The sequence below is a fragment of the Paenibacillus cucumis (ex Kampfer et al. 2016) genome (assembly GCF_019748695.1).
In the GTDB taxonomy this organism is placed as follows: domain Bacteria; phylum Bacillota; class Bacilli; order Paenibacillales; family Paenibacillaceae; genus Paenibacillus; species Paenibacillus polysaccharolyticus.
The window spans coordinates 1-57,671 of record NZ_JACLIC010000046.1 but is presented as its reverse complement, the minus strand read 5'-3'; the positions used below and the strand labels follow the sequence as shown (position 1 = coordinate 57,671).

The 57,671-nt window shown below is 44.7% G+C and carries 60 protein-coding genes (1 of these 60 running past the window's edge); 52 read left to right on the top strand and 8 right to left on the bottom strand.

All coding sequences use genetic code 11. The features are described 5' to 3' along the window. From H7T88_RS25355 to H7T88_RS25340, 4 genes are all read left to right on the top strand, one after another. A protein-coding gene (locus H7T88_RS25355; RefSeq protein ID WP_221791031.1) for a DUF5696 domain-containing protein crosses the window boundary here: on the top strand, positions 1-700 show its final stretch. The gene continues 1,973 nt to the left of window position 1, outside the view; the window shows 700 of its 2,673 coding nt (coding positions 1,974-2,673); the start codon falls outside the window, past its left edge; the stop codon is at positions 698-700. Beyond that, positions 697-1,596 (top strand): carbohydrate ABC transporter permease, encoded by a 900-nt coding sequence (locus H7T88_RS25350; protein ID WP_090920925.1) that lies wholly within the window; start codon positions 697-699, stop codon positions 1,594-1,596. The genes H7T88_RS25355 and H7T88_RS25350 overlap by 4 nt, the downstream gene beginning before the upstream one ends. Positions 1,597-1,814: 218 nt before the next feature. Beyond that, entirely contained in the window at positions 1,815-2,828 is a 1,014-nt protein-coding gene (locus H7T88_RS25345; RefSeq protein ID WP_090920923.1) for a carbohydrate ABC transporter permease, read from the top strand. 175 nt (positions 2,829-3,003) lie between these two features. Continuing rightward, positions 3,004-4,572 (top strand): glycoside hydrolase, encoded by a 1,569-nt coding sequence (locus H7T88_RS25340; protein WP_221791029.1) that lies wholly within the window; start codon positions 3,004-3,006, stop codon positions 4,570-4,572. Between the two features lie 116 nt (positions 4,573-4,688). Here H7T88_RS25340 and H7T88_RS25335 read toward each other — a convergent pair whose 3' ends face one another. Next, positions 4,689-5,138 carry a DUF1569 domain-containing protein gene (locus H7T88_RS25335; protein WP_221791027.1) on the bottom strand — a complete coding sequence of 150 codons (450 nt, stop codon included), beginning with the start codon at positions 5,136-5,138 and terminating at the stop codon, positions 4,689-4,691. Positions 5,139-5,294: 156 nt separating this feature from the next. Here H7T88_RS25335 and H7T88_RS25330 point away from each other — a divergent pair, with 156 nt between their 5' ends. From H7T88_RS25330 to bglB, 12 genes are all read left to right on the top strand, one after another. Further along, a complete protein-coding gene (locus H7T88_RS25330) occupies positions 5,295-6,071 on the top strand; it encodes a methyltransferase domain-containing protein (protein ID WP_221791025.1) in 777 nt (258 codons plus the stop codon). Positions 6,072-6,114: 43 nt separating this feature from the next. Then, positions 6,115-6,939, top strand: coding sequence for a methyltransferase domain-containing protein (locus tag H7T88_RS25325; protein WP_154886276.1), 825 nt, complete (start codon positions 6,115-6,117; stop codon positions 6,937-6,939). A 25-nt stretch (positions 6,940-6,964) separates the two neighbouring features. Then, complete coding sequence (locus tag H7T88_RS25320) at positions 6,965-7,258, top strand: hypothetical protein (protein WP_221791022.1); 294 nt, start codon at positions 6,965-6,967, stop codon at positions 7,256-7,258. Positions 7,259-7,314: 56 nt separating this feature from the next. Next, positions 7,315-7,680 carry a hypothetical protein gene (locus H7T88_RS25315; RefSeq protein ID WP_221791021.1) on the top strand — a complete coding sequence of 122 codons (366 nt, stop codon included), beginning with the start codon at positions 7,315-7,317 and terminating at the stop codon, positions 7,678-7,680. A 67-nt stretch (positions 7,681-7,747) separates the two neighbouring features. Next, complete coding sequence (locus H7T88_RS25310) at positions 7,748-8,326, top strand: phosphotransferase family protein (protein WP_186809543.1); 579 nt, start codon at positions 7,748-7,750, stop codon at positions 8,324-8,326. A 126-nt stretch (positions 8,327-8,452) separates the two neighbouring features. Next, positions 8,453-8,905: a GNAT family N-acetyltransferase gene (locus H7T88_RS25305; RefSeq protein WP_154886273.1), complete on the top strand. Its 453-nt coding sequence runs from the start codon at positions 8,453-8,455 to the stop codon at positions 8,903-8,905. A gap of 600 nt (positions 8,906-9,505) precedes the next feature. After that, on the top strand, positions 9,506-10,387 hold the full coding sequence (locus H7T88_RS25300; protein ID WP_154886272.1) for an AraC family transcriptional regulator: 882 nt from the start codon (positions 9,506-9,508) through the stop codon (positions 10,385-10,387). Between the two features lie 22 nt (positions 10,388-10,409). Next, positions 10,410-11,681 (top strand): ABC transporter substrate-binding protein, encoded by a 1,272-nt coding sequence (locus H7T88_RS25295; protein WP_154983808.1) that lies wholly within the window; start codon positions 10,410-10,412, stop codon positions 11,679-11,681. Between the two features lie 112 nt (positions 11,682-11,793). Beyond that, positions 11,794-12,699: a carbohydrate ABC transporter permease gene (locus H7T88_RS25290; RefSeq protein WP_154886270.1), complete on the top strand. Its 906-nt coding sequence runs from the start codon at positions 11,794-11,796 to the stop codon at positions 12,697-12,699. Next, positions 12,699-13,523, top strand: coding sequence for a carbohydrate ABC transporter permease (locus H7T88_RS25285; RefSeq protein ID WP_154886269.1), 825 nt, complete (start codon positions 12,699-12,701; stop codon positions 13,521-13,523). Before H7T88_RS25290 ends, H7T88_RS25285 begins: the two co-directional genes overlap by 1 nt. A 5-nt stretch (positions 13,524-13,528) precedes the next feature. Continuing rightward, positions 13,529-16,084, top strand: a complete 2,556-nt coding sequence (locus H7T88_RS25280) for a hypothetical protein (RefSeq protein ID WP_154983807.1) — start codon at positions 13,529-13,531, stop codon at positions 16,082-16,084. A 35-nt stretch (positions 16,085-16,119) separates the two neighbouring features. Next, entirely contained in the window at positions 16,120-17,199 is a 1,080-nt protein-coding gene (gene bglB, locus H7T88_RS25275) for a beta-galactosidase BglB (RefSeq protein ID WP_154958861.1), read from the top strand. Between the two features lie 93 nt (positions 17,200-17,292). Here bglB and H7T88_RS25270 read toward each other — a convergent pair whose 3' ends face one another. Genes H7T88_RS25270 through H7T88_RS25260 form a run of 3 tightly spaced genes read right to left on the bottom strand, consistent with a single transcriptional unit; the run spans position 17,293 to position 21,651 of the window. Beyond that, positions 17,293-18,303 (bottom strand): sugar ABC transporter substrate-binding protein, encoded by a 1,011-nt coding sequence (locus H7T88_RS25270; RefSeq protein ID WP_154958860.1) that lies wholly within the window; start codon positions 18,301-18,303, stop codon positions 17,293-17,295. Continuing rightward, positions 18,296-19,894, bottom strand: a complete 1,599-nt coding sequence (locus H7T88_RS25265) for a response regulator transcription factor (RefSeq protein ID WP_221791019.1) — start codon at positions 19,892-19,894, stop codon at positions 18,296-18,298. The genes H7T88_RS25270 and H7T88_RS25265 overlap by 8 nt, the downstream gene beginning before the upstream one ends. Beyond that, positions 19,891-21,651, bottom strand: a complete 1,761-nt coding sequence (locus H7T88_RS25260; RefSeq protein WP_260511135.1) for a cache domain-containing sensor histidine kinase — start codon at positions 21,649-21,651, stop codon at positions 19,891-19,893. The genes H7T88_RS25265 and H7T88_RS25260 overlap by 4 nt, the downstream gene beginning before the upstream one ends. A 298-nt stretch (positions 21,652-21,949) precedes the next feature. Here H7T88_RS25260 and H7T88_RS25255 point away from each other — a divergent pair, with 298 nt between their 5' ends. The 25 genes from H7T88_RS25255 (at position 21,950) to H7T88_RS25140 (ending at position 43,289) form a co-directional block, all read left to right on the top strand. Beyond that, positions 21,950-22,975, top strand: coding sequence for an ABC transporter substrate-binding protein (locus H7T88_RS25255; RefSeq protein ID WP_251503159.1), 1,026 nt, complete (start codon positions 21,950-21,952; stop codon positions 22,973-22,975). Positions 22,976-23,098: 123 nt separating this feature from the next. Further along, positions 23,099-24,631, top strand: coding sequence for a sugar ABC transporter ATP-binding protein (locus H7T88_RS25250; RefSeq protein ID WP_312027657.1), 1,533 nt, complete (start codon positions 23,099-23,101; stop codon positions 24,629-24,631). A gap of 4 nt (positions 24,632-24,635) precedes the next feature. Next, positions 24,636-25,679, top strand: coding sequence for an ABC transporter permease (locus H7T88_RS25245; RefSeq protein ID WP_154886263.1), 1,044 nt, complete (start codon positions 24,636-24,638; stop codon positions 25,677-25,679). Next, on the top strand, positions 25,669-26,643 hold the full coding sequence (gene yjfF / locus H7T88_RS25240; RefSeq protein WP_221791013.1) for a galactofuranose ABC transporter, permease protein YjfF: 975 nt from the start codon (positions 25,669-25,671) through the stop codon (positions 26,641-26,643). Before H7T88_RS25245 ends, yjfF begins: the two co-directional genes overlap by 11 nt. Before the next feature lie 127 nt (positions 26,644-26,770). Then, a complete protein-coding gene (locus tag H7T88_RS25235) occupies positions 26,771-27,826 on the top strand; it encodes an ABC transporter substrate-binding protein (protein ID WP_221791011.1) in 1,056 nt (351 codons plus the stop codon). A 112-nt stretch (positions 27,827-27,938) separates the two neighbouring features. Further along, positions 27,939-28,466 (top strand): ATP-binding protein, encoded by a 528-nt coding sequence (locus tag H7T88_RS25230; protein WP_221791009.1) that lies wholly within the window; start codon positions 27,939-27,941, stop codon positions 28,464-28,466. A gap of 17 nt (positions 28,467-28,483) precedes the next feature. Then, positions 28,484-28,951 carry a DUF2691 family protein gene (locus H7T88_RS25225; protein ID WP_221791007.1) on the top strand — a complete coding sequence of 156 codons (468 nt, stop codon included), beginning with the start codon at positions 28,484-28,486 and terminating at the stop codon, positions 28,949-28,951. Positions 28,952-29,100: 149 nt separating this feature from the next. Continuing rightward, a complete protein-coding gene (locus H7T88_RS25220; protein ID WP_221791005.1) occupies positions 29,101-29,979 on the top strand; it encodes a class I SAM-dependent methyltransferase in 879 nt (292 codons plus the stop codon). Between the two features lies 1 nt (position 29,980). Further along, positions 29,981-30,814 (top strand): phosphotransferase enzyme family protein, encoded by an 834-nt coding sequence (locus H7T88_RS25215; protein WP_221791003.1) that lies wholly within the window; start codon positions 29,981-29,983, stop codon positions 30,812-30,814. Between the two features lie 41 nt (positions 30,815-30,855). Continuing rightward, complete coding sequence (locus H7T88_RS25210; protein WP_221791001.1) at positions 30,856-31,347, top strand: GNAT family N-acetyltransferase; 492 nt, start codon at positions 30,856-30,858, stop codon at positions 31,345-31,347. Positions 31,348-31,400: 53 nt separating this feature from the next. After that, positions 31,401-31,976: a GNAT family N-acetyltransferase gene (locus tag H7T88_RS25205; RefSeq protein WP_221790999.1), complete on the top strand. Its 576-nt coding sequence runs from the start codon at positions 31,401-31,403 to the stop codon at positions 31,974-31,976. Positions 31,977-32,013: 37 nt separating this feature from the next. Continuing rightward, positions 32,014-32,547 (top strand): GNAT family N-acetyltransferase, encoded by a 534-nt coding sequence (locus H7T88_RS25200; RefSeq protein WP_221790998.1) that lies wholly within the window; start codon positions 32,014-32,016, stop codon positions 32,545-32,547. After that, positions 32,544-33,179 (top strand): hypothetical protein, encoded by a 636-nt coding sequence (locus H7T88_RS25195; RefSeq protein WP_221790996.1) that lies wholly within the window; start codon positions 32,544-32,546, stop codon positions 33,177-33,179. Before H7T88_RS25200 ends, H7T88_RS25195 begins: the two co-directional genes overlap by 4 nt. A 275-nt stretch (positions 33,180-33,454) precedes the next feature. Then, positions 33,455-34,657: a glycoside hydrolase family 5 protein gene (locus tag H7T88_RS25190; RefSeq protein WP_154886250.1), complete on the top strand. Its 1,203-nt coding sequence runs from the start codon at positions 33,455-33,457 to the stop codon at positions 34,655-34,657. Between the two features lie 218 nt (positions 34,658-34,875). Next, complete coding sequence (locus H7T88_RS25185; RefSeq protein WP_154958850.1) at positions 34,876-35,415, top strand: GNAT family N-acetyltransferase; 540 nt, start codon at positions 34,876-34,878, stop codon at positions 35,413-35,415. 248 nt (positions 35,416-35,663) lie between these two features. Beyond that, positions 35,664-35,939, top strand: coding sequence for a hypothetical protein (locus H7T88_RS25180; protein WP_418792744.1), 276 nt, complete (start codon positions 35,664-35,666; stop codon positions 35,937-35,939). A gap of 15 nt (positions 35,940-35,954) precedes the next feature. Continuing rightward, positions 35,955-36,236: a hypothetical protein gene (locus H7T88_RS28900; RefSeq protein ID WP_260511133.1), complete on the top strand. Its 282-nt coding sequence runs from the start codon at positions 35,955-35,957 to the stop codon at positions 36,234-36,236. Between the two features lie 13 nt (positions 36,237-36,249). Beyond that, positions 36,250-37,107, top strand: coding sequence for an aminoglycoside phosphotransferase family protein (locus H7T88_RS25175; RefSeq protein WP_260511132.1), 858 nt, complete (start codon positions 36,250-36,252; stop codon positions 37,105-37,107). A 76-nt stretch (positions 37,108-37,183) separates the two neighbouring features. Next, entirely contained in the window at positions 37,184-37,663 is a 480-nt protein-coding gene (locus H7T88_RS25170) for a GyrI-like domain-containing protein (RefSeq protein WP_090920863.1), read from the top strand. An 86-nt stretch (positions 37,664-37,749) separates the two neighbouring features. After that, a complete protein-coding gene (locus H7T88_RS25165) occupies positions 37,750-38,298 on the top strand; it encodes a glutathione peroxidase (protein ID WP_154958848.1) in 549 nt (182 codons plus the stop codon). Positions 38,299-38,384: 86 nt separating this feature from the next. After that, complete coding sequence (locus tag H7T88_RS25160; RefSeq protein WP_260511142.1) at positions 38,385-39,233, top strand: AraC family transcriptional regulator; 849 nt, start codon at positions 38,385-38,387, stop codon at positions 39,231-39,233. A gap of 241 nt (positions 39,234-39,474) precedes the next feature. Continuing rightward, entirely contained in the window at positions 39,475-39,720 is a 246-nt protein-coding gene (locus H7T88_RS25155; protein WP_186811697.1) for a YczO family protein, read from the top strand. A 102-nt stretch (positions 39,721-39,822) separates the two neighbouring features. Beyond that, positions 39,823-40,422: a nitroreductase family protein gene (locus H7T88_RS25150; RefSeq protein ID WP_090920855.1), complete on the top strand. Its 600-nt coding sequence runs from the start codon at positions 39,823-39,825 to the stop codon at positions 40,420-40,422. A 122-nt stretch (positions 40,423-40,544) separates the two neighbouring features. Further along, entirely contained in the window at positions 40,545-42,188 is a 1,644-nt protein-coding gene (locus H7T88_RS25145) for an S-layer homology domain-containing protein (protein ID WP_312027656.1), read from the top strand. Between the two features lie 186 nt (positions 42,189-42,374). Beyond that, positions 42,375-43,289, top strand: coding sequence for an NAD(P)/FAD-dependent oxidoreductase (locus H7T88_RS25140; RefSeq protein WP_221790993.1), 915 nt, complete (start codon positions 42,375-42,377; stop codon positions 43,287-43,289). A 91-nt stretch (positions 43,290-43,380) separates the two neighbouring features. On the opposite strand, the gene H7T88_RS25135 is transcribed toward H7T88_RS25140, so the two are convergent. After that, positions 43,381-43,590: a hypothetical protein gene (locus tag H7T88_RS25135; protein ID WP_154958845.1), complete on the bottom strand. Its 210-nt coding sequence runs from the start codon at positions 43,588-43,590 to the stop codon at positions 43,381-43,383. Positions 43,591-43,811: 221 nt separating this feature from the next. On the opposite strand from H7T88_RS25135, the gene H7T88_RS25130 reads away from it, so the two are divergent. The 4 genes from H7T88_RS25130 to H7T88_RS25115 all read left to right on the top strand — a co-directional run bounded on the left by H7T88_RS25130 (position 43,812) and on the right by H7T88_RS25115 (position 46,637). Beyond that, positions 43,812-44,165, top strand: a complete 354-nt coding sequence (locus H7T88_RS25130) for a DUF3243 domain-containing protein (protein WP_123066707.1) — start codon at positions 43,812-43,814, stop codon at positions 44,163-44,165. 284 nt (positions 44,166-44,449) lie between these two features. Beyond that, positions 44,450-45,016, top strand: a complete 567-nt coding sequence (locus H7T88_RS25125) for a hypothetical protein (RefSeq protein WP_090920847.1) — start codon at positions 44,450-44,452, stop codon at positions 45,014-45,016. Positions 45,017-45,175: 159 nt separating this feature from the next. After that, positions 45,176-46,033 (top strand): heme o synthase, encoded by an 858-nt coding sequence (gene cyoE, locus H7T88_RS25120; protein WP_221790991.1) that lies wholly within the window; start codon positions 45,176-45,178, stop codon positions 46,031-46,033. A gap of 121 nt (positions 46,034-46,154) precedes the next feature. After that, a complete protein-coding gene (locus tag H7T88_RS25115; RefSeq protein ID WP_221790989.1) occupies positions 46,155-46,637 on the top strand; it encodes a tetratricopeptide repeat protein in 483 nt (160 codons plus the stop codon). 48 nt (positions 46,638-46,685) lie between these two features. Here the strand turns inward: H7T88_RS25115 and H7T88_RS25110 are convergent, their stop codons facing one another. Continuing rightward, on the bottom strand, positions 46,686-47,567 hold the full coding sequence (locus H7T88_RS25110) for a LysR family transcriptional regulator (protein ID WP_154886240.1): 882 nt from the start codon (positions 47,565-47,567) through the stop codon (positions 46,686-46,688). Positions 47,568-47,749: 182 nt separating this feature from the next. Here H7T88_RS25110 and H7T88_RS25105 point away from each other — a divergent pair, with 182 nt between their 5' ends. The 6 genes from H7T88_RS25105 to H7T88_RS25080 all read left to right on the top strand — a co-directional run bounded on the left by H7T88_RS25105 (position 47,750) and on the right by H7T88_RS25080 (position 55,218). Beyond that, positions 47,750-48,661: a DMT family transporter gene (locus tag H7T88_RS25105; RefSeq protein ID WP_221790987.1), complete on the top strand. Its 912-nt coding sequence runs from the start codon at positions 47,750-47,752 to the stop codon at positions 48,659-48,661. Positions 48,662-48,832: 171 nt separating this feature from the next. Continuing rightward, on the top strand, positions 48,833-49,894 hold the full coding sequence (locus tag H7T88_RS25100; protein ID WP_260511131.1) for a LacI family DNA-binding transcriptional regulator: 1,062 nt from the start codon (positions 48,833-48,835) through the stop codon (positions 49,892-49,894). 244 nt (positions 49,895-50,138) lie between these two features. Continuing rightward, positions 50,139-52,688, top strand: coding sequence for a beta-mannosidase (locus H7T88_RS25095; protein ID WP_221790984.1), 2,550 nt, complete (start codon positions 50,139-50,141; stop codon positions 52,686-52,688). A gap of 203 nt (positions 52,689-52,891) precedes the next feature. Further along, complete coding sequence (locus H7T88_RS25090) at positions 52,892-53,359, top strand: stalk domain-containing protein (RefSeq protein ID WP_221790982.1); 468 nt, start codon at positions 52,892-52,894, stop codon at positions 53,357-53,359. Positions 53,360-53,476: 117 nt separating this feature from the next. Next, positions 53,477-54,181 (top strand): response regulator transcription factor, encoded by a 705-nt coding sequence (locus tag H7T88_RS25085; RefSeq protein ID WP_221791129.1) that lies wholly within the window; start codon positions 53,477-53,479, stop codon positions 54,179-54,181. Beyond that, a complete protein-coding gene (locus H7T88_RS25080) occupies positions 54,178-55,218 on the top strand; it encodes a sensor histidine kinase (RefSeq protein WP_221790980.1) in 1,041 nt (346 codons plus the stop codon). Before H7T88_RS25085 ends, H7T88_RS25080 begins: the two co-directional genes overlap by 4 nt. A gap of 146 nt (positions 55,219-55,364) precedes the next feature. Here H7T88_RS25080 and H7T88_RS25075 read toward each other — a convergent pair whose 3' ends face one another. Beyond that, positions 55,365-56,030 (bottom strand): hypothetical protein, encoded by a 666-nt coding sequence (locus tag H7T88_RS25075; RefSeq protein ID WP_154983784.1) that lies wholly within the window; start codon positions 56,028-56,030, stop codon positions 55,365-55,367. A 60-nt stretch (positions 56,031-56,090) separates the two neighbouring features. Continuing rightward, the gene (locus H7T88_RS25070) at positions 56,091-56,612 is read right to left on the bottom strand and encodes a zinc metalloprotease (RefSeq protein ID WP_154958836.1); all 522 of its coding nucleotides are present in this window, start codon (positions 56,610-56,612) and stop codon (positions 56,091-56,093) included. Between the two features lie 227 nt (positions 56,613-56,839). On the opposite strand from H7T88_RS25070, the gene H7T88_RS25065 reads away from it, so the two are divergent. Beyond that, positions 56,840-57,517 (top strand): SOS response-associated peptidase, encoded by a 678-nt coding sequence (locus H7T88_RS25065; protein ID WP_090920826.1) that lies wholly within the window; start codon positions 56,840-56,842, stop codon positions 57,515-57,517. Positions 57,518-57,671 lie beyond the last annotated feature (154 nt).

Genomic DNA, 57,671 nt, shown 5'->3' with positions numbered 1-57,671 from the left:
TGTGAGCGGATTTATGCAAGATTATAAGGAAACAGGACTTACAGGTCTGTCGCTTCGAGATTTAGGCGACCAGCTGAATTCCGACTTCAACCGCGCTAACGTGATCAATCGCGAACAAGCCAAAGAGGTTGTGATGAAACAGCTTGAGCAGGTGCGCAGCTCGGATGCATCGCTACTTGTAGAGGGCGGCAATAGTTATGCAAGCCCCTATGCCAGACATATCGTAGATGCACCTGTGAGCAACAGCGGGTTTAACATCACCGATGAAGCGGTTCCCTTTTTCCAACTGGTCTATCACGGCTTCGTGCAATATACAGGGCAGGCTTGGAATATGGCGGATGATCAGGATTCCCATATACAGATGCTCCGGGCGATCGAAACCGGATCGGCACCATATTACACGTGGTTCTACGCAGATCCATCTGCGATCAAACTGACGAGTTTTGACGCGTTATATTCGGCCGATTATCGACGCTGGATCGAGGAATCAGCAGAGCGATACAAGGAACTTAGGAATGTGTTGCAAGATGTACAGAATCAAACGATTGTTAAACATGAGAAGCTGAGTAAGGGTGTTTATCAAACGACTTACGAACAAGGTAAAACGGTCATTGTGAATTACAACGATGCTGCTGTGGAGTGGAATGGCACACGTGTGGCAGCGAAGAGCTACTGGGTAGGAGGTGACATGCCGGAATGAAACTTAAGAAATTATCCCTAGAGCAAAAAAACAGATATTACGGTTTGTATTTCATCCTGCCTTGGTTCATCGGTTTCCTGTTACTTTTCATGGTGCCGCTGATCTCATCGTTCCGATACAGTCTGAGCAATCTGCAGGTGTCCAATGAAGGGTTTACGCTGGAATTTATCGGTTTGGCGAATTTCCGTGAGGCTTTATTCTCTCATGAATCCTATGTGAGGATGCTGACGGAATCAGTGATCAATATCGTCGTGAATACACCGTTAATTATTATTTTCAGCCTGTTTTTTGCGGTGATTCTGAATCAGAAGTTTCATGGAAGGGTTTTGGCGAGAGCCATCTTTTTCCTTCCGGTTATTCTGGCTTCGGGTATTATTGCAAGTATCGAAAACGGGGATTTGATGCAATCCGTTGTACGTAGTGCTAACGATATGACGGGCGGTGGACTGTCCGTGATGAAAAATCTGGATCTGACCATTATGTTGCTTGAATCCGGCATGAGCCCGATTTTGGTCGAATATCTGACAGGTGCGGTTAGCCGGATATACGAGATTGTCAGTCAATCAGGCGTCCAGATTCTGATTTTCCTTGCCGGTTTGCAGTCGATTTCTCCATCGCTGTATGAAGCAGCCAAAATCGAAGGATCTACAGGCTATGAAGCCTTTTGGAAAATTACGTTCCCGATGCTAAGCCCGTTGATTCTGACGAATCTGGTGTATACCATCGTGGATAGCTTCATCAGTGATCAGACGAGTCGGCTTGTGGTGGATACGGCCTTCAAAAGCTTTAACTTCGGGCTCAGTGCGGCGATGTCCTGGATGTATTTTGCCGTGATTGCACTGATCCTGTGGGTAACGACCGCCTTGGTATCCCGCAAGGTCTTTTATCAAAACTAGCTATATAAGTTAAACTAATTTTTTTACACAAAAACGGAGAGGACAGAAAAAACCTGGAAAAGCGGAGCGTTCGCCTTTATCACCGGATTTTCACCTTTTATTAAAGGTAATCAAAGAAATCTGGGGATAACAGCGATTGGAAGGTTATTCTGTCATCGGAGTGAATGTGTAAACATCTTTGGTTTACCTTATATAGAACAAGGAAAAGGAGGCCTGACATGAAGACAGAAACCGCAGCAGGGCAACCGCCAGCGAAAAAGGAATGGCTGCATCGCCTGGGTTCCACGGCCTACTGGTTTGAAGCGATCAAGAAGTGGGCATGGATTCTGGTTCGGTTTGTCTTGATCTTTGGCATTTCATTTGTGATTCTATATCCGATTTTATTGAAAATATCAATATCCTTTAAAAGCATGTCCGATCTGTATGACCCAACGGTGATCTGGATTCCGCGTACGTTTACGCTCGAAAACTTTAAGCTGGTCTTCACGGCAATGAACTATCCCGGCGTGTTGATGAACACCTTATGGTTATCCTCTGCGGTTATGCTTCTCCAGACGATAACCTGTGTCCTAGCCGGCTATGGGTTTGCAAGAATCAAGTTCAGAGGCAGTGGTTTGTTGTTTGCTGCCGTAATTTTTACCATCCTGGTGCCTACACAGACGATCATGATTCCGCTCTATCTGAATTTTAAGAACTTTGATGTGATGGGCTTAATCGAGCTGTTTCGTGGCAGTCCTGCTAATCTGATCAACACATACTGGCCGTTTCTGATCTCCGCAGCACTCGGTATGGGTGTGAAAACAGGTCTGTACGTCTACATTTTCCGCCAGTTTTTCAGAGGTATTCCGCGTGAGATTGAAGAGGCTGCCTACGTGGATGGTGCAGGATATTTCAAAACGTTTGGACGTATTATTTTGCCTAACGCGATCCCTTCAATGGTTACCGTCATGCTGTTCTCGTTCGTATGGCAATGGAATGACTCCTTCTTCACCAATATGTATTTGAATGAACCTAAAGTCATGTCGTCGATGATGTCGTCCTCGGGCTTTACCATTGCGACGTATCTAACGGGCGGAGGCCAGGCTGCAGCATCGTATACACAAGACCCGTTTTTCATGTCCATGATGATGAATACGAGTGTGCTGATGGCGATTCTGCCGCTGATTATCATTTATCTGTTCGTTCAGCGTCATTTCGTGGAGAGTGTGGAACGTTCCGGTCTTGTAGGATAACAGGAATCGGAGCAGGGAATAAAGGGAGAATATTTCCTTTATAACCTGAGAAGGACACTGAATTCGAAAAAATATAAGAGGCTGCCTACATCGCTGGCAGTCTCTAACCCATAGCCAATGAACGGTTTGGAGTGTAAAGACCTGCAAAGATAGATCAGGAAGAGGAGGATGAGGGATGCAAAGAGATACCCCAAAAGCAAAGGATAGGCTGGATGCACAAGTCACGGTTGATGGAAATACATGTTATCAGAGTATAGACAATTTTGGCGCGTCGGATGCGTGGTCGATGGAACCGCTAGGCAAGCATTGGAGCGAGGAAAATAAGGCGCAAATCGCCGATCTGTTATTTTCCAGGGAGCGAGGCATCGGGTTGTCCGCATGGCGTTTTAACATCGGCGCAGGTTCAACAGAAACCGATCAGAATCGAATTCCCGACCCCTGGAGGAGAGCCGAAGCTTTCAAAATATCAGAGGAGCACGAGTATGACTGGAGTAAACAGTCGGGCCAACAGTGGTTCCTTCAAGCTGCGCGTGATCGGGGAGTTGAGACACTTATCGCTTTTGTAAATAGTCCGCCGGTATGGATGACCAAAAATGGGCATGCCCAGCCTGATCTTGAAGTGGGTTCGACGAATCTGAAACCGGAGTATAATGGAAAGTTCGCGTCGTATCTAATTGATGTTTTATCGTATTTCAAGGGAAAAGGATTTGCTTTTGACTATATTAGCCCGATCAACGAGCCGACTTGGGACTGGAATCAGTCTTGGCAGGAGGGAAATCGTTATAATAATGATGATCTGAAGCAAGTGATTCTGGAATTATATCGCCAGTTACAGCAGACCGATTTACAGACACGGATCAGTGCACCGGACGGTGTGGAAATTACGGCGCTCTTGGACGACGAATACTATCGTCAGTTTGCGGGAAGTGGAACGTATTCCAGCGGCGCTAACAAGCTGGGAACAGGGAAGTATCGGGAATACATAAAGGATATGATCGGTGATCCTGAGGTGAAAGAAGCGATAGGAAATAAAATGGCTTCTCATTCATACTGGTCTGACTACAGTAATCCGGGGGATGATCGGTTAGTCAGATTGAGGCAATTGCTGCACACGAACATGAAGTATTACGATGAAGAGAGCAAATACTGGGTAACGGAATATTGCATTCTGGGGGATTATGGTCCTGGACGTGATTTAGGGATCGAGCCAGCCCTTCATGTGGCAAGAACGATTCATTTTGATCTGGTGGAAGCGAATGCGGCAGCATGGCAATGGTGGACAGCGGTTTCCAAAGTAGACTACAAAGATGGATTAATCTATACGGATTTTAATGAAACAGGCGATGAGCAAAATATTTTGACCTCGAAGATGCTGTGGGTACTCGGTAACTATAGCCGTTTTATTCGGCCTGGTGCGAAGCGAATCGACTTGACCGGGCTTGGTGAGGAAGCCGACAGCGGTTTGTTAGGTTCTGCCTATGTCCATGTAGGAGAGCAGACCGTGACTGCTGTTTTTGTGAATCATGGTGAACAGGACAAAAGCGTGCAATTAGACCTCCATGAGCTGGGATTAAATGAACGAATTACGACAATGCAGTCTTACGTAACCAATGCGGAACTGGATCTGGTTTGTCAGGAGAGAGTACCCGAAGCGGAAGAGGAGCAGACTTTTATCGTAAACATTCCAGGAAAATCGGTTGTGACCCTCACTGGCGGCGCACAGATAGTGGAAAGTGACAAGTAAGAGCTTCACTTGATATTGCCCATGACAACATGAAACTTGAACCATGCAGAGATGTATGGTTAAGCGTGAATGTTGTCATGGGCTTTTTTTGGATCAGGTAATCTGCCCAGATTGGATTAAACTCCAAATTGTTTGAGATGATGGTCCAGATGTTTATAGATTCCTTTTCCCCATTGCTCAGGTGTTAGTTTTCCGAAGAAAGGATGAGGATGATGGGAGCATTGATCTGAGCCGTTTACTTGAAAAGTGGTAATCTGTTGTTTCAGCTTTTCTTTCTCCGTCCCAAACACTCGATCATCTTCAATAACGATCGTTGGAATGGTCGACATATTTTGTGGTAACGGTTTTTCATTGTAAAACATCGGTTTGGCAAACCGTCCAACAAGTCTTCCGAGCAACCCTCTTGGCGGGAACGTATTACCCAAGGGAATATCGTGAAAAGCCGCACAGTGAGCTAACATTTGAGAAACCTGCATCGTTCCCCACAGAGGTGTGGAATCTTCACGGAGTCGATCAATACGATCTGTAATTTCAGCAGCATGACTTGTTTCAAAGATACTTTTCATCGAAGCACCCCGATCCATTATAGTAATTGGTGAACTAGAAACAGGATCATTCCATTATTGAGAGGTTTATTCTGATATGTTCAACAATAATAAAATATGGTAAGTTTAGTCAATGAAAACGAGGAAAATAATGTTAGCAAAATGGAGGCGGATACCATGGAAAACAAGGAAACATTTAATCTCGTAGTGAGTGAATATGAGCGTTACAGACCTGTCTATCCGAGCGAAATGTTTGATGATATTTTTACATATGCGAAGCTTGATAAGCAAGATTCCATTCTTGAAGTTGGTTGCGGAACAGGGCAGGCCACTGGTGGTTTGGTGAGTAAGGACTACACCAACATTACGTGTATTGAATTAGGTAGCAATTTGGCACAGTTTACCGCAGATAAATTCAGATCGTATCCATCCATTCAAGTGATCAACACTTCGTTTGAGGAGTGGAATGATGAAGGAAAGCTTTTCAAGTTGATGGTGTCAGGGACAGCTTTTCATTTTATTGATCCAGAGGTCGGCTACCGCAGGGCTTCAGAATTGCTTGAGGATGAGGGATGCATTGGATTTTTTTGGACCGTTCATGTTCCTGGCTATGATTCATTGCATCAAGAGATTCGTGCGCATTATATCGAATTAGCCTCTCATTTGGATGATTCTCAATATCCTTCGCCTGATGAAGTCATTCAGGAGCGCAAAGAAATAACGGAGCTTTCGGGCTTGTTCACAGACATTAAGGTCAAGGAATATAACTGGATACAGTCCTGTTCGAGCGATGAATATGTCGCACTTTTAAATACAAATTCCAAGCATCAGCAGCTTTCTGAGGATGTTCGGAGTGAGCTTTTGGGGAGAATCAAACGTTCAATAGATCATGCAGGCGGAACGATAGACAAACATCACAAGGTCGCTCTTTTTTTAGGTAGAAAAAAAGTGTAAAAATACAGGTTCTATCATTTTAATCAAGAGGAGGAAAAGGAATATGACTGACCCGCGTTCAACTTACAATATCCAAACCGCAGTATTAAGTTTCGAAGCTGAATTAGAGAGGTTAAAGATGCAAGCCGGCATGGGATGGTCCAAAGAATTTCGTAATCTGGCGTGGTATGGGCTCAAAAATGGAATGCGTGTTTTAGAGGTCGGAAGCGGACCCGGCTACATCACGGAACAATTATTGAACAGTCTACCGGGCAGCGAGATTACCTCGCTTGAGATAGATCGTACGTTACAAGCGCAAGCCAAAGAACGGCTGAAGGACGTTTCTTCGGAGCGACTGCAATTTGTGGAATCTTCCATTTATCAGATGGACCTGCCGGATAATTCATTTGATTTTGTGGTGGCTAGGCTGATCTTTCTTCACCTGAACAATCCGATCGAAGCTGCGCAAGAAATTTATCGTGTGCTCAAGCCTGGTGGCCGGCTGGCCATTATTGATGTTGACGATGGTGTTTTTGGCGCAGTGAATCCAGATATACCGGCGCTATATACCGTATTAATGAAAATCGCGGGCTATGTAGCCCAACATGGTGGGAATCGGTTAATTGGCAGAAGTTTGCCGCGGCTCCTCTCTGAGAGTGGATACATTGATGTTGACATCGATGCGGTTGTTCAACACAGTGACATCATCGGGATGGAGGGTTTCAAGCAACAATTCAATCTCCAGCGTTTTGTACATTTTGTTGAGAAGAGTATCATTAGCCGGGAGGAATTTGCCCAGTTAGAGCGAGCTTTCGAAGCTATAAATCATTCATCAGAAGCCTATGCCATGATGAATTTTATTACTGCTTGCGGCACGAAGCCATTGTAAGGGCTATGAGGGACGGAGGATGAAGATGAGGAAGAATATCGTTCATGCTTTTCAGGAAACAGTCGCTCGAGGCGATCATCAGGGGATGATCAACTTATTGAAAGAATATGAACAATCCGGCGAACTAGCTGTGAATGAACGAGGCTGGGTATACTGGAATATTTCAGATGGTTATGCCCTTTTAAGAGATCCGGAGCCACTTTATGCCAATCATTTGGCATTTTTCGAATGGGGGAAGCAGATTCTCCCCCCTGAACAGTACCATTGGGTCGTTTCTGATTCTACACAGGCTTTGTCGTTGTCTCTGGGGAGCGTCTAGCTTATTTGTATCACTCCAGGAATGAAAAAGAAGTAGATTTACTTATGCATGAAACGATGCATTTAATAGATCACATCGATTGGGCTTCCTTAGAGCCAATGAAAAAAGAAGAAGTTGTCGGCAGTTGGGAAGATGTGAATTCGAGCAGAATATCACAGAGAGATATTCACATTGCGCTAAACAATCTGGCTTGTATTCTAGCGGATATTGAACAGTCTGAAGAAAGTGCGAAATTGTTCAGACAGCTACAAGATAGCGGGTACGTCTTGAATGGATATGCCTTTTCCAAATATATTTATTCGATCTGGAAGTCGGAAGGTTTAGGAGCTGTTCGGGAAGTAATGGTGGCTAACAAATCTTTTGAGTTCCCTGAACTGACTAAACATAGTCCTACTCTTGTTGAGATCGGAGATCAGATTTAAGCATGCAATAGTGAATAGCACTTAATGGAAATAAGAAAGAAGGAATCCTAAAATGATACATGACATCTTGTTAAATCGATTCCCCAATGTAAAAATCTTCGAATTAACTGGCGGTTATACGAATATGACCCTCTTACTTGAGGGAACTGACATGAAGAGGGTTGCCAAAATCTATGATGTGAACAACGCAGATGCAAAGACAGAAATAAATGCACTGAGGCTGTTAACTCATTCTGGGGTGACTCCGCGAGTGTATGATTTTTTTGAACAGGATGAACGGCTATTTGTAATGATGGACTATGTCCCGGGCGTAAATGCACAGACGATTTTGGATCAAGATGGACTTGAACAAGGCAGGAGAATGTATGAGCAACTGGGTAAATATCTTGCCAAAGAGGTGCACTCCGTCAAACGAGACAATAAAGACACAGAGTTGCCTGTTATCATGAAATCCGCTGTTGCTGTGGATGGACTTGAGTTCATCCCCACCGGAATCATGAGCATGGCAAATGAAGTGTTAAGCACTCCTGATCATGGGGAACAAACTCTGATTCACGGGGATTATGAACCACATCAAGAATGCCCACCCGGATGTACAGAAGGAATGGTTGCGAAGACTAGAATGGACGCTTCATACGAACTTTAGTGTAAATGAATAGCGAGATGAATCAAACCTAAATACCTAGGCCTATGTGAAAGGAGCGATGCAGTATGAGAAAACAGTTGAATATGTGCATTAGAAAACGAAGAAAACCATTAGGAGGAATTTTAAATGACTATTCAGGTGAGACCTGTTTCGATGGATGATTGGTTTGCTTGTACTCAATTACAGATAAGTGAAGAACAGAAAAAAGCGTTCCCTGCACCCGTGGTATATTGGTTGGCTGAGTCAAGGTTTGTCACTGACTTTCAACCCATAGCCATCTACAAGGACTTAGATTTGGTAGGTTTTGCAGTGTACTCCGATCAAGAGCATGACGAGGGTGATTATTGGCTGCCTGCTTTGATGATTGATAGTAAATATCAGGGTAGAGGATATGGAAAAGAAGCGCTTCGTGCTTTGATTCAAAGGATGCAAAAGACACTAAACTGCAAACGCATTCTAATTGGACATAGGCCTGATAATCACGTTGCCGGCGCCTTATACGAATCTCTTGGTTTTCAGCGGATCAGTGAGCAACTTATCGATGGTGAGGTTGTTCGAGCTCTGAAATTCGGCATATAAAGGGTTTGAATAACATCTTTATGATGGATTGAGCCCATGAGCCTCAACTTGTTTAGAGAGGAGGGACAGACGAAGATGAACATATTTAAAAGGCTGACCTTTTGGTTAGTCCTTTTCTCATTACTGGTGTGTTTCAATAACCTAACGGGCAATGACGATAAAAACATTTTGATATATTTAACGAATCCATTCAATCCACTATTAAACCGCTGGCTAACAGACATCAATATGAACCCGGAGACAACGTACTTGTTTAAGCCTCTCATATGTGGATTACATCTGCTTTTTTGGACAGCGTTGGGTCTGATTATTGATAAATTAATAAAGAAGAGTAAAAACAAGGAGTAAATCGGGAGGTACTATTCAATAATGGTTGATCCACCACGTCGTAGACTGAGAGCTATGACGTGGTTTTTTTATTTCCAGCATGTAGATACATGAAATCCTTTGGAATCATTTGCAACAATTGTGATCAACAATACAGCAATATAGTTCATATTAGTTCGAAATATCTGTGATACAATTCATTGTAAAGCGCTATCATTACAAATGATTAAACTATATTGCTATTTGTATTCAGAGAAGGGAGATCTTTATTGAATGTTAACTATACACACCCCGACGAATATGGCATTGCAGGAAAATGAAGTTTATGTGCGCTCGGAAGCTGACAATTTTCAGGATGAATGGCCCATTCATACACATAACGGGTATGAGATTCATTATTTCATCCAAGGGGATGCAACCTTCTTAATCGGTGATCGAATCTATAAGCCGAAGCCCGGTGATATGTTTATTTTCAGAGGTGGAGTTCCTCATCGAATTAATCCTTCGAGAGAGATTGTGTACAAGCGAAGTTTTGTTAATTTTACGGAAATATTGCTATTAGATATGCTCGAACTTAGTCAATTAGAGAATCTGATGTCTATTTTCCGTCACCCCGACGGTTTATTGGTACATTGGTCCCCGGAGGAGCGTGAATACATCTCAAATACATTTAAAGGGATTAAAGAGGAGATGGATGCCCGAAGTGCGGGATGCAAAACGATGGTTAAATTGATTCTTACTCAGTTGCTACTGCGGATTTATCGAAAAATGACTACGGAGCAATCGGTCGATCCGATTCTGATTTCCTCACAGAAGCAGTCCAGTGTGAGCCGGGTTCTTCATTATTTGAACCAAAATTATGCGGAGAACGTTTCGCTCGATGAACTTTCCAAAACGCTGCATTTGAATAAATATTATATTTGTCATTCTTTCAAAGAAACAACGGGATATACCATCAGCAATTATGTCATACGAAAAAGGGTGGCAGAGGCCAAAAAGCTGTTGCTATCTACCGATGCACCGATTTTGTCTATATCCGAGACATTAGGCTTCAATACACCTGTGTATTTCAGCAGAGCATTCAAACAATACGTCGGTGTTTCTCCACAGTTGTTCCGTAAAAACGAATTGCTTCATGTATCCCAAAATCATTAATTCTTCTTAAGGAGAGGTTAAAATGACAAGAAAAACATGGTTTAAGATGAGCATCAGCGCGTTACTGACAGCGGTGCTCATCCTGCTGAGCGCTTGTGGAGATGCAGGTAACAACGCTAATGGGAAACAAAAATCTCTTGATTTCTTATGGTTCTCTGATGGGAAAGAAGGAGAAGTCATCAAGGAGGTCATTAAGGAATACGAGCAAAGTAATACTAACGTAAAAATCAATCTGATTGAAGTCGGCTTCAAGGATATTCAAACCAAGTTGAAAACGATGTTATCCGGAGGTAAACCACCAGCCTTGAGCCGGGTGACGGATACGGGGTCTTTTGCCAATCAGGCTGTTGATCTTACCCCTTATGTACAGAATGCGGAACAATTCCAAGATCAATTTATCGACTCGCTTAAACCTTACTATGTTATGGATAACAAACTGGTAGCCGCACCGATGGATGTTACAGCAAATGGATTGATTTATAACAAAACCTTGTTTGATAAAGCCGGTGTCAAGGTGCCAACTTCTCCAGATGAAGTATGGACTTGGGATGAATATATCGCTGCATTAAAGCAGGTGATGGACAAAGGTGGAGCACGATATGGTATGGTTTGGGATGTCACTCCCCATCGGTGGTCTACGCTGTTGTACCAGAATGGCGGAAGCATCTTGACAGAGGATGGCAGTGCAGCAGCGATTAACAGTGAAGCTGGGATTCGCTCCATGGAGATGTTCAAACAGCTTCATCAAGAGGGTATCATGCCTGAATCGGTATGGCTGGGTGGAGAAAATCCGAACAACTTGTTCCGTTCCGGAACGGTAGCGGCGCACTGGGCTGGCAACTGGATGATTAGCAATTATAAGGATATTACCGACTTCGAATGGGGTGTCACCTACATGCCAAAAGGAACGCAGCGTTCTTCCGTACCCGGAGGGAAGTTCCTTATGGCCTTTAAGGGCAGCGGACAGGAAGAGGAAGCTGCAAAGTTTATTGAATATTTGACGTCCAAAGAAGTGAATTCCAAATATAATCAGGAGTCCTTGTTCATGAGTCCAAGGAAGGACAGTTCCACACTGAATTATGAATTTGGCAAGGAGATGTTTGAAGTTTTCTCGGATGAACTGAAAAACAGTTCGCCTCTTGCAGCGAATGATTGGTCCAGACAAACGCTTATATCCAAGATTTCTACGGATTTGAAAAATCATATTATGGACGTGTTATCCGATAAAGCAACCCCGCAGGATGCATTGGATCAGATGGCTAAGCAGATCAATGAAGCCATTGGCAGTCAATAAGGGCTAACCAAACACAAAGTTAAACGTAAAGCCAAATGTTCATCACAACCGGGGGCTTAGCGATTCCAGTTAGGCCTCCCTTTTGTTTAATTTATAGGGAAGGGGCACGCAGATGAGTGAAGCACAGCGAACAAATCATAAAACATTGACCAAACAGAACAGGAAACTCGTTATCGCTCCGTATCTGTTCATACTTCCGAATCTCCTGATCTTTAGTACATTTATTGTCTTTCCCTCTTTATTGGGGCTGTACTATTCATTCCATGTCTATGATGGGTTGAATCCGATGAAATTTAATGGGCTGGACAATTATATGAAGATTCTGACGGATCAGGAGTTCTGGTCAACCATAGGGCGAACAGGCGTTTATGCTGTCATTGTTGTTCCGTTAATTTATGCAGCGGCTTTAGGCATTGCGTTGTTGCTGGCGCGTGAGATTCGTATGCGCGGTTTCTTCAGAGCTATCTTTTACTGGCCAACCATGATTTCCTTTATCATTGTAGGTTTAACCTGGAAGTGGATTTTCGGAGATTCCTTCGGCATTCTGAATCATCTGTTAACGATGGCAGGTGCAGAACCCGTAGGCTTTCTAACTTCATCTTTCTGGGCCAATACGGCCGTTATTGTAGCGACGGTATGGTCACGAGCAGGATTTTTCATGGTCATTTTTATTGCGGGGTTACAAGCTATACCCACAGATTATTATGAGGCCGCTCGCTTGGATGGAGCAACGGGCACCAAAGTTTTTCGTTATATTACCCTGCCGCTATTGAAGCCGACAAGTTTACTCGTGGTTATGCTTTGTCTGATTGACGCGTTTAAAGCCTTCCCACTTATGTTTGCGCTTACAGGCGGTGGGCCAGGTAAAGAAACGACCTTTATTGTTCAATACATTTATGAGATTGGATTTAACAGGCAGGAATTAGGTCTTGCCAGTGCCATGTCCGTTATTTTGTTTATACTTATTGGCGGTTTCTCGGCACTTCAATTCCGCTTATCGAAAGGAGGAGCTGTCTGATGGTGATGAAACCTATGGCCAAAATTGCAATCTACAGTATATTGAGTGTGGCCGCAGTGTTATGGCTCCTGCCTGTACTATGGGTTGTGATCTCTGCTCTGAAAACCAATAGCGATCTATACAGCTTTCCTCCTAAATTGTGGCCAGATCCAGTGACCTTCGAACATTTCAAAGCGGCATTCAAAAAAGGTGATTTTGGCTTGTATTTTATGAATAGCACGATCGTTACGATATCTTCAACGTTATTGCTGTTATTGATCAATTCCATGGCAGGGTTTGCACTCGCCAAATATCGCTTCCGTGGAAGCTCCATTATACTTATTGCTTTTATCTCAACACTTATGATCCCGATTGAGGTCATTATGATCCCAATCTTCAAAGTGCTAAGTGCACTTGGTTTATATAACAGCCTGCTTGCCATCATCATTCCGCCTGCAGCAACGCCGACAGGTGTGTTCCTTATGCGGCAATATTTGCTGACCGTACCGGATGAGTTGTTAGAAGCGGCTCGTATGGATGGAGCTGGCGAATGGAAAATTTACTGGAGCATTATTCTTCCGATAGCCAAGCCCATTCTGGCTGTACTTGCGATCTTTTCTTTTATGTGGAGATGGGATGATTTCGTATGGCCGTTAATTGCAATCAGTGATCCATCCAAATACACCATTCAGCTGGCGCTCTCTAATTTTATTGGGGAATACAATGTCGATTGGGGAAGCCTGCTTGCGATGTCCGTCATTACGATGCTTCCGGTCTTAATTGTATTTATGGTTTTCCAGCGTTATTTTGTCAGCGGTATGATTACTTCAGGGATGAAAGGATGAGTTAAATGATAGAATCCACCCCGGGCGAGACGGAAACTTTAAATTACAAGCCGATGAAACTAGGCGGAGATCAAGTGATCAATCATTGGTTGATCAATGGTATATATACGGAGTCTGTTGCGTTTGTTCCAACAACGATGGAGGGAGATATTAATGATTGGCTTATCGATGGATTTGCTATTCACGAAAACCCGTGCAGGCAGGAGTTTGTTGAAAATAGAAGATCACAGCCTGTATCCCGATTTTTCGATCAATGGAGTGAGTTCCCGAGTCCGGGAGATCCATTTCGTGGAGAACAGGGTGAAAAGCGATGGGAGATTTATTCTCCCTGGGGTAATCCGCGAGTAGAGAAATCAGGTTTCTGGTTTGTACCCACTCATCTACGTAGCTATGCCGCGACACGTCTGGTCTCTCCAACCGCTCATAAGGCGTCATTCCGAATCAAAACGTATGGAAGCCTGACACTGTGGATCAATGGAGAACAGGTCACGGATTTTGCGCCACTTGTTCGTAATAAGGAGCAGGAAATCGTAATTCAAGCTGAGCTTACAGCCGGAGTCAATGAGATTTATGCCTGCTGGGAGGATTTGGCTGAACGAGATACGATGTATGCTTTTGCCGTAGAATATCTTGGAAAAGAAGAATTGTATGTTTCGTTGCCTATTGCTTCCCATTTGGTAGAGCCTGTGCGATCCGCCGAGCGTGCTCTGGAACAAGCTTACTTTCCTTCGGATATTTTTAAAGGCGAACAGATTAAACTGAAGCTTCCGCTTTCCTTGCCAGATATCGTCAGAGAGGTGCGTGTTGAGTATGGCAATTTCTTTGATGGCACCGAAAATAAGACGATACAGATCGCCGAGAAGGAAGCGGAGCTGGTTCTGGGACATACCAATGAAATTGGACATCATTACGTCTATTTCACGCTGACCCTTTCGGTTTCAAACGTAGTTCTCACCAAAAAGTTTGGCTGCCAATCCTACGATACCCGATATGATGAGGCTGCTCAACAAGCCAAGGATATTGAAGCCCGCAAATTGCTGGCTCTGCAATGTATTGCCGAGAAGGGTAGCTCTAACATTCACACAGCGATCGCTATGCTAAAAACAAATGGCAATGTGCAAGACGCGGAGACCATGTTGTTAGAAGGTGTGGAGGGCATTGAAGAGCGGAAGGATTGTAGTGATTTTTATCTCGTAGGGCTGTTCCGGCTATGGAGAGATGAACGAGATAGCGGGTTGTTCAGTGAAGCATTCTGGGAGCGGGTAAAAGCAAGTATCCTGAATTATCGGTATTGGATCGATGAACCTGGCGATGATGTGATGTGGTTTTTCAGTGAGAATCATGCGTTGTTGTTCCATACGAACGAACTGTTAGCGGGGCAATTGTTTGGGGAAGAAATGTTCACGAATAGTGGTGAAACAGGTGAAGTACATCGTCAGAAGGCAGAGCAGCGGCTTGCTTTATGGTTTGAACGCTTTATGGAAGAAGGATTGGCTGAATGGAATTCTAGTGCATACATTCCCATTGATGCCGTTGGACTCTTGCATATTTACGAGTTTGCTCAGAATGAACAACTTAGAGAGCAAGCGAAAAAAGCAATGGATTTGTTATTTTATTATATTACGATACAGATGCATCAAGGGGTAATGTCCACCACGTTTGGGCGTAGCTACGAGAAGGAATTGCTGGGGAGTTATGCCGCGGGGACAACGTCTATGTGCTGGATCGGTTATGGTGTCGGTCATGTGAACAATTATTCGATTAGTAACGTGGCTCTGAGTTTATCCGATTATATCCCTCCTGCGACTTATCAGGAACATCTGTTGCTTGAGGAAAATCAACAGTTAACGTTTACCAATCAGCAGGGAAAGGGAGGGTATGCCAAACTCTATCACTATCGAACAGCAACATACGCCCTGTCCTCCATTATAAACTTTAGACCAGGCAAGCCAGGTTATCAGGAACATGTCAACCATCTGTCCCTGTCGCCAGAGGCGCAGGTATGGGTGAATCATCCCGCAGAGATATACAAACATGGGGATGGTAGACCTTGTTTCTGGGCTGGAAATGGTATTTTGCCTGACGTTGTTCAGCATGAAGCAATCGCTTTGATGATGTTTGATATTCCAGCAACGCATACTTCGGATTGGACACATGCTTATTTTCCTACGTCATTTTTCACGACATGGGAGAAACATGAGAACTGGTATTTTGGCTGTCTGAATAAAGGGTATGTGGCTCTATATACAGCGAATGGAACGAGCATGGAGAAGAACGGAGTGACCAGAGAGCGTGAGCTTGTTTCCCCTGGATTACGTAATGCCTGGATTATTAGAGCAGGCAATGAATCTCAATTCGGATCATTTAGCCATTTTATAGACCAAGTTCGTTCTTCCAGCCCGCAATTCGACAGTACTTCTCTGACGCTTAGCCTGACCGATCCAATATACGGTTCCGTTCAGTGGGGAATGAACAAACCTTTATTTGTCCAAGGAGAGGAAATCGTACATGCAGGTCATGGTGTTATGGGACAGTTGCATCTAGATAACATCAAACGTTGAATCATGTGCAATAAAATCTGGGGAGTGAAACAATCATGCTGAATCAAGATATGCTTATGGAGAAAATAAGCAAGGTATCAGGTGCGATGAAATCGATGAAAAACACAAGCATCAACGAACAGTTTCCCATTGGACTGATCGACATTCATCTATGGGAATGGCCTCAAGGGGTCGGACTTTACGGTCTCCTTCAGCTCTATGAAGCAACCAACGATGCTGAAGTGCTTCGTTTTCTTGAATCCTGGTATGATGCCAGGCTGATGGAGGGACTACCCGAGAAAAATGTGAATACCTGTGCACCGTTGCTTACTTTAATGACACTAAGCCAGCTGACCGGAAACAATGAGTACGAACGTGTCTGTGAAGAATGGAGCAGCTGGATTATGGATGAACTGCTACGGACCGGAGATGGTGCGTTTCAGCATATGATCACGGGAGATGCAAATGACGGACAGATTCTGATCGATACCCTTTTTATGACGGTGTTGTTTTTAGCTAAAGCAGGAGTGCACTTTGAGAAACCAGCCTATGTGGAAGAAGCCAAGCGACAGTTCCTTGTGCATATTAAATATCTATACAATAAACAAACCGGATTGTTCTATCACGGCTGGGATTTCAATGAAAACCATAACTATGGTGCTGTTCATTGGGGGAGAGGCAATGCGTGGTACACGGCCGGAGTGATGGATTTTCTAAATATCATCCCCATTGAAGATGGGCTGAAGTCTTATCTGCTAGATACAGCGACTGCGCAAGTCAGAGCACTTAGCAAGCTACAGCATGAGGATGGCATGTGGCATACGGTACTGGATGATCCAGACTCCTATAAAGAAACGTCCGCAACGGCGGCGTTTGGATACGGAATTCTCAAGGGAATCCGGTACGGCTACCTGGATGAATCCTATCTTGATACGGGGATGATGGCGCTTGAAGCCGTGTTGCAGCATATTGATGAAACCGGAGTCGTACAGCAAGTATCTTATGGAACACCTGTAGGGCATGATGCCCAGTTTTATAAAGAAATACCGATTAGTCCGATGGGCTATGGACAAGCGTTGACGTTATTTATCCTCATTGAGGGCTTGCGGTCTTCAGTCGTTGCAGAAGTGTCTTAAAAAAGATAATACTCTCTACATGATTCGATAAAATTTCACCCTATAGCGAAGCCCTCTGAAAGGCTATTTCTATAGGGTGATTTCAATTCGTTACTATTCAGATGGAAGTATAGTTTGGTTGATTTCCTTTATCCCGGTATTAATAAAATTCTCAACAGGAAGTCCCTCGCTTGCACGCAGCAGCGTCTCAATAATTTTTGTTCCCCATACCTGCTCATTTTGTGAAATCACGGTTGATATCTGCCCATTTGACAGTCCTTTTTCGCTAATTGAATTGCCACCGAAAGCGATTAGATGCCGGTTCAAGCCTTTGGCTTTCCAAACAAGGGTAGAGGCGGAAACGGATACAAAATCCAGCCCCACCACTGCATTAAAATGGGGGTGCGCATCAATCATGGATTCAATATCGTTGACCGCTCGATCTTCATTGCCTTGATTGTATCTGACTTCCAAAATTTCGATGTCAGTGTCATTACGAATATAATCAATGAATCCGTCCAGACGTTGCTGTAGACCAACCATCTCTTCCATACCACTTTCGACTAGAATCATGCCTTCATTATTCAGGAGCCTGGCTGTGGTCTGAGCAAACTGTCGGCCCGTTAGATAATTATCCGCTCCAACATACGCCATTCGATCGCTGGAAGGTGCATCCGATTCAAATGTAATCACCGGAATACCTGCTGCCCTAGCTTTATGAATGACCGGTGTAAGCGCGGCAATATCAATAGGAGCGATGGCAATTCCGTCAACATGTTGTTTGATCATATTTTCCAGAATGCGTATTTGCTGTTCGGTACTTGCTTCGTCTGGCGCGTTGACGGTAAGCGTCACATGATGTTTTTCAGCAGATTGTGTAGCATCCATTGTGATCATCTCATATGTCGGATAGGTCATCGGATAGATGATTCCGAAAGTTTTGTTTTTGGACGCGGATGCTTCCTCAGCTGTAGCAACATATTGGCTTACTTCCTGATTTTTGGGATGTGAATCACCTGAATCCGAATGGATCGTTGAACTCGAAGGGGCTCTCGTGCAAGAGGTTATCGATGATGCAAGCAAGATTAACAACAAGAACCAGCCAGCACTTTGGAGCTTACTCATACATCGGCTCTTTTCTCATGTCCTCAGATGATTCATCGGGTACCACGGCCCCCCGTGTGCGATATTCCTTGGGCGTAAATCCGGTTGTCTTTTTGAATATATTTGAAAAATAGTGTGGATCGTTATATCCAACCTTGAATGCAATCTCAAATGTCTTGTTGCTCGTTGTTTTCAGCAGTTCTTTGGCTTTGCCGATTCTCACTTGGGTTAAGTATTCGGTTATGGTCTGACCTGTTTCCTGGCTGAAAATTTTACTGAGATGGCTTGGGCTAATACGCACATGTGCTGAGATACTCTTCAAGGAAACCTGCTCGTTATTGTATTGCCCAGACACATACGCTTTGACCTGATCAATGACATCACTGTATTTGCCAGAAGATGCTGCTCTTCGCTGCCATAATTGATCGAGCAGATCACACAAGTATCGGGTACAGGCTTCCCAGCTTGTAATTCCCCGGATCATCTGTTGCAAGCTCCGAATGTTTTCGTCCGGGTCAGCGCCCATACGAAAGATTTGATTCGCGATACGGAAGGATTCAAGAGTAAGATCGTTTAACAAATAAACGCCATACGACGAAGAATTCCAGTCTATCGACTGTAATGGAGCTGCGAATTCCTGTACAAAGCTGTCACGCAGATGGAGGTCACCAATCTTGAGAAATTCAAGAAACCGGTTGCGATCTAACAAAATATTCATTTTCTCATCCAGGTGAATCTCTCGTAACGAGGCTTTGTTTTGCTGCGTCAAACGCGTGATATATTTGTCTTCATCCGCTTCCAGATAGGAAACATGAATGCCTTGCAGGCGTTCCTGATGACTTCCAATGCCAATAACGACACTGCAGTTGAATTGTTGCTCCAGATCCAGACGTATCTGTCCTCGAAGCTGTTCCAGATAAGCCATAATACGGTTTTCGGAGCTGGATTTAAGCAACAGCACCCGTTCCGTCCGGCTACGAATGTAAGAGAGAAATTCCACATCAACGCTACAGAATTCCTCCAGAATCCGAATTGTTTTATTTAATAATAACTCCGAATTTTGAGAATCATCATGGGGTCTGATATCCATAATGACAATGGTGTAGAATTTGGCAGAAAGAGATAGTGAGAGCTTTTTGGCAGAATCGATGGCATCCGATGTACCGATGAGCCCACCGCACAGATCGGCGAGCAATTTTTCTTTGGTCATCGTAAGACTGGTCAGTCGTTGTTCTTCTTCATCCATCTTCTGGCTGACTTCATGCAATATCTGAAGAAGTTCTGTTGCACTGACGGGTTTAAGACAATATTCGGTAACGCCAAGCCGGATTGCCTCCTGAGCATAACTGAACTCATCATGTCCGCTCATAATAATGATTTTGATATGAGGTTTTTGCGCACGGATGATAGAGGCCAGCTCTAAACCGTTCATAAACGGCATTTTAATGTCGGTAATGAGAATATCAGGTGCCCATTCTTCGATTAAGGGTAAAGCCAGCTCCCCATCCGGTGCATCTCCGCAGTAGTGAAAACCTTCCTTTTCCCATTGTACGCTGTTGCGTATGTTCTCCCGAATCCCGATCTCATCATCGACAATCATTACCTTTTTCAATGCTGAACCTCCTTGCTTTTGGGGATGCGAATCTGAAATGTACTTCCTTCCATATACGTGCTCTCCATCTCAACACCATAGGATGGGCCGAAATAGAGACGAATGCGATCATGCACATTCAGCAGACCAAACCCGCCGTCTTGCTCATTTTCTTGAGGAGAACGGGAACCAGCAGGTTGATCTAATTTTTCTCTCAACTGTGTCAGTTGTTCGGTGTTCATACCAATGCCGTTGTCACGCACCGTGAGCACAATGCTTGTATCGTCCGAGTATCCCTGAATCGAGATGAGTCCTTGACCCCGTTTGTTTTTGATTCCATGATAGATGGCATTTTCGATCAGAGGTTGTAGTGTCATTTTCAGAATGGGATACTCTTGAAGTTCATGTTCGACCTTGATTTCGTATGTCAAAATATCGTGATACCTCATCTGCTGAATTACCAGATAATTGCGCGCATGTTCAAGCTCTGTTTGGATCGATACCCAATCAAAGCCTTTGTTCAGACCCAACCGAAAGAACCTGGAGAGCGCCTGAACCAGCTTGATCACACTTTCCTTTTTTTCGGCTTCAGCCATCCAGATGATGGACTCCAGCGTATTGTATAGAAAATGCGGATTAATCTGCGCTTGCAACGTTCGTAATTCGGCTATTTTGACTTGTTCATTTTCTTTGATGCTTTGGTCAATCAGCGTTTTAATTTTCTCCAGCATGATGTTGAAGCTTTGCCCTAAATCCGCGATTTCGTCCGAACCGGTAGGGGTGACTTTGACCTCCAGATATCCGCTAGCCGCTTTACGCATCTTGTTCATGAGAATTTGTATGGGATGAATGAGTCTGTTATTCAGGAAAAAATATAAAGAAATCGCAAAAAATGCGCTTAATAAAACACTGATGATAATTAGCTGGCGGATGCCATTGGCCTCCGTAATAATTTCCTGAAAAGGCGCAGCTCCGATGATTTTCCATCCCGTCTGCCTGGATGTACTATATACGACAAACTGCGGTTTCGAGCCTGCGGACAAGTTGAAGCTGTCTTGCTCTGCGTGTAGAGGCACGGAGTTGATCTGGTTGATGATGGCGAGAGAGGCCTCGCCCGCAGGCGGTGTGAAAAGTGTTTTCCCATATTGATCGTTAATATAGAAGAAGCCGGAATCTTTAATTTTCGTCGTTGTCAAAAATTCATCAATGAATGAATCATTCATATCAATCACAATAAAGCCGATGACTTCATGTGTAATGCGTTCCTTGACGGTTGTCATAATTGAAAGCGCATTCTCTTTTGGGTACGCGAATCCATCCAAACGGTTATATTCAGCATAAGGTGCAGCATGAGGAATTCGCAAAATAGCGTTTGGGTACTGTACCAGATACTGAAAATAGGGATTGCGAAGCGGGTTACGCTCCAGCTTGAATACTCCTTTTCGTTCGCTGATGCCTTTGCCATAGAAGTTAACAAATGAGATGTTGAGTACCTTATCGTATTTGTAGGTTTCACGGTATAGATTGTAGGTCTGTAAAATAGCCTTGGCTTCGCCATACGACTCGGATTGTGCGTACAAATACTGTAGAACTTGTGGATTCTTGCCCAGTTCTAGTAGCCGCTCCGTATCTTCAAACATGATGTCAATATTTCTGGCAAGCTGGTCCGCAGCCAGTTGGGTGGAGGCTTTGTTGTGATTCGATACAACGGTATATGACTTGTGGTACGAAATTAATCCAACGATAATCAGCGGTACAGAACTGAGGATGATAAACATGCTGAGTAATTTAAGTCTGAGGCTTGAAGCTATCCACCTAACAAGTTTCAACGTATTCCACTCCATCTGAAGGAATCAGGATCTAAAGGTAGCATTATTATAACATGAATTTGAACAATGAAAGCGTATCGCAAAATAGTACACCATTCACTAAAAAAATTACACGTTTATATGACATGCCCTCCACAATTACTAAATTATTACATAAAATTCGCATCACATTCCATGTTAGTAAATGATGTAAACGTTTTATAATGTGATCACACCACACAAGGTGAACTGAAAAAGGGAGGATCACATGATGCGAAGCAAAAAAAAGTGGGGACTCGCCATCACACTGGCGATGGTTATGCTTGTAAGTACAGCGTGTAACAGCGGTAATGGGGCATCTGGTACAAATCAAGCGAGTTCTGGAGGAGATAGCGGAAGTGCACCTGCGACTTCCAAGACGATTACACTTGGTTTTTCTCAAGTAGGTGCGGAGAGCGGCTGGCGTTCAGCCAACACCAAATCCATTCAGGACTCAGCCAAAGAAGCCGGGTATGATCTGAAATTCTCGGACGCGCAGCAGAAACAGGAAAATCAGATCAAAGCCTTGCGCTCCTTTATTCAGCAGAAGGTGACTGTGATTGCTTTTTCTCCGGTGGTGGAGTCTGGTTGGGATACGGTCTTAAAAGAAGCAAAGGATGCGGGCATCCCGGTCATTCTGACGGATCGCGCCGTAGATTCACCGGATAAATCATTGTACAAGACGTTTATCGGTTCCGACTTTGTAGAAGAAGGACGTAAAGCAGGCCAGTGGCTGAGCGATAAGTATAAAGATGCACAAGAGGAGATCAATATTGTTGAACTGCAAGGTACAACAGGTTCTGCTCCAGCGAATGATCGCCAGGAAGGTTTTATGGAGATCATTGGTTCCAATGCCAAGCTGAAAGTGATCGCGTCCCAATCCGGCGACTTTACACGTGCCAAAGGGAAAGAGGTTATGCAGGCTTTCCTCAAAGCTCATAAAAAAATCGACGTTCTCTATGCACATAATGACGACATGGCACTTGGGGCCATTCAGGCCATTGAAGCTGCGGGTTTAAAACCTGGTGTAGATATCACCATTATCTCGGTTGATGCGGTGAAAGACGGTATGCAGGCTGCAGCAGATGGCAAGATCAACTTCATCGTGGAATGTAATCCGCTGCTCGGACCTCAGTTGATGGAGGCGGTTCAGGCTGTGGTGGACGGCAAAGAGATTGAGCCGCGTATCGTCACGGAAGAAACGACCTTTACATCGGAGCAAGCCAAAGAAGCACTGCCATCACGGCAATATTAAAAGCAGCTGCGGTTAACACCGAAAAGTCATTTTTCGACCTCACTGTCGCTAAATGACTTTTTTCTATCCCAATCGGATGGCCGTTCGAATGCGAACGGCTTCTACAATAAAGGAGAGATGGATGTGGAGGATCATCACGCACCGATCCTGCAGATGACGGGGATCACCAAACGTTTTCCAGGCGTTAAAGCACTCTCTGACGTCAGTTTTCGCCTGTTTCCGGGTGAGATTCATGCATTGATGGGTGAGAATGGAGCGGGAAAATCAACATTGATCAAAGTATTGACAGGGGTATACTCGATTGACGAAGGCACGGTGACGATGGACAGTCGAACGCTTGCCATATCAGGGCCGCTAGAAGCTCAAAAAGCGGGGATTAGTACGGTATATCAGGAAGTGAATCTTTGTCCGAATCTGACGGTAGCGGAGAACATCTATATCGGGCGGGAGCCGATGAAGTATGGCCGAATCAATTGGAAACAGATGAACCAGGATGCGGAGAAACTTTTACGTGAACGATTAAATCTGGTCATCGACGTGAAAGCGCCTCTGCAGTCTTATTCGGTAGCGGTACAGCAACTCATCGCCATTGCAAGAGCACTTAGCATCTCGGCTAAAGTCCTTATTTTAGATGAACCCACTTCCAGTCTGGATAAAAATGAAGTGCAGCAACTCTTCCAGATTATGCGCAAGTTGAAAAGCGAAGGACTGGCGATTCTGTTCGTCACGCATTTTCTTGACCAAGTGTACGAAATGTCGGATCGTCTGACCGTGCTCCGCAACGGGGAACTCGAAGGGGAATACATTGCTGCATCGCTTCCACGTATGGAACTCGTACTCAAGATGATTGGTAAAGAACTCGAAATACTAGAGGATCTTCCTAAGCAAACGATCGAAGGGAAGTCAGAGACAGAAGTGGAGACAGATGCAAGGGAGGTTATGATTACCGCAACGGGATTGGGACGAAAAGGAGCGATCGACCCATTCGATTTAACGATTCGTAAGGGCGAAGTTGTGGGTTTGGCTGGATTGCTCGGATCAGGTCGTACGGAGATTGCTCGTCTGATCTTTGGCGCAGATCGTGCCGACGAAGGCAAGCTGACGGTTGCAGATACAGGTAACTCGGTAAAGTCACCGCGGCATGCGATTGACCAACATATTGCCTTCTGCTCGGAGAATCGCAAAACCGAAGGCATCATCGACGATCTGACGATCAGGGAGAATATCGTTCTTGCCTATCAGGCGACACGGGGCTGGTCGAAGCCTATTTCGCGCAAAAAGCAGGATGAGCTTGCGGAGAGATATATCAATCTGTTGCATATTCATCCTAAAAATCCGGAGCAGCTGATCAAAAACCTGAGTGGTGGCAATCAGCAGAAAGTATTGCTTGCGCGTTGGTTATTGATGAATCCCGATCTGTTGATCCTGGATGAGCCTACACGCGGTATTGATATCGGGGCGAAGGCGGAAATACAGAAGCTGGTGCTCTCATTGTCGAAGCAAGGCATGGGTGTTCTGTTTATTTCGTCGGAGCTGGAAGAAGTGATTCGGGTTAGCGACCGGGTAGCGGTGTTGCGAGACCGGAAAAAAGTAAAAGAGCTCAGTGGAGAAGAGATCAATAAGCAGCAAATTATGAAAGCGATGGCAGGAGGTTGACGTCATGATGAGCAGGATGCGAAAACATCATTTGTTTTGGCCGTTATGTATGCTCGGTTTACTTTTATTATTTAACTTGATTTATTCACCCGATTTTTTCTCGCTTGTGATACGTGAAGGCAATCTATATGGCAGTTTGATCGATATTCTTAATTTCGGCGCACCGCTGATTCTGGTCTCCATAGGTATGACACTGGTCATCGCAACCGGCGGTATTGATCTGTCCGTAGGTTCGATTGTTGCGATCTCGGGGGCAATGGCTTGCATGACGATCAGCAAAGGAACAGATCAAAGTTCACTTTGGCTTGTTCTGAGTGCACTTGCGTTATCGATTGGTCTTTCGCTTGTTCTTGGTGTGTGGAACGGAGCGCTGGTATCCGTAGCTCGAATCCAACCCATTATTGCAACGCTCATTCTTATGGTGGCTGGCCGAGGTGTTGCGCAACTAATCACCGACGGACAGATTATAACGGTGTCCAATGCACAATATCAGTACATTGGCGCGGGTTCACTTGCGGCGTTACCTTTCTCAATTTTCATCGTACTGACGGTACTGCTTATTGCTGTACTTCTCACGAGAAAAACAGCACTGGGGCTGTTTATTGAGTCGGTGGGGAATAACGCACGGGCGAGCCAACTTGCTGGCATTCGTTCCAAAACGGTCATCCTTGCCGTGTACGTGTTCTGTGGTCTCTGTGCCGGAATTGCCGGACTGATTCTCAGCTCCAACGTATCCAGTGCGGATGGCAATAACGCCGGCCTGTGGTATGAGCTGGACGCTATTCTAGCCGTCGTGATCGGTGGAACTTCACTGAATGGTGGACGTTTCTATCTGATGGGTACGGTGGTCGGTGCGCTGATTATCCAGACCTTAACGACAACCATCTACATGATTGGTGTACCGCCTGAGGTTACACTCGTTGTCAAAGCCTTTGTTGTGCTCGCCGTATGTCTAATCCAATCCGATGCTTTCCGCAAGACCATGGCAGATCGCCTGAAAAAGCGGAAGTTTCCAGCTGAACAAGGGGTGAATCGCCATGTATCTTAATCGAAAGCTGCTCCCGGTTCTGGTCACCTTTGGCTTACTGGCTGTTATGATTGCCATTGGCTCGTTCCGTTACACGGGTTTCTTTTCCACACAAGTACTGTTTAATCTGTTGATTGACAATGCTTTTCTCATTGTGACGGCGATTGGCATGACCTTTGTCATCGTATCCGGCGGCATTGATCTGTCCGTCGGTTCGGTCATTGCACTGACCACGATTATTAGTGCGAGTTTGGTTGAAAAACAAGGCTGGTCGCCTACCGTGGTCATTCCCATGGTGCTCATAATGGGTGCGGTGTTTGGTACATTGATGGGAGCCATTATTCATTATTTTAAAATTCAGCCCTTTATCGTGACACTCGCCGGTATGTTTCTGGCAAGGGGACTCTGTTATGTCATCAGTACCGACACCATTACGATTACCAACTCGTTCTATACGGACGTTGCACAAGCCAAGATTCCGTTACCTGGAGGCAGCTTCGTTTCCGTTAATGTAATCATAGCTCTGATCGTCTTATTGCTTGCCATCTTCCTTGCCCACTACACCCGTTTTGGACGCAATGTGTACGCCATTGGCGGAAGTGAGCAATCGGGCATGCTGATGGGTTTACCTGTAGCACGCACCAAAATTTTGGTGTATACCTTCAGTGGTTTTTGCTCTGCACTGGCAGGAGTTGTATTTACATTCTATATGTTGTCGGGTTATGGATTACACGCCATGGGTCTGGAGCTGGATACGATTGCAGCGGTAGTTATCGGGGGGACATTGCTGACGGGTGGCGTTGGTTACGTAGCTGGCACGTTCCTTGGTGTATTGATCCAGGGGGTTATCCAAACTATAATTAGTTTCGAAGGCACGCTCAGCTCCTGGTGGACGAAAATTGTGATCGGTTTGATGCTGTTTGTCTTTATTTTATTCCAACGACTTCTCAGTGAACGGCGAGTATCCGCCAAATCATTGCATTAACCCACTTTATAACCATTGGCGAGTTGAATTTCTCAACACACATTTAAGAAAAGCACGTCAGATCAGATTGTAGTGAGAGGCTGGCAGACTTGGTTGGTATAAATGATGTTAGAGGGGGAGGGAATTGGTGAAAACAAATGCGATTTGGTTGTGTGTACTGCTACTGATACTGTTATGTCTTTCAGGCTGCACCCTGGTTGAGTCCGAGTCCAAACCTCTTCCTGTCCCTTCAAACGTTGAATCCCTGCCCTCGTTAGAAGAATGGATGCAATCAGCGGAATATAACTTGCCTTCCAAAGAACCCATTATATTGGGCTTTTCGCAACTGGGTACGGAGAGTGCTTGGCGTATCGCCAATTCCACCTCCATTCAGGATGCCGCCAAGGAATCTGGAATTACCCTTATTATAAAAAATGCAGAGCAGTCTCAGACGAAACAATTTGAGGCTGTTCGTTCGTTTATCAAGCAAAAGGTAGATGTAATCGCTATTGCACCCGTGGTGGAATCCGGCTGGGATGACATTCTGCAGGAAGCGAAGCAAGCTGGAATTCCCGTCATCATCGTAGATCGGTCCGTTGACGCTAAAGATACCTCTCTATTTGTAACGACGATCGGCTCGGACTTCTATGAAGAGGGTGTGAAAGCCGGAAAGTATATTCAGGATCGGCTACGGAATATGCCAGGAACGATTCGCATTGCTGAATTGCAGGGCACAAGTGGATCAACGCCGTCTATCCAGCGGGGAGAGGGCTTTCGAAGCATTTTAGGGGATAAAGCCCAGATCTTGTTCTCGCAAAGTGCCCCTGCTGATTTCACAGAAAACAAGGGCAGGCAAGTGATGGAAGGTTTTCTTCAGGTTCGGGAAGAAGAGCGACCACAAGTCCTTTTTGCGCATAATGACGAGATGGCTTTTGGTGCTATTCAGGCGATTCAGGATGCTGGCTTGAAACCTGGTGAAGACATCATTATTGTGTCGGTAGACGGATCACGGAAAGCACTGCAGAGTTTGGCGGACGGGCAGATTAATGCCGTGGTGGAATGTAACCCGTTACTTGGACCTCAGCTGATGCAAGCTACCAAAGAAATTATGGCAGGGCGCACACTTCCCAAACGCATGGTACCCCGAGAGGATATTTTCACACAAGAAAGTGCGAAGCGTGAGATGCTTAATCGAAAATTTTGAACGGCTAGAGTTTATAAAAATCCTGTTGGACAATCCCGACGGGATTTTGCATTTTTATTGAAGATGGCATATAGTATTTACCCGATATGATTTGATGTGAAGGAGTGAGTGTATGATCATCATGATTAATGGTGCGTTTGGTTCCGGTAAGACCTCAGCAGCGAAGGCGCTACAGCCAAGAATTGAAAATAGCATGATCTATGATCCCGAAGAGATTGGTTATATGATCCGAAAGCTTCTGCCTGAGGAACATCGGGAAGAACAGGAGCGCACCGATGATTTTCAGGATATTGAACTCTGGAAAGTGTTGACGGTGAACGCTGCGAGAGAGGTGAAGCAAAAATACAATAAACATTTGATTGTCCCCATGACGCTCTACAAGAAAGCAAACTTTGATTACATTTATAGTGGGCTAAAGAAGATTGATCCGGACCTACATCATTTTTGTCTAACGGCTGAACTAGAGACGATATATAATCGCCTTGCTAAACGCGGAGATGAATTAGGCGGCTGGCAATATCAACAAGCACCGAAGTGTGTTGAAGCGTTCAAGGAAGCTGCATTCGAAACCCGAATTGCGACAGATCATCTGGCAACGGATGAAGTGATCGATATCATTTTGCAGAAAGTGAAAGGGTAAAACTACGAGGAGGCAATATGAAAAGAGGCATACGATTTCAAATTCCAAATGAATATGGGAGCTTTTTGGGAGAAATCCTGAAACCGATCAAGATCGCGGATTATGACTGGTTTGTTGGCGGGGAAGAGTCCTATTTAGTGGTTGAGAATAGCTTGGGAGAGAGTCTTTTTCCAGACCGGGTTATGGGCATGGCAGGTGAAGAGTTGCAGAAAATTGTTGATGATAACAAGTATTATTTGATCTTTGCCAATCTGAAAGCCTATCCGAGAGGTACAGCAATTATAGATATAGAGACATATGAAGACTATGCAGAGAGTGATTGTCAGCTTGCATTGCTTGTCATAGATAGCAGTTACGTTACGGTATACATTAAAGATGCTGAAATACGGGAAGAAATGCTTGAGCATATCAAGAGAATAGGATACGAAGCGCTGGATTATATTACGGATGATAATGACGTAAGAACAAAACTGTCCGTCTGGTGATATTTGCTGGAAGTTCGGGATCATATCATCCTGAAGTTGGATAGACTATGACATATTTTAGGATTAGAATGAGATGTATTGAATTGTAAATGAAGTTAGATGAAGTCCTTTGGAAATGTGAATGCGTTTACAAGTAAGGGTTGTAACTATTGTCGGATTATTATTGGGATAACCAAATAGAGTATCTGAGAAATACACGCTGGCTTTATTATAACGATGATTATCTCGAATTTTTGGTTGAACGCGTTTGGAAGATTAAGCAAGCTGTACATATGATTGATTATGGATGTGGTTTTGGTTACATGGGACTGAAGTTACTCCCGCTCCTGCCTTTTGGCTCACGGTACACGGGAGTAGATCAAGGATCAGAACTGATTAAACATGCGAAAGAACTCTACGCACACACAACTTATCAGGCTGAATTCATAGAAGGTGACATTGAAACGGTGCAGGTCGAACGAGCCTATGACATCGCGATAAGTCATGCTTTTTTGTTACATATGACAGAACCACGTGTGATATTGGAAAAGATGATTGGCAGTGTGGTGGATGGAGGGCGAGTGATTTGTTTCGAGCCACACTGGATTGCCAACATGGCGAGTTATGCAATAGACGGTATGGAGCAGTCCAGCATTGTGCACCTGGGCGTACTTCAGAAGTTGTATGAGCAGGCTGCCGGAGAGAGTGGCAAAGACGGGAATATAGGAATGAAGATTCCGACACTGCTCAGTCAGCTTGGTGTTAGAGGCGTGAAATGCCGAGTAAGCGATCGTGTGAACTTTTTAGATCAACAGATGGATGAACCGGATAAACATACGTTGTATAACGCGTTAAAAGAAGAAGGGTTAGGGGCTGTCCCGGGTAACCGAGAAGAAGTCATTGCCCACCTTATTGGACGAGGATTAACTTCCGAGGAAGCCATCCATCAGTATGAGGCAGAAGAGAGATTTGCCAGGGAATTCAATGAACACACGTATATGACGTATGCTCCGAACATGAAAATTACTAGCGGAATTGTAATGGGATAAATTGAATGTATACCGAAGAAAGGCAGAAGTTCACTGGGTTCGCTATCTGGTATCCAAGGGGGTTCGTGCATCATTACCCATTCTTACAGTAGAAGGCAAGCTGACTACTGTATGCCGTGATCAAGAGAAATGTTATGTTGCCGCGGTATTTGAAGGAGCGACCGGATATTTTTTTGATAATGACTGGAGTGTATGGGATACAGATTTATTTACTCGATGGGGGAGCGTGATGGGCAGGTTACACCATTTAACACAAAGCTATCAACCCGAAGATCCGAGGTTAGTCAGAGCGGACTGGGCGCCACTGGAACTGGAGAATCCACATCTGCATACAGGTGACTATGCCTTGCTCCTAGGGAAGCTTCGAGCATTGGAGCAACAACTGACGGATTTGCCCAGAGAGGCCGAGGGTTATGGCCTAATTCTTTATGATTTCCATCCTTATAATTTTTTGATTGATCAGGGTGAGCTTAATGTCTTTGATTTTGATGATGCCATACGCGGCTGGTATGCTCTGGATATTGGGATCGCGGCTGCACATGAGGTATGGTGGGGGGCGCATGATCCGAAGTGGGGAACGAAGGATGAATTCGCTAAGACGTTTCTGACCGCTTTTCTGGAAGGGTATGTGCGACAACAGCCAATAAGTCAGGAATGGATCGCTCGGATTCCTTTATTTATGGAGTACCGAAATATAAGTTCATTCTTCTGGTGGTTGAAAGATTGGAACGGAGATGAAGCGAGCTTATCTGAACATCAAAAAGAGGCTATCGCATCAACAGTTAATTTGATCCAAAACGATCTAACGTTTGAAGGTTGCCGTTTTAAACTATAGAAGACCAAATGGAGATGTTAAAGCGAGGAGTGGTGTATAGGATGGAGACAGAAAGGCTTATATTTCGTGAATATACTAATAATGATTTCGAACATTTATATATGATGACAAGTGAACCAAATGTGATGAAATACATTCGCCACGGAAATCCATGGACAAAAGAAGAAACGATGCAGACACTAGAGAAGTTTATTCAATGGAACAAGGCAGGCAAAGGACTTTTGCTTGCCTTTAACAAAGAAGATCAGCAGCTTGTTGGAACGTCTGGATTGATACCGCAAGTGATTGATGGAACCGATGAGCTGGAAGTCGGTTATTGGGTGCGAGAGCCCTATTGGAGACAAGGCTACGGGTATGAGCAAGCTAAAGCCTGGAAGGAGTACGGTTTGCAACAAGGAGAGAACCGTTTGATTTCCTTGATCCAACACGGAAATGCAGGCTCGATGCGGGTCGCGGAAAAGAATGGCATGACTCATGAGAAGGATGTCGACATCATAGGGAAACAAGTTGCCGTATTTTCTATTGAAGTGTAGTAATTAACCGTTCGGCTTTCAGATCGACAAGACATTTAAAGGGAGGTATTCTTTTGAGAACAATCGATTACAGCCAGTATTACTGGCAAGATGACAAAGTAAGGCTGAGTGCTTTTGAAGAAGAGGATTGGGAGAGTTGTTACACCGGTGGTTTTGACTCTCCCGCGCGCATTTTGCTTGAATGTGCTGTTGAACTTCCGCCGACGATTGCTGGAGCTAAACGATTTATAGATCAGAACGTAGCATTCTCATCAACCAATGGTCGTATTATGTTTACCATCGAGAACCTGGAGGGGCACACCATCGGTGGCATTAATCTGAATAGCATTGATGAGCGAAACGGAACGTTCAGTATCGGCATAGCCATCGATCAACCTTATCGTGGTCAGGGATATGGTACAAGCGCGATGAATATTTTGCTTGGTTACGCTTTTTTGGAGCGCAGACTTCACAAGTTCAACGATTATGTGCTGGAAGGTAACGAAGGTTCGGCTAGAATGATGCAGAAATTAGGTTGTGTGCAAGAGGGGATTCGTCGTCAGGTTGTTTATATTCATGGAAAACATATGGATTTTATCATGTTCGGATTAACAAAGGACGAGTATCTCGCTAATCGAGATACAAAGTAGGGAGATTTACGGGACCAATAAAAAGGAGACAAAAAGAATGATTACATACCAAATCTTGAACCAGGATCATGTAAAACAGTTATATGAAATTGATCGTTCTGAATATATCGACCTGATCTATGAGGCCGGTGAACAGGGCTTAGTTGAGCACAAACAAGATCATGAGTGCGCGAATTGGGGTCAGGAACAACTGGAAGAGATGCAGGATCGCTATATTTATGAATTGCAGCAAGGGGGGATGGCTTATGGGGCTTTTGATGGTACGAGATTAGTAGGCTTTGGTGTACTTGCCCATCAATTTAGGGGGAAAGAGCAGAATCAGTTGCAGCTCGATCTCATGTATGTCTCCAGAGCGTACAGACGGCAGGGAATTGGGACACGCATTCTTGCTTTTTTAAGTGAAGAGGCAAGAAGGCGTGGAGCGCGGTCCTTGTACATCTCGTCAACAGAAACGAGATCGGCGGTTTCTTTTTATCAAAGCCAGGGTAGTGAAATGACAGGAGAGGTGGACAAAGAACTGTACACCAAAGAGCCCAAAGATATTCATATGGTAAAGGAGCTTGACAGATGACTACGATTGGTTTGTTAGGAACCATTCATAACGCGGAACTTAGAGATCGGTACAACTGTTCGCTGTCTCTATACAAGCGGATCATTCACGAATTTAAACCAGACGTGATTTGTGGTGAAGTGCACCCGCAGAGCTGGCAGAAGTACATGAATGATCCACAGGACAAGGGATACTGGGGAGAACCAGCCAGTGAATATTGGGAATTGATTTTTCCATTGTGTCAAGAACATCGCATAATTTTTGTTCCTATTGATTGGTTTGAACTCGATGTGTGGCATGACTTTGATCCGTTTATCGGGTATGGAGCCGAAGAACGTAAGAAACTAGAGCAGCAGGATGATGCCTGGTTTATAAAGCAAATGGAAACTAGCACGTATGGTAACATTCCGTTTAATTCGAATGAATTCGATCAAATTACTAGAATGAAATATGAATGGTTAAGTAAGGTTAGCCCCAAGTCGCAAAATATGCGCTGGCAGGTTCGTAACCAAATTATGATCCAGCGAGTGAAAAATGCGATGAAGGAGTACGCAGGTAAGCGAATTCTCTGCATTGTTGGTGCGGATCACAATTACATATTTCAGGATGAGTTACGGAAAGAGGATGTTCATTGGATTTATCCTTTGAAGTAGAGGAGAAGGAACAATTCCTGGCTTGGCTGATTGAACATTTCAAATAGGATTGAAAAGTGTAAAAACCTGTCAAAAAGGACAAGAGAATGAACTTTATTTACCATAATTGTGTTATTATGTTGGTGCGAACCGTTTTTTCGCTCACCACTCTATTCATAGAGAAGGGAGGAATATATTTTCGTATTTCTTCAATCAATCCATTTTTTAAACATCTAGATGAATCACTAGAATAACTGCACTGCTTGTTCCAAAATAAAATAAGCGGAGGTACCGTTATGACGAAAACGTTTAAAAAATTTGGCATAGCCAGTTTGGCACTGCTTTTTATGGCCACAGCGGCGTTTGCGGGATGGGGCTCTAAAGCATCGGCCGCTGATATGAGATCGTTAACCGCTGCGCAGATTACGGCGGAGATGGGGGCAGGTTGGAATCTGGGTAATCAGCTGGAAGCTACCGTGAACGGGACCCCGAATGAAACGTCATGGGGCAATCCAACGATCACACCTGAGCTGATCAAAAAGGTAAAAGCGGCAGGTTTCAAAACGATTCGTATTCCGGTTTCTTATCTGAATTATATTGGAAGCGCTCCCAATTATACAGTGAATGCATCTTGGCTTAATCGTATACAGCAAGTGGTGGACTATGCGTATAACGAAGGTTTATACGTAGTCATCAATATGCATGGAGACGGGTTCCACTCGATTCCGGGCTCGTGGTTACATGTGAACAGTGGCAATCAGAACGTTATTCGTGAAAAGTATCAAAAGGTGTGGCAACAAGTTGCCAACAAGTTCAGTAATTATAACGAACGTCTGATTTTTGAATCTATGAATGAGGTGTTTGACGGAAATTACAACAATCCGAATACGTCTTATTATGGTAACTTGAATGCGTACAATCAGATCTTTGTGGATACCGTTCGCAAAACAGGTGGCAACAACAATGCAAGATGGCTGCTTGTTCCAGGCTGGAACACAAACATAGACTACACTGTGGGCAATTATGGTTTTGTCGTTCCAAGTGATAATTTCAGATCTTCCGCCATTCCAAGCTCTCAGAAGCGAATCATGATCTCGGCACACTATTACTCGCCATGGGATTTTGCTGGTGAAGAAAATGGAAACATTACGCAATGGGGAGCTACCGCGACGAATCCTTCCAAAAGATCGACATGGGGGCAAGAGGATTACTTGGAATCTCAGTTCAAATCTATGTACGATAAATTTGTGACTCAAGGTTATCCAGTCGTTATGGGTGAGTTCGGTTCCATCGATAAATCTTCTTATGATTCCAGCAACAGTACCTATCGTGCGGTTTATGCCAAAGCCGTGACTGCCAAGGCGAAAAAATATAAAATGGTTCCGGTTTATTGGGACAACGGGTTCAACGGCCAGCATGGATTTGCGCTGTTCAACCGGTTTAACAATACGGTAACACAGCAAAATATCATTAATGCAATCATGCAAGGCATGCAATAATTGATGTTGTCAGAAGCAAGAATGGGGCGGCATGTTTCTTATAACCAGGGACATGCCGCTTTAGTATGTTTTCTCAAAAAAGGTGATGCGAGTTCACTCGTAATTTCTCATGAATTTTTACACAAGCCGCAAGTAGAATTCATTAAATGCCACACAATCATGGTTATACTTAATTTTGCTTTGATCTAGCGAACTTGAAGGATTGGGTGGTAGACAGAATGTTGAAGAAGCGTGAGATGCATGAATGTCAATCTCTGTACAGCTTGATGATGGATCCCGCAGTTTCCCCTTATGTTCGTTATGCATGTCAGTCGCAAGAGGAATTTATGTTTTTAACGAGGCAGTTGATCGCAGAAGAAGAACAGGGAAGTGTTATAACGCGTACGATTTTGAATGAAACAGGCACCGCAATTGGCACTATTGATCTGTATCAGATTGTCAACCAGACTGGATTTCTGGCAACTTGGATTGGTGCTCCTTATTTCGGACAAGGATACAGTCAAAGAGCCAAGTCCGCGTTTTTGACAGAATTGTTTCTTGAACAAGATATACAGACGGTTTTTATGAAAATACGCAAACAAAATGTTCGTTCCCGCAAAGCGGTGGAGAAACTACCTTACGTTAACCTCTCCAATGACCTGTATCCAGAGGTCACGCATTCCATTAATGCGAAGCAGTCCATATATGATTTGTACCATGTCGAACGTGCTACTTTTCTCGAAAGTCATATGGAATTGCATCACATTTTAGCTACGTAAGAACCACTGGTTGAGAGTCATCAAAGAATAGTAAAAGAGTATACACGGCGCCGTCAGAGATGACGGTGCTATTTGATATACAGGGAAACACGACCTTATGAAACTAGGTATAGCTTCATTCGTAGAAGCATTGGTGAAAACTCCGGGATAAAAACTACTGCATACCTCGTTTAAAAAGTTATAGAAATTCCTTAATGGAAGAACATGGATTATAATTGAGGTGAAGTGTATTGAAGGAGGTTGTTGTTTTGACAACAGAGGTATGGATTCCAATGGAGGAGATTCAGGATCAGGAGCCGATCTGGGCAGGTACCAAAATTCGAATATATCAAGAACAGCCACTGGAATACTTGCTCTCATACATATATGGGAATTCGAATGAGCTTCAACTAACGTGCTTAACCCAAGGCGAGGCAGGTAATATCGGAGGCGTCATTACTAAAGACCTGCCCAACCACTATGTACTGGCTCAAACGCTAAAGACCTTTTTGACCGGAGTGTACAGTGAGATTTGTTTTGAATAAGAAGGGGGTTATATTTTGAATCAGATGAACAAGATTCTGGGTGTCGTGTTAATGGTTGCGAGTGTGTTCATATCCACACTTGAACGAATGTCTATCCGATTATCAGCAGCATTGGTTGAGTCGGGAAGCGGATCGGAGCAAGGTTTGCGAGAAGTTACGCAGAAGGTAGATGTACCCACAGGACTACTCGTATATTTCATGTTTTTTGTTGGGTTTGTATTGCTGGTTGCCGGTTTCCCAGGAACGTACAAAAACAAAAATAAACGTCAGCAGGAGCGGCCAGAGAATTACAAATAGAGGAGGATGCAAGTTGTCTGAACAACCGGAGGAGAAGTTAACAGGTGGTAACGTGAATGAAGTTGTGCGCGTTGGAGATACGGTTCGCCGGGGTAGTGACCCGAGTATTAACGCAAATCGTTATGTACACGAACTGCTCTCGCATCTGGAAAAAGAAGGCTTCCATCAGGCACCGAAGTATCTGGGCATGGATGAGAAGGGCAGGGAAATACTCTCTTACCTTGACGGAGACGTCCCGGGTAATGATTATCCGGAGATCGAAAGTTACATGTGGTCAGACGAATCACTGATTTCCGTTGCCCATTTATTAAGAGCCTATCACGATGCAACCGTAAATTTCACCACGGTGGAACAGCCTGTTAACCTTTATCCAGGCATAGGTAGAGATGAACACTCACATAAATCAGTTGATACAAATTCAGAGAATTCCGAAGTGGTCTGCCATAACGACTTTGCTTTATACAACATCGTGTTCAGACAAGGTTTGCCGCAGGGCATTATTGATTTTGATCTGGCATGCCCGGGGCCGCGTATGTGGGATATTGCCTATACTTTATATACGTGTGTACCTCTTGCGAATTTTTCGCCCAAGCTTGAAGAGCAAGGGAAATCGGTTGCCTCATATGATAGAGAAATGCACGCAAACGTTCGGAAAAAACGCATTGAATTGTTTATGAAAGCTTACGGTTCACATGTTCCACCTGATCTGAAAGATTGGGTCGTGTCACGTATTCGCTTTATGTGCAAAACTTTAGAGGATCGTGCATTAGCAGGAGACTTAGCCTTTGTGAAAATGGTTGAAGAAGGTCATCTGGCTCACTACGAGAGAGAAGTGATTTTTCTGGAGCAACATTGGCAAGAGTGGACATAGTTTTTGTCGTAACTTTTTCGGGTAAATGCAACGTTAAAACGGTTTGTATTCTATTTTTTCATTGGGGGAGAAAAAGATGGAAACGAAGATCGTTACATTGGCTGCATTTCATGTTGCAGGGTATCGCATTGAAGCTACGGTGGAAGAGTTTGAGGCAGGATTACGACAGAATCTTTATGATAAGTTAATAGAGAAGAGGGATCAGATCAAGCATCGGAAAAACGACCAGGTTCTCTTAATGCAGCTGTATCCGTCCTATGAGGATTTTAATGCCAAAGTAGATCCATTCGCACATGTATTATGCTATGAAGTAAACGAGACGGAGGGCACGCCGCCTGGAATGATTATTCATCATGTGCCAGCTCGTTCATACGTTACATGTACGCACAGAGGACTAGAATCCGACATAGGTGATACATATGACTACATCTATGGACAGTGGTTAGAAGATGCTGGATACACACCTGAGTGTTATGATTTTGAAATCTGGGATGAACGCTACCAGCCGGATAGTGTCAATAACGAGATCGATGTTTATGTGGCTTTGCAATCTTAGTATTCGTCATGACTGACTTCGTATATAATGAAAGATGACTCTACAAAACAAGTAACTACATACTATTGCGAGGTGCACTTCGACTTATGCCAACGATCTATGATTTCACTGTGACGAGAACGAGTGGAGAGCGTTTTCCGCTCTTTCAATATGAAGGAAAGCCTGTACTGATTGTGAACACGGCAAGCAAATGTAAATATACGCATCAATTCGATGATATCCAGAAGTTATATGATGAGTACAAGGATCAGGGATTGCAGGTCATTGGCTTCCCATGTAATCAGTTTGCGGAGCAGGAGCCAGGTAGCAGTACAGAAGCCGAGTCTTTCTGTCAGATCAACTACGGGGTGAAATTCCCGATGTTTGCGAAACTGGATGTGAATGGAGAGGAAGCGCATCCGTTGTACGACTTTTTGAAAAAGTCAGGTCCGTTTGCCGGCTTTGATGAAAGCGACATTCAGGCCAAACTGCTCAAGCTGATGGTGGCAGACAAAGCACCAGAGTGGCTGCACGGCGATGCGATCAAATGGAATTTTACCAAATTCCTGATTGATGCAGAAGGTCAAGTCGTTCGGCGCTTCGAGCCGGTGGATTCCATGGACGAGATCAAAGCAAGTATCCGAGAGTTGTTATAAAATTTAGATGAACATTAGCGGGGCAACCAAGCATAACGTTGTATCCCGCTTTCTTTTTTTGCACAGGAGGTGATGATGTGCCAAGCATGATGCAGTTTAATTCCCCACTGGCGTATACCTATAGAGCCACCAGTCAGTTTGACCCGGGTAATTCGGACGGATTTCATTCGCATCCACACTATGAGATTTATTATTTTCATGAAGGGGAATGCACTTATATTATTGGAGATCGGGTATATGCACTGGAGCCGGGGGACTTGGTGTTAATGCATGGACTGACTTTGCATCGGCCGCATCCCAAAGTTGGTAAACCTTACGTTCGCACAACGCTTCATTTCGACCCTTCTGCCATTCGTAAAAGCCTGCATCCCGAGCGCATCCATGAAGTGCTGAAGCCGTTCGATGAGCTGGGCAATTGCCGGGTGAACCTGACCGGTGAGGTTCGCGCCGAATTCGAAGCACTGCTACATGATCTGCACCAGTTATCTTCTCACTCATCCAGATTCAGACAGGAGCGTATGCATATCCGGGTCTGTGATCTGTTATATTGTGTAGCAGAGATCTGTCAGGGACATGTGCAGGAACAGCGTTCTTCATCGGAAAAAGAAAGACATGTCCAGCATATCATCCGATACGTGGATACGAATTACATGCATGACATCGGTCTGGATGATCTCGCTCAGGAACTACATCTGTCCAAGCCCTATTTGGCAGGTATGTTCAAGGAGATGACGGGACTGACCATATTTAAGTACTTATATGACCGGCGTATTAATCAGGCGAAACTGCTATTCCAGTTTCAGCCCGAGATGAGTGTGACGGAGGCCAGTCGACTGTCTGGTTTTAAAAGGCTGTCTCATTTTAGCCGAATTTTTAAACAAAGCGTGGGCTGTTCGCCTGATCTGTATCGAAGTCAGCTGCCTCGGCAGCTGTAGGGTCGATAGGGATGTTGAAACGAAGTTTAGCGCTGTTAGCGTAAACGAGGAATAAATGGTTGCTATGTAGAAGCCGAACCGCAGATTCATCGTGGTCGGCTTCTTTAGCTTTATTTTTATACCAATGAGCAAATAGCGAGCAGGAGTCAGCACCCTTCACGTAACGCAGATGTTTAGAATGCCAAACGAACAGGTAAAGAAAGGTAACGAGAAAAAGACGATTACAGGAGGCGAAAAGTGAATGGAGAAGCAAACACCGGCGCAACAACGGGAAAATGGCAAACGAGATAAGATGCCAGACCACCCGGAGCAACATAAGACTGAACATGAAAGCATGTTGGATCGATACGAGCAAGAACAAACGGTTGATCCCATTCCAATGCAAGATTTGAACATGGAAGCGCAGGAAGAGAAGAATAAGGATCAGACGAAAAGTAATTCGGCTACAGAAGAGAAATACCGGGCAGACTATCGTAAGAGGGATTAAATAATATAATGAAAATAAAATAGTTTATTGACTAATGTATGTTACTATATTATAGTTACCTTATTGGCAATGAACTACAAATGACTTAGGAGGCGTATATGAATGTCTACTTTTTTTGATGCGTTGAAGAACAGAAGATCTTATTATGGAATCAGTAAGGAATCCACAATCTCGGATGCTAAAATTCAGGAAATCGTCGAAGAAGCGGTAAAGTATACACCAACTGCATTTAACTCACAGACTTCCCGGGCAGTCGTATTGCTTGGTGAACAGCATGATAAACTATGGAATCACACGGAAGAAATTTTGCGTGAAGTTGTGGGCAACGAAGAGGCATTCCAATCCACAGCTGAGAAAATGGCAGGTTTCCGTAGTGGCTACGGTACGGTTCTGTTTTTCGAAGACAACAATGTGGTAGCGCAGCTTCAACAAAACTTTGCTGCGTACGCAGACAACTTCCCGATCTGGTCTAACCAATCGAACGGTATGTTGCAACTGGTCATCTGGACTGCATTGGAGCAAGAAGGACTGGGAGCATCTCTGCAACACTACAATCCACTGATTGATGAAAAAGTGAAGCAAGAATGGAATATTCCAGAGCACTGGAGACTGATCGCTCAGATGCCGTTTGGTAAACCAACCGCAACCCCAGGCGAGAAAGAGTTCCAACCGATTGAAGAGCGTGTCAAAGTACACAAGTAAGGAAGAGCGCGTCAAAGTACACAAGTAATTCTTGAACATTACCAATATTTAACCACATACGGCTTCGCTTCAATTTGATACGATAATGAAGATCGTAATCTATTGAAGTGAGGCTTTTTAATGTGAAAATAGTAAATGATAATAGAGCTTCTCGAACCTTTCATCCCGTATGGAAGATCGTATTAAGCGGCGTCATTTTATTCGGTTCAGTGATTGGAATTGGAAGTATCGTTAACGGGGCGGGGAGTGGGCAGCCGACCTTTCAGGATACAAGCAAAAGCTTCGCAAAAGAAGCCATTGCGCGACTGGTACAAAAAGGGATTGTAGCAGGAACAACGGAGCACACGTTTGAACCGAAAAAAGCGGTCACACGCGCTGAATTTGCATCATTTGCGGTTCGATTGCTCGGACTAGAGCCAGTTTCAAACAACATTAAACCTTTTGCAGATATTTCGGCGAAAGCTTGGTATTACGGTAACGTAGCTGCGATGACTAATCTATCGATTCTTGAGGGTAAAGGCCAGAACCAGTTTCAGCCGAACGCTTCCATTACACGGGAAGAGGCAGCTGCTTTGCTTGTTCGTATGCTGAAACAGCGCCCTGTGGCAAGCGATAGTATGTACATTACATATGCAGACGCAGCGGACATCTCAAGCTGGGCTCTTCCATATGTACAGAAGGTGCATCAACTTGGATTAATGCGCGGAAGTAGCGGCATGTTCCGGCCGGCTGACCAAGTCACACGGGAAGAGGCAGCAGTGATGCTGGATTCGATCTTGCAAAACAACACATGGGCCACGCAAATTCAGCGGAAGCAGGATCATGGGATTCAACTGGGATGGCAGTATAATTCATCGACAGCAGAATTTATAAGACAAGTCGACCAGTCGCCTGTGAACACGGTCGTTCCGCGTTGGTTTTTCCTGAATAAAGATATGAACGTTTCGGATCACGCCAATGCCACATTGATCTCTTGGGCATCTGCTTCGGGCAGAGCGCTGTGGCCGATGCTGGGTAACCGTTCCAATAAGGAGATGACACATCAGATGCTGTCGAGCTCAGCGAACCGGGAAGCAGTTGTCAATCAAGTGAGTGCTTATGTGAAAAAATATAAACTCGGCGGTATTAATGTGGATTTTGAAAATGTAGATCCTGTCGATCGCGAAGGCTTTACCGCGTTTGTGACTTCGTTAACGAAATCCTTGCACACACTTGGCGCTGTGGTATCGGTTGATGTATCTCCCAATCTCGGTTCAGATTGGACGGCAGCCTTTGACTACGTCAAGCTGGGGGCGATCTCAGATTATATGGTACTTATGAGTTATGAAGAGCATTGGAACGGTGACCCCAAGCCCGGTTCGGTCGCTTCGCTTCCATGGGTGGATCGAGCACTGACAAAGATGCTCTCCGAGGTACCACGTACCAAGACTATTTTGGCGCTTCCACTATATACGCGGGATTGGTCCACCGTGAATCCTGCAGCAGCTTCCTGGGACATTACACTGGGAGAGCAAGGAGTGCGGGCATCAGCATCAGGTTCGCTAAGAAACTGGGATACACAGCTGAAGCAGTATATGATTAACTACACGTCTAAATCGGTGGCACGAGCCATCTGGGCGGAAGAGAGTCGCTCCTTGTCTGCCAAAGTTCGGATGAGTGGTGAGCGAAACATTGCAGGACTGGCTTACTGGTATATGGGCGGCGAAACTGCGGATGTATGGAACGCCATCACCAATGCTATGCGTTTCGAATCGTATCAGTTCTAACACTTGAAGACCGAAACCTTTCGTTTGAAACCGGAGGTTTGGGTCTTTTATTTTTGGTTTAAGCTATGGAATAAGTCAGGCCGTTTAAGCCTGTTTGTACGGTTTAATGTATAGAAGGACAAGAATCATCATGTGAAAATATACTTTTTAAAAAGAGAGAGTACTGGATATTCAGGAGGGAATAACATGCGAGAGATGGATTGTATTATTGTGGGTGGAGGGATTGCAGGGCTTCAGGCAGCCATTCAGCTGGGACGTTATTCAGCGCATCAAGTACTGGTAGTCGATGCTGGGGAAGGCAGATCAACGTTATGCCGAACCTATCATAACATTCTCGGTTATCCGGATGGGGTGTCGGGCAAAGAATTACGGGCCATTGGCAGGATGCAAGCTGAGCAGACAGGTGTTTTGTTTGAAAAGGATCGAATTGTAGAAGCCATGCGTGTGCATGAGGACAAGATCAGGCTTAAAGGGTCCTCTGGAACCCTGTATCAGGCCAAAACAGTGCTGCTGGCGACCGGGTTATCGGATCGAATACCTGATATTCCGGGACTGAAGTCTACACTCGGCAGAACCGTGTATGTATGCCCTGACTGTGATGGTTATGAGATTCAAGGGAAGCGGACGATCCTGCTGGGGGCTGGCGAAGCTGGAGCGAATATGGCCATGACCTTAATTGAACGTACTAATGATCTTTTATATATCAACCACGAGCAGACAGCGATCTCGGCTGACCTTCATCGTCAAATGAAGCAAGCAGGAGTCCGTTATCTTGAAGCAGCGGTACAGGAAGTACAACAGATGGAGGACGGTCATATTACAGGTGTTTTAACCGAAGATGGTCAGATTTTTGAATCAGAACGTGGATTTATCGCCTTTGGCGGGAACCGGGTTCACTATGAGCTCGCTGAGCAGCTTGGAGCCGTCATTGCAGACAATAAACATGTAGAGGCGAATCCTCGTAGTATGCAGGCGGCTCCTCACGTCTGGATTGCTGGAGATCTTGGTATACATGCCGAACAAGCGACTGTTGCTATGGGCGAAGGCGCGATTGCGGCCATCTGGATTCACAAAGCGTTACAGAAGATGGCTAAGGGTTAATAGCATATTATAAAAAAAACACAAAAAATAACAAGTCCTCTATTTTCCAGTTGGTTTAGGAGGACTTGTTTTCGTGCGTTTCTTTTAAGGATTATTTACCCGGTTCATCTGTTACATTTTTATTGGAAGAATGATCATGTCCTTTATGGGTAAAGTCTTTGCGAATGTTGTCTACAATATCTCCGACGACACCTTCAATCATGTCCGTAGGTCCCGGATTTTTTTTGTCTGGTTCAATGACGGTATTTACACCGGGTTTGAGTTCATCGGTTGTTTTGTCATGTTTAGGTTTGTCATTCATGAGATCTCCTCCTTAAATTCGGTAGTAATCAATGTTTACTAACATAACCAAACATCTACATGTATATGTAAAACGTTTAACCGAACTACGATTTTTGAAACGGCTGATTAAACTTCAGCGAGACGTTTATATTATAAATGACCCAAGGTTGTGAAGCTTATTGCAAGCTCAACATAAGTCATAAAAATGAATATGCAATTAAACTGAAGGAGGTAATAAGCATGAATGAACAAAATCATGTGATCCACAAAGACGGGCAGGTTTCCACAGATCAGGTAGACAACGCAATCGAAAAGATTGCACCGGAGGAAAGAGACCACATTTTACAAAATTTTGATGCATTCAAGGAATACCTCGGTAAACGGATTGCCATGGGCGAATCCATCGGTTTAAGCGAAGAACAAATGGCTAAAATTGCACAAAAAGTAGCAGATCATCTGGCAGCTAACGAAGAACCTCGCAACCGGGAAGAGAAGCTATTACAGGAACTCTGGAACGTTGGTAAAGAAGAGGAACGCCATATGCTTGCTCATATGCTGGTTCGTTTGGCGCAAGACACCAGAACAAGTCATTAAAGAAGTTTAGGCATAAATGGACTGTACAAGCATAGATTAATATAGATGCAGCAGAAACCCCGAATGCAGCTGATTTGGGGTTTCTCCATGTAAAGCGGTGGACAAGCTCAGTAGTGATGACGCGAATTGTAACTATTTTTAATCTGGCTGATACTTTTCAGAAAGTGCTATGACGTATGATGAGTACAACATAAACGAATCGTTAATGTTTGGCGTGTCCGTTTGAGAAGAAAAGCTTTCGTTTAATTATTAAAGAGACGTATGAAATAAGGAGAGATGCTGGCATGAAGAACGCGGCGAAACAATGGAGATATCGGATGATCGGTGCAGCAGTGGCTTTACTTGGCATCATCGTGCTGACTACATATTTGCTTACCCCTGCAAACGCAGAGGAGCGTACCGATGTTCAGTCACCTTCTGCTAATAAGGCCCAGTTGGCCAATTCTGAAGTATATACAGCTTATATTGACGGGATGCGTGTGGAAGACGGTAAATTAATGCTGACTGTAGATAAAATCGGCTGGTATCAGGGTGAGGAAGCCAATACGATTTTCAAACAACGTAATCCGGATGCGGGCATGGATGAAGCACCTGACGGTTACTATATTGTTAATGATAACAAAGAACAAGAGCAGGTTGAGGTCAAAGCTGACGCCAACGTTCTCATGCAACTGTATGACCGTGACGGTACGGTTCAGGGGGCGGAAATTCAGTGGAACGAACCCGTAAGCTTGACCAAGTTTGAGTCGTTGTATGGGGATAAACGCATTCTGGATATGTCTGTGTTCCCTTACCACCTGACGATTCAAGATGGAAAAGTAATTAAAATTGTACAACAGTATATCCCTTAAACAGATAACATACAAATAATCCAAAAGGCATTCTTTCCGTTCAAGTAAACGGTAAAGAATGCTTTTTGTTATGACAAATGGTTGAAAGCGATTGTAATTTATTGGTGGTACATGTATCATTATAGGAATGGCGTTTTTACATCATTCAGGAGGCTTCTGATGTTTAAAGACATGATTGCATTAACCAAGCCCGGACTGTTAAGGTTGAATGTGTTTGCGGTTGCCGTCGGTTTCTGGGTTGCTTCACAATGGGATATCGCATGGATATCTCTGCTTATGGTCGTGATTGGTTCAACGCTCGTCATTGCTTCGGCATGTGTCATCAATAATTATTGGGACCGTGAGCTGGATCAAAAGATGGAACGAACGAAAAAAAGAATGGATTACATTAATCATCTGAAACCAGGATTTGTTCTTGGTTACGGCTTGGTGCTCGGAGTCGCTGGTTTAGCGATATTGTTTGTACTGGTGAATCCGTTATCCGGCTGGATGGCTATGCTCGGTTGGTTTGCGTATATTGTGATCTATACGATGTGGCTAAAACGTACATCGACATGGAGCACATCGCTGGGCGGAATTGCAGGGGCGATGCCACCTGTCATTGGGTATACCGCCGTAACGAATGAAATCGATGCAGGAGCCTGGCTGTTGTTTGCACTGTTATTTTTGTGGCAGCCTCCACATTTCTGGTCGCTGGGTATTCGCCGTGTGGAAGAGTATCGTGCTGCAGGCTTCCCACTCTTACCGGTGGTCAAAGGTGTGAAACGTACCAAGCTACAGATGATTCCTTATGTTTTTCTGCTGATTCCTGCTGTATTCCTGTTGTATTATTTTGATTACGTTGGACTGGTGTTTCTGATTGTATCTCTGATTAGCAGCTTGATCTGGTTTGTACATACACTTGGCGGATTGAAAACACAGGATGATGAGAAGTGGGCGAAGGTTAACTTTTTGATCTCGGTCAATTACCTAATGCTCCTGTTCATCTTAATGGTAGTGAATACAACTTGGTCTTAAACAGAAGAGAGCAGGGATTCCCTCAGAGAGCACATTTTGGAATAAAACGGACAACCTCGTTGTTGGTATTATTACAAGATGTGCTTGTTTATTATTAACAGCTATTGGATGTGACAACAACATGAGTGATTTGCAACAAGCGATCTGCCTGCGACAGGAAGGCAAAGTGAGGGAAGCAATTGAGCTTTTGAACCAAATTACGGAGTTTGAGCCGGAAAATGGGGAAGGCTGGTATCAACTCGCATGGGCAAATGACTCGCTAGGATTGGAACGTGAGGCTGTGCCTTATTATGAAAAAGCACTGCAGCTGGAACTATCGTCAGAAGATCGGGCTGGTGCAATTCTCGGACTAGGGAGTACTTATCGTACGCTTGGACAATACGAGCATGCCAAAACATGGCTGCTGGCAGGAATATCGGAATTTCCCGAGCACCGGGAATTTGAAGTATTTTATGCCATGGTGCTCTATAATCTCGGCGAACACGCAGAAGCGATGGGGCGGCTGCTTGTTCAGCTTGCGGATACTTCTGGAGATCCGCGAATAATGGACTACAGCCTGGCGATACGCTACTATGCAGATCAGCTAGATCGGGTCTGGGAATAAGATAGGATCGTCTTTAAGCCTGTTCACCTGAGTGTGAGTCACGTGAAACTAAACTTCTTGATTAGAGATGAGCCATTGTTGGACTTCTTCAATGAAACGACGTGCTGCTGGTGAAATATTCCGAAGGGAAGCACAAGCTAAACCGATCATTCGGTAAGGGTCACCTGAAAGTGGCACCAGCGCGAGTGATTCCGTATGATTTTGCAGCACCATCTCGGGAAGAAGACTGATGCCAAGTCCGTTACGTACCATGGCCATAATAGCCTGATCCTCGGCTACCTCATATACCACATTTAATTTGGCAGCATGTTGACGAATCAAACGTTCAATTTCGTTGTCACCGCCCCATTTGGGAAGAATGAAAGGCTGCTCTAGCAAAACTTCAAAAGATACCGATTTCTCTGAAGCCAGAGCATGATCCAGAGGCAGGATGCACATCATCCTGTCTTTTTGTAATGTAATCGTATCAAATGGCGACGAGTCGCCAAGAGACAAGAACCCAAGGTCGATGGCCCCGCTGGCGAGCCAGTTCTCAATCTCGGCATAGTCACCCTCCCAAAGCTTAATTTCAATTCCGGGGTGGCGAAGCCTGAACTGCTTGAGAATACCCGGAAGCCACTGTGTCGATACGCTAGCAAATGTCCCGATTCGTACCGTACCAATCTCGGCACCGCGAATCAGGGAGATTTCCTGGTTCATCAGTTCGGCCCAGCGGATGATTTCACGAGTATAACCGAGAATACGCTCACCTTCCGCGGTGACCCGGACACCCGAGCGACTGCGATGAAGCAGGGAGAATCCATATTCGCTTTCCAGGCTGGCGATGGCGTGACTGACGGCGGATTGTGTAATATTCAGGGCCTCGGATGCTTTGGTCAGACTGCCATATTCAACTACCGTGTTTAGAATTTCGTATTTAATTAGCGACATGTTATAGTACTTTCCTTCCAGATTAATCTACATTTCTATACATTAGTTTATTTCATATTAACTATTATAAATATTCATTTTTATAATGCAAAGAGATCGTTTATACTTGCCAAGGCGAGTTAGTTTAGTACATATAACCAACGTAGCTCAGACTATTATAGAAGAATGAAGGTAGAAGTTAGATGAATGGGGTACAGGGAAATCAGATTCAAGCATCACGAAGAGCAGACGTGCAGATGCTGCTTGCAACCGTTATTTGGGGTTCTTCTTATCTGTTTATGAAATCGGGACTAGCTTCAATGCAAGAACTAAATTTGATTGCTTTGCGATTTGGAATCGCCTTTGTAGCGGCAGGGATACTCTTTCACCACCGTTTGAGAAGTGTAGATCGCGGTACGTTGCTTGCTGGAGGCGTGCTGGGTACAGCGTTGTTTGCTGCATTTGTATTCATCACCTATGGGGTACAGCGAACGACGGCGTCTCAGGCGGGGTTTTTGATCAGTTTGGCCGTCATTTTTGTACCGATATTAACGACAGTCTTGCGCCGGCGATTGCTGGACAAACGTCTTAGTGTCAGTATAGTGGTCGCAGTAGCAGGGCTTGGACTATTGACCCTTCAGCATGAAATGAGTTTGCACCTGGGGGATCTGTTGTGTATTATCGCGGCACTGGTTTACGCCATATATATTCTGCTGGCGGGTAAATATACACCTCGGCATGACCCACTTACACTCGGAATCGTTCAACTTGGTGTAGCGGCTTTGTTGGGAACGGTAGCCACATTTTTGTTTGAAACACCGCAGTTACCAGATACTCCGGAATCATGGGCATCGATCTTGGGACTCGGAGTATTATGCAGTGGGCTTGGTTATATTTTGCAAACTTTTGCCCAGCGCCACGCTTCACCTACGAGAACGAGTCTGATCTTTTCGCTGGAGCCACTGTTTGCCGCAGCGTTTGCTTTTATTTTTCAGGGAGAGTCTCTTACGTTGCAAGGATACTGCGGAGCAACGTTGATGCTGGCTGGCGTATTGATTACGGAGATCAAACTGCCGCTGCATCTGTTCAGACGCAGAAAGCGCCCGGCGTTATAGTGTTAACTGAATCTCTCTGTCCATCTAAATATATGTAGTGGAAGACAGTCGCCCATAAATAAACGGTAGATAAACGAAGTTACAGGTTATTCCGTCTTACTCCGATCTAACCTAACAAACCCCGAATGAACAAAACATGTTTTGTTCATTCGGGGTTTTATGCTACACTGGATGAAATATCAGGAAAATCGGGTGAGCAAGATGGGCAAAAGAGTGACCATGCAACAGATCGCAGATGCTGCAGGAGTATCCAAGTTCGCAGTTTCCCGTGCACTGACGGGTAAGCCGGGGGTTAGTGAGCACACGCGTGAGATGATTGTCAGAACCGCGGGGCAACTGGGTTATTTTAAAATAGAGCCAAAATATAATGCAGTGGATTCTCATACATCATTCGGTGACACAATGGGGAAGAAAAACGAAGGTACCATATTGATTTTGTTTCCGAATATACGATCTCAAAATCGTTCTTCCTTGTATTGGGGGCCTGTATTCGACGGGATTTCAGCGCGTTTGAATGAGCAGGGTATGGATATTTTGACGCTGACGGAACCTTCTTCCGATCATATGTTTTCGGTTCTCAATCCCGACGCTATTCGGGGTGTTATTACGGTAGGCACGATCTCAACGCCAGTGCTGCTCGAAATATATCGCTTGCGCATTCCGCTCGTCATGGTGGATCACGAGGATTCTGCAATACATACCGATACTGTATTTACTGACAATGTGAAAGGCATGAAGGAGTTAGTCCTTATGCTTGCGGCGAAGGGATATAAACGGTTCCAGTTCGCTGGACAGCTACCTGATGCGGTTAGTTTCAGGGAACGGTGGCTCGGGTATCGGATGGGACTTGAAGTAATGCAACTACAGGCTGAACAGCATGCGGGGCTGCTCGTGCAGGAGTATAAGGAGATGCAACAAACCATCAGAGAGTTCAAGCTTGAAGATATTCCAGAGGTGATCGTCTGCGCGAATGACCACACGGCATTTATTATCATTGAGGCTTTGCGAAGTCGCGACGTTCAGGTGCCTGAACAGTGCGCGGTAACAGGGTTCGATAATACAAGGGCAGATGATCCTATTATGGCTACGGCACATATTCATAAGGAACATCTCGGAGCCCGTGCTGTAGATCAGTTGTTGTGGCGCATTAGCAATCCGAATGTTCCATATGAGCGTAAGCTTATTCATGCGGACATCATTATGCGGGACGAATATCATATGTTACGGGAGTAGCCAGGCAAAGTTGTGGTTGTGGACCTTCCTAGCAGGATGGAAACAAAATAGAAGGGAAAAGACATGGAGAAGTAAATCTCTATGTCTTTTTTTGTGATTGCAGTGATAATAGAACAATTTAATTGACCAAATGCATTGACTGTTATACGGCTAACATGTTAATTTTGTTTTGTGAATTGTTTGCTAATATAATAACAAAACCTAACAAAATACGTTGGTTACTCTAACGACATGGGAGGCTGTCATGAGCACAAAGCTATCACAACGATTTGAAAACTGGACGTTCAAGGCTAGTGAGGATCAGGAATGGATGCCGGCTCAGGTGCCTGGATGCGTACATACCGATCTGCTGAGATTAGGCAAGATTCCTGACCCGTTTTACGGGACAAATGAGAAGGAAGTGCAGTGGATCGACAAGAAGGACTGGGAGTATCGTACAACGTTCGATATTGAATCTTTTTTATATACGCAGGAGCATCTCGAACTAGTTTTTGACGGACTGGATACGTATGCGGATGTATATGTGAATGACACACATGTGTTGTCTGCGGATAACATGTTTCGAGTATGGAAGGCAGATGTAAAAGCATTAGTGAAGGAACAGGGGAACATGCTTCGCATTCATTTTCGTTCTCCCATTCAGGAGGATTTACCGAAGCTGGAGAAGCTGGGATATGCCTTGCCTGCATCCAATGACCAATCCGATGTGGGCGGTCTCGGGGATAAACGAGTCAGTATCTTTGCGCGCAAAGCACCATATCACTATGGCTGGGATTGGGGTCCGCGTTTTGTCACCAGTGGCATCTGGCGTGAAGTTAGGCTTGAGGGATGGACAGATGTGATAATTAATGATTTATTTATCCGTCAAAATGAAGTAAATGCCACATCGGCACAAGTCACCGCCGTGGTAGAGGTGGAAACTTCTCAGCCTATAGATACCGTTATTCGCATAGGTGCAGATGGTCAGCGCTGGGAGAAGGCCGTATCTTTGCAATCTGGTTCTCATACGGTAGAGGTACCAATCTCGATTCAGAATCCAAAGCTCTGGTGGAGCCGTGGATTGGGTGAAGCGTATCGATATACGTTTGCTGCCGAAGTACTTCAAGGTGAGCGTGCTGTCGCAACGCACGAGGTCAAAACAGGACTTCGTTCCATCCGTCTTGTGCGTGATTCGGACGAAGCCGGCGCTTCCTTTTATTTTGAACTGAACGGAGTAGCGGTTTTCGCCAAAGGAGCCAACCACATTCCCAATGACAGTTTTATTACCGAAGTGACACGAGAACGGTACATGCATGAGATCATATCGGCAGCGGAGTCCAACATGAATATGCTACGTGTATGGGGCGGTGGCTTTTACGAAGAGGATGTATTTTACGACTTGTGTGATGAATACGGTATCATGGTGTGGCAGGATTTTATGTTCGCGTGCAGCATGTATCCGGGTGATGAAGCGTTCCTGAACAGTGTCCGTCATGAAGCGATCGACAATGTGAAACGTCTGCGCAATCATCCGAGTATTGTACTGTGGTGTGGCAACAATGAGATAGATTCGGCTTGGGCGCATTATATTGAAAATGGTGGCTGGGGCTGGAAAAAAGATTACAACGCCGAACAGCGCGAACGCATCTGGGCGGATTATGAAGCGATTTTCCATGACCTTTTGCCAGAAGTGGTCGACGCGTATGCACCAGGCATTGACTACTGGCCTTCCTCCCCCATTGTATCGCTGACAGGGGATGAAAAGCAGCATGCCCATCCGTCTACATCGGAAGGAGACATCCATTATTGGGGCGTGTGGCACAATGTGGAGCCTTTTGAGAATTACAATATATATGTAGGCCGTTTTATGAGTGAGTATGGGTTCCAGTCGTTCCCGGAATACAAGTCGGTACGCACATACGCCGAGGAAGAAGACTTGGCCTTGGAGTCAGAGGTCATGCTTGCACATCAAAAGAACGGTGCGGGTAATCGACTGATCAAGCAGTATATGGATATGTATTTGCATGAACCGAAGGATTTCCCATCCTTCCTGTATATGAGTCAGGTCCTTCAAGCAGAAGCGATGAAAACCGCAATCGAAGCCCACCGCCGCCGCAAACCTTACTGTATGGGAACGCTCTACTGGCAAATGAATGATTGCTGGCCTGTCGCTTCGTGGGCGGGTATGGATTATCTTGGTCGCTGGAAGGCATTGCAATATTATGCGAAACGTAGTTTCAATGATGTATTGGTTTCCGTGGATGGTACCAAAGAAGACGTCACAGATATCTATGTGGTTTCTGATCTATTGAAGAAGGTGGAGGGGGAGCTTCAAGTTCAATTGATTGGATTCGATGGCACGGTGCACTGGGAAGAGACTTTTGCAGTAAACGTAGCACCCAATGCAGGTGAGAAGTTGTTGTCCTTACGTAATGCAGACTGGCTTGAAGGGCATGATGCTACGACGACGCTACTGCGGATCGCTCTCCGTCAAGAGGGAGTAACAGACATTGTCCAGGAGCATTACTTCGTGCCTGCCAAAGAGCTTGCGCTTCAGCCTGCGAGCATCAAAGTCAGCGGAGGAGCGGATGAGGAGGGTGTACATCTGTTGCTGGAAAGTGATGTTCTTGCCAAGCAGGTGTGGATGTCTTCGGAAGTTGAAGGGGTCTTCTCGGATAACTTCTTTGATCTGATTCCCGGGTTTCCGGTAAAGGTGAAGTTCATCTCCAGAGAAGGTTTACAGCAAGCAGATGTCAATTCGAATCCAGGGGCGGTCGAGGTTCGATCCATGGCTGATTTTATTCGAGTGAACTAAATGTGAGGCAAGCGAAAAAAAAGACGTAGCAACGAATAAAACGGTTGAAGTCTCTCGCGGAGAGGGACTTCAACCGTTTTTTGTGACAGGATGATACCACAAATTACATCGTAATGGTTTCGTAACATTTTGCTTAGAGAATCGTAAGTTGTTTTCCTTATTGTAGTCCATGCAAGCAACTAAACCCATGGAGAGTGATAACAATGATGAAAACAAGCAAAAGCAAAAAAATGATTGCGGCAGCGGTGTTGATGATGTCTTTGACCTTTTCAGGATTGGCAAGTGCAAGCGCTACAGAGATGAAAATGATTAAAAAGGATGGCATGGAACTTGTGCAATTGAGACAGGCGGCAAAAATGTATGGTTACAGCATTATGTGGGACAGCAAAGACCGCTCGGTAACGTTAATGTATATGGACAAAATGCACGACACGATGATGAAAGACGATATGAAAATGAAAAATGACATGATGATGAAGGACGACATGATGATGGAAGGGGCTATGATGCCTGCAGCTAAAACCATTAAGGTGTGGGTTGGTTCCACAAAAATGATGGTAGACGGCATGCAGGTTAGCTCGAAGTCAATGCCCATGATTCATGAGGGCAACACATATGTAACGGATATGGTCATTTCCAAATACATGATGCCGATGAAGGCTATGAAGTGAAGGTAACAAAGTAAACGTAAAAAATTGAAAGTAAGGCAGATCAATAATACTGAAATATGATCCTTGCCCTGTGATATGATGATGCCAGATGCTTGTTTTGAATATGGGGTGAGTTCATTGAATGAGCGTATCATGGTTGCCGATGATGACAGTAATATTACAGACGTTTGTCGCAGGTACCTCGAAAGGGAAGGTTATTCCGTGGTGACAGCTAAGGATGGTATAGAGGCGATTGAGTTGTGGCGCAGCCACACGCCAGATCTGATTGTGCTGGACCTGATGATGCCACATAAAAATGGATGGGAGATCTGTAACGAGATTCGGCAAAGCGAGGATGTACCCATTGTTATGCTGACTGCTCGTGGGGAAGAGCAGGATCGACTGATGGGTCTGACGATGGGAGCAGATGATTATCTGACCAAACCATTTAGTCCGAGAGAACTCGTTCTGCGTGTCAAAGCGATATTGCGCAGAATGCGAACGGTACAGGTGTCGCCTGCCACTCATTCATCACATACGATTCGTTATGAAGGGCTGACCATTGATTTTGTGAAACGTGAGGTAGGGATTGACGGACGGCTGATTGACTTGACGGTTACCGAGTTTGAGATGTTGTATTTGCTAGCCAGCCACCCGGGACAGGTGTTTTCGCGTAGTCAGATGTTGAGCAAAATCTGGGATTTTAGCTACGAGGGAGATACGACGACCGTAACCGTGCATATTCGTAGATTACGAGAGAAGATCGAGCAAAATGCTTCCGATCCAAAATATATTAAAACGGTTTGGGGTATAGGTTATAAGTTTGCAGGTGGCTCATCATGAAATTACGCACGTATCTGGTATTGTCCAGTCTTCTGGGCATTGGTGTATTGTTGATTTGTTTGTTCGTCAGTTATTCCAAAATGCTGCTCACCATCGATCAATTGTATTGGCTGTCGGGTATAACGGCCGGGGTAGGTTTACTTTCGTTTGTTCTCCAGTATGTATTAACGAAGCCATTGGAAAAATCAATAGCTCGTATTACCGAGCGCACAGTGAAGGTAGCCGAAGGGGATTTCCATACGGAAGTTCCTCTCATCGGGCCACAGGAATTTAAACTGCTGGCACAGCAGTTTAATGAAATGAGTTCCAGACTGAAGGATAGTTTTGACGATCTTCATCAATCCGAATCGGCCAGGCGTGAGCTGATAGCAAATGTGTCTCATGACTTACGTACACCACTGGCCTCGATTCAGGCCTTTGTCGAAGCGCTGGAGGATGATGTGATTAAGGATGAAGCCACCTTCCGGCGTTATCTGAATACGATTCGCCTTGAAACGAAGAGGCTGGGAGGGCTGATCCAGGACTTGTTTGATCTATCGAGTCTGGAGGCCCAAGGGGAGCGATTTGATCCAGAGCCCAGTCATGTCGATGAGTTGTTGGTTAGCACACTCGAGGGCTTTTCGTTCCATCTTGCCGAGAAAGAGCTGAATGTGGAGATTGAGTTGCCTGATCAATTGCCAGCTGCCATGATGGTACCTGCACAGATGAAACGGGTGGTTTCCAATTTATTGCAAAATGCCATCCAATACTCTTCTACAGGAGGCACAATCATGCTTACTGCCACAGAGCAGGGAGCGTTTTTGCAAATTGCGGTGTTGGATCAAGGTGAGGGGATTGAAGCGGAAGAAACGACACGTATTTTTGAACGGTTTTACCGGATTGATAAATCCCGTAGTAAAAGTAGTGGTGGAGCTGGACTTGGGCTCGCGATCGCTCAATCCATTGTGGAACGGCATGGAGGCGAAATTGGAGTTCAGAGTAAGAAGGGAGAAGGAAGTTGTTTCTGGTTTACCCTTCCAGTGTGTGTCAATCGCTAGCCATTGGCACTGAGAGATTTTGATCATAGCGATAACGTAAAAACGTGCCACCCGGTATTTGGGGTAGCACGTTTTATTATTCTTATGTAGAGCGGCATGTTGAGATGGACATCAAATAAGTAAGTAGGTAAAAGAGTAAATATACGTTACGGATTGGACTGTTCGTTTTTGATTTGTTGCAATTCGCTCAGGCTGAGCGTCAGATCATTCTCCGGGTTTGCACTGACAATCACCTCAGACTGGGATTGCTGGCTGGCCTGGTTTGACTTCGAAGCAGGTTTGACCACATAGAGGCTTTGAACGCTGTTTAGCAGGCTTGCAGGGGTGTCCGCATATGTTTCAAGAAAAAGTACATAATCCTTGGTCTGCATAAGCTTAAGACTGTCATCGTTGACGATTTCGGTGTTACCCAGTTGTCCGCCAAGCTGTTTGACTTCAAGCCGATCCCCGGCTGTGTACCCCCCTTTGTAGGATTCAGTCACCTGAACCGTATAGATCGTATAGATTTTGTCAAAAGAAACCTGAGCATCTGCCGCACTTCCCGCTGCATTCATATGATTCTGATCTTGGGAATCAGCTTGTCCCCTGTCATCTAAAGCTTCAACCCGGGTTTGGATGACATTGCCCTTCACAATGGTGTCGGCCCGCTCTGACAAAGCGTCTACACTTCCATAACTGGGATAATCCTCGGATGCGATGATTTTGACGGGAGTACCCGGGGGAGAAGCGGCCGGAGTTGCTGAAGAGCAGCCGACGACAGACAGGATAAAGATAGAAGAGACGAGTAAGGTAAGTACTCGATTCTTGTTCATAGATCGGAATCCTCCTTGGAAATAAAATGTAAATGATACGGAATGATGATGTACGAACGATTAGTATCTGGATCTGACATTATTGATATCGAAGGTCTGTGGTTTGGTCATGGAATTCCGGTTGCGCGTGTAAGACATAATGGAAGGACTGTTCGTTGTCGGGTTGTCACCAAGCCAGACGGAGTGACCCAGTTCATGAACGAACACGCTTTGAATAAAGTTGGATAAGTTGGATGCATCAGCGGTAATCGTGGAGGCGTTGAGTTCGATGCGGAAGTTGACAACCTGATTGCCGGAGACAGAAGCGTAGTTAACACCATAAGCGGTATTATTGAAGTTACCAGCGGTGATCGTGTTCGGAGAATTATTCGTTTTGACGAATTGCACTTTGGCTCCCGCATTGTTCCAGTTGGCAAGAGAAGCATCCATTGGACCCTGCCATGCAGAAGCGTAGTTGTAGGTCCGAATTGGAATGGTGGAACTAGGGTAGCCGTAATTCAAAAAGGTTGCTGCGTAGATCGTGCTGCCAAACATCGCGAGCGCAGAGAACAACATCAGGCTCATCAACAACTTCCTTTTCATACTTAAAACCTCCAATAAATGTATATTTTCTCTATTATAGTAACAAGTAAATGTGTACCTGAAATGAGTCTCAAGTCGTTGTTTTTGTTATGGAAAAAAGGAAAAAACCTGTGCACTAAAGGAATGTTGTCACAACAAGTCGCTTTCTGTCTGGGGAAGGTATGCATAAATTCCCTTAACTCACAAATAATACACTCAACCTTACTAGGAAAAAGGAGTGTATAGGGATGTGCGAACGTTTTTCACTCGCGGCTGATCTAGATGAAGTTCGGGATCATTTCAAGGTACAACGAGTCATGTATTACTATAAAAATCGCTATAATATCAGTCCAACGCAACATACGCCGATCATTCTACATCAGGATGGAGAACGTGTGCTGGATGAATTCCGTTGGGGATTCATTCCGTTCTGGGGGAGGGATGCGGTGAATGCTAATTTAATGACTGTGCATGAAAACCCCGCGTATTATAAGTTAGTGGAGACCAAACGCTGTGTTATTCCATGCAATGGGCTGTATTACTGGCGACAAGAAGGCAAGAAGCGTTATGCAGTGCGTGTTGTCATGCCGGATCGCGGACTTTTTGGCATTGCGGGATTGTATGAGATCTGGAAAGATACCCGCAAGCAACCGCTTCGCACCTGTACAATGCTCATGGCTGGCGCGAATCTGGCGACTCGTGAGTTTGGAAACAAGATGCCGGCTATTCTCATGGATGATGAGATCAACACCTGGCTTGATCCGGCCAATACCAGAGTTACACAGTTGTTGCCACTGCTTAAAACATACAATCGCACAGAGATGAATCTATACCCGGTCACGCCGATGGTGGCAAACGACGAACATGATTGTTATGAATGTGTGGAAGAGATGGAGCAGAAGCTGGCTTACGTGCGGAGTTACTGAGGTTGACTTAACTGAGGGATGCCTAAGGTATTACCGAGATTTTCTGAAGATGTAGCTACGTTCATGTTTATGGTTTCTAAGTTTCTGAACTCTGGAAATGGTTAAAAACAGGATGGGGCGTCTGTAAAATGTACCCCTTGTAAAGGACAAATTA

Excerpts from the sequence above, each read along its gene's own strand:
- H7T88_RS25350 (WP_090920925.1), top strand. The coding sequence starts at position 697 with ATGAAACTTAAGAAATTATCCCTAGAGCAAAAAAACAGATATTACGGT.
- H7T88_RS25345 (WP_090920923.1), top strand. The coding sequence starts at position 1,815 with ATGAAGACAGAAACCGCAGCAGGGCAACCGCCAGCGAAAAAGGAATGG.
- H7T88_RS25340 (WP_221791029.1), top strand. The coding sequence starts at position 3,004 with ATGCAAAGAGATACCCCAAAAGCAAAGGATAGGCTGGATGCACAAGTC.
- H7T88_RS25335 (WP_221791027.1), bottom strand. The coding sequence starts at position 5,138 with ATGAAAAGTATCTTTGAAACAAGTCATGCTGCTGAAATTACAGATCGT.
- H7T88_RS25330 (WP_221791025.1), top strand. The coding sequence starts at position 5,295 with ATGGAAAACAAGGAAACATTTAATCTCGTAGTGAGTGAATATGAGCGT.
- H7T88_RS25325 (WP_154886276.1), top strand. The coding sequence starts at position 6,115 with ATGACTGACCCGCGTTCAACTTACAATATCCAAACCGCAGTATTAAGT.
- H7T88_RS25320 (WP_221791022.1), top strand. The coding sequence starts at position 6,965 with ATGAGGAAGAATATCGTTCATGCTTTTCAGGAAACAGTCGCTCGAGGC.
- H7T88_RS25315 (WP_221791021.1), top strand. The coding sequence starts at position 7,315 with ATGCATTTAATAGATCACATCGATTGGGCTTCCTTAGAGCCAATGAAA.
- H7T88_RS25305 (WP_154886273.1), top strand. The coding sequence starts at position 8,453 with ATGACTATTCAGGTGAGACCTGTTTCGATGGATGATTGGTTTGCTTGT.
- H7T88_RS25300 (WP_154886272.1), top strand. The coding sequence starts at position 9,506 with ATGTTAACTATACACACCCCGACGAATATGGCATTGCAGGAAAATGAA.
- H7T88_RS25295 (WP_154983808.1), top strand. The coding sequence starts at position 10,410 with ATGACAAGAAAAACATGGTTTAAGATGAGCATCAGCGCGTTACTGACA.
- H7T88_RS25290 (WP_154886270.1), top strand. The coding sequence starts at position 11,794 with ATGAGTGAAGCACAGCGAACAAATCATAAAACATTGACCAAACAGAAC.
- H7T88_RS25285 (WP_154886269.1), top strand. The coding sequence starts at position 12,699 with ATGGTGATGAAACCTATGGCCAAAATTGCAATCTACAGTATATTGAGT.
- H7T88_RS25280 (WP_154983807.1), top strand. The coding sequence starts at position 13,529 with ATGATAGAATCCACCCCGGGCGAGACGGAAACTTTAAATTACAAGCCG.
- bglB (WP_154958861.1), top strand. The coding sequence starts at position 16,120 with ATGCTGAATCAAGATATGCTTATGGAGAAAATAAGCAAGGTATCAGGT.
- H7T88_RS25270 (WP_154958860.1), bottom strand. The coding sequence starts at position 18,303 with ATGAGTAAGCTCCAAAGTGCTGGCTGGTTCTTGTTGTTAATCTTGCTT.
- H7T88_RS25260 (WP_260511135.1), bottom strand. The coding sequence starts at position 21,651 with ATGTTTATCATCCTCAGTTCTGTACCGCTGATTATCGTTGGATTAATT.
- H7T88_RS25255 (WP_251503159.1), top strand. The coding sequence starts at position 21,950 with ATGATGCGAAGCAAAAAAAAGTGGGGACTCGCCATCACACTGGCGATG.
- H7T88_RS25245 (WP_154886263.1), top strand. The coding sequence starts at position 24,636 with ATGATGAGCAGGATGCGAAAACATCATTTGTTTTGGCCGTTATGTATG.
- yjfF (WP_221791013.1), top strand. The coding sequence starts at position 25,669 with ATGTATCTTAATCGAAAGCTGCTCCCGGTTCTGGTCACCTTTGGCTTA.
- H7T88_RS25230 (WP_221791009.1), top strand. The coding sequence starts at position 27,939 with ATGATCATCATGATTAATGGTGCGTTTGGTTCCGGTAAGACCTCAGCA.
- H7T88_RS25225 (WP_221791007.1), top strand. The coding sequence starts at position 28,484 with ATGAAAAGAGGCATACGATTTCAAATTCCAAATGAATATGGGAGCTTT.
- H7T88_RS25210 (WP_221791001.1), top strand. The coding sequence starts at position 30,856 with ATGGAGACAGAAAGGCTTATATTTCGTGAATATACTAATAATGATTTC.
- H7T88_RS25200 (WP_221790998.1), top strand. The coding sequence starts at position 32,014 with ATGATTACATACCAAATCTTGAACCAGGATCATGTAAAACAGTTATAT.
- H7T88_RS25195 (WP_221790996.1), top strand. The coding sequence starts at position 32,544 with ATGACTACGATTGGTTTGTTAGGAACCATTCATAACGCGGAACTTAGA.
- H7T88_RS25190 (WP_154886250.1), top strand. The coding sequence starts at position 33,455 with ATGACGAAAACGTTTAAAAAATTTGGCATAGCCAGTTTGGCACTGCTT.
- H7T88_RS25185 (WP_154958850.1), top strand. The coding sequence starts at position 34,876 with ATGTTGAAGAAGCGTGAGATGCATGAATGTCAATCTCTGTACAGCTTG.
- H7T88_RS25170 (WP_090920863.1), top strand. The coding sequence starts at position 37,184 with ATGGAAACGAAGATCGTTACATTGGCTGCATTTCATGTTGCAGGGTAT.
- H7T88_RS25165 (WP_154958848.1), top strand. The coding sequence starts at position 37,750 with ATGCCAACGATCTATGATTTCACTGTGACGAGAACGAGTGGAGAGCGT.
- H7T88_RS25160 (WP_260511142.1), top strand. The coding sequence starts at position 38,385 with ATGATGCAGTTTAATTCCCCACTGGCGTATACCTATAGAGCCACCAGT.
- H7T88_RS25155 (WP_186811697.1), top strand. The coding sequence starts at position 39,475 with ATGGAGAAGCAAACACCGGCGCAACAACGGGAAAATGGCAAACGAGAT.
- H7T88_RS25150 (WP_090920855.1), top strand. The coding sequence starts at position 39,823 with ATGTCTACTTTTTTTGATGCGTTGAAGAACAGAAGATCTTATTATGGA.
- H7T88_RS25140 (WP_221790993.1), top strand. The coding sequence starts at position 42,375 with ATGCGAGAGATGGATTGTATTATTGTGGGTGGAGGGATTGCAGGGCTT.
- H7T88_RS25135 (WP_154958845.1), bottom strand. The coding sequence starts at position 43,590 with ATGAATGACAAACCTAAACATGACAAAACAACCGATGAACTCAAACCC.
- H7T88_RS25130 (WP_123066707.1), top strand. The coding sequence starts at position 43,812 with ATGAATGAACAAAATCATGTGATCCACAAAGACGGGCAGGTTTCCACA.
- H7T88_RS25125 (WP_090920847.1), top strand. The coding sequence starts at position 44,450 with ATGAAGAACGCGGCGAAACAATGGAGATATCGGATGATCGGTGCAGCA.
- cyoE (WP_221790991.1), top strand. The coding sequence starts at position 45,176 with ATGTTTAAAGACATGATTGCATTAACCAAGCCCGGACTGTTAAGGTTG.
- H7T88_RS25115 (WP_221790989.1), top strand. The coding sequence starts at position 46,155 with ATGAGTGATTTGCAACAAGCGATCTGCCTGCGACAGGAAGGCAAAGTG.
- H7T88_RS25110 (WP_154886240.1), bottom strand. The coding sequence starts at position 47,567 with ATGTCGCTAATTAAATACGAAATTCTAAACACGGTAGTTGAATATGGC.
- H7T88_RS25105 (WP_221790987.1), top strand. The coding sequence starts at position 47,750 with ATGAATGGGGTACAGGGAAATCAGATTCAAGCATCACGAAGAGCAGAC.
- H7T88_RS25100 (WP_260511131.1), top strand. The coding sequence starts at position 48,833 with ATGAAATATCAGGAAAATCGGGTGAGCAAGATGGGCAAAAGAGTGACC.
- H7T88_RS25095 (WP_221790984.1), top strand. The coding sequence starts at position 50,139 with ATGAGCACAAAGCTATCACAACGATTTGAAAACTGGACGTTCAAGGCT.
- H7T88_RS25090 (WP_221790982.1), top strand. The coding sequence starts at position 52,892 with ATGATGAAAACAAGCAAAAGCAAAAAAATGATTGCGGCAGCGGTGTTG.
- H7T88_RS25080 (WP_221790980.1), top strand. The coding sequence starts at position 54,178 with ATGAAATTACGCACGTATCTGGTATTGTCCAGTCTTCTGGGCATTGGT.
- H7T88_RS25075 (WP_154983784.1), bottom strand. The coding sequence starts at position 56,030 with ATGAACAAGAATCGAGTACTTACCTTACTCGTCTCTTCTATCTTTATC.
- H7T88_RS25070 (WP_154958836.1), bottom strand. The coding sequence starts at position 56,612 with ATGAAAAGGAAGTTGTTGATGAGCCTGATGTTGTTCTCTGCGCTCGCG.
- H7T88_RS25065 (WP_090920826.1), top strand. The coding sequence starts at position 56,840 with ATGTGCGAACGTTTTTCACTCGCGGCTGATCTAGATGAAGTTCGGGAT.